The organism is Candidatus Tokpelaia sp. (assembly GCF_008636115.1).
Classification (GTDB): Bacteria; Pseudomonadota; Alphaproteobacteria; order Rhizobiales; family Rhizobiaceae; genus QLZD01.
The window spans coordinates 1-55899 of sequence record NZ_QLZD01000038.1 but is presented as its reverse complement, the minus strand read 5'-3'; the positions used below and the strand labels follow the sequence as shown (position 1 = coordinate 55899).

General features: G+C 52.1%; 59 protein-coding genes, 2 tRNA genes and 1 pseudogene. 18 read left to right on the top strand and 44 right to left on the bottom strand.

Features of this window, described 5'->3' with window-relative positions:
• Positions 1-276: 276 nt before the first annotated feature.
• Positions 277-567 carry a DUF1778 domain-containing protein gene (locus DPQ22_RS08160; protein ID WP_150215002.1) on the top strand — a complete coding sequence of 97 codons (291 nt, stop codon included), beginning with the start codon at positions 277-279 and terminating at the stop codon, positions 565-567.
• The gene (locus DPQ22_RS08155; RefSeq protein WP_150215000.1) at positions 557-1063 is read left to right on the top strand and encodes a GNAT family N-acetyltransferase; all 507 of its coding nucleotides are present in this window, start codon (positions 557-559) and stop codon (positions 1061-1063) included. The genes DPQ22_RS08160 and DPQ22_RS08155 overlap by 11 nt, the downstream gene beginning before the upstream one ends.
• Before the next feature lies 1 nt (position 1064).
• Here DPQ22_RS08155 and yacG read toward each other — a convergent pair whose 3' ends face one another.
• The 4 genes from yacG to infA form a co-directional block, all read right to left on the bottom strand.
• Positions 1065-1280 (bottom strand): DNA gyrase inhibitor YacG, encoded by a 216-nt coding sequence (yacG, locus tag DPQ22_RS08150; protein WP_150214998.1) that lies wholly within the window; start codon positions 1278-1280, stop codon positions 1065-1067.
• Positions 1281-1516: 236 nt separating this feature from the next.
• Positions 1517-1774, bottom strand: coding sequence for a hypothetical protein (locus DPQ22_RS08145; RefSeq protein ID WP_150214996.1), 258 nt, complete (start codon positions 1772-1774; stop codon positions 1517-1519).
• A gap of 290 nt (positions 1775-2064) precedes the next feature.
• Complete coding sequence (locus DPQ22_RS08140) at positions 2065-2676, bottom strand: Maf family nucleotide pyrophosphatase (protein ID WP_425305162.1); 612 nt, start codon at positions 2674-2676, stop codon at positions 2065-2067.
• 382 nt (positions 2677-3058) lie between these two features.
• Positions 3059-3277: a translation initiation factor IF-1 gene (infA, locus tag DPQ22_RS08135; RefSeq protein ID WP_150214992.1), complete on the bottom strand. Its 219-nt coding sequence runs from the start codon at positions 3275-3277 to the stop codon at positions 3059-3061.
• A gap of 320 nt (positions 3278-3597) precedes the next feature.
• On the opposite strand from infA, the gene DPQ22_RS08130 reads away from it, so the two are divergent.
• Complete coding sequence (locus DPQ22_RS08130) at positions 3598-4281, top strand: DUF1013 domain-containing protein (protein WP_150214978.1); 684 nt, start codon at positions 3598-3600, stop codon at positions 4279-4281.
• Between the two features lie 232 nt (positions 4282-4513).
• Positions 4514-5395, top strand: a complete 882-nt coding sequence (locus tag DPQ22_RS08125; RefSeq protein ID WP_190323196.1) for an Abi family protein — start codon at positions 4514-4516, stop codon at positions 5393-5395.
• Positions 5396-5585: 190 nt separating this feature from the next.
• On the opposite strand, the gene DPQ22_RS08120 is transcribed toward DPQ22_RS08125, so the two are convergent.
• The 5 genes from DPQ22_RS08120 to DPQ22_RS08100 form a co-directional block, all read right to left on the bottom strand.
• A complete protein-coding gene (locus DPQ22_RS08120) occupies positions 5586-5867 on the bottom strand; it encodes an HPr family phosphocarrier protein (RefSeq protein WP_150214973.1) in 282 nt (93 codons plus the stop codon).
• Positions 5868-6176: 309 nt separating this feature from the next.
• Complete coding sequence (locus tag DPQ22_RS08115; protein ID WP_150214970.1) at positions 6177-6584, bottom strand: PTS sugar transporter subunit IIA; 408 nt, start codon at positions 6582-6584, stop codon at positions 6177-6179.
• Between the two features lie 182 nt (positions 6585-6766).
• Positions 6767-7333 (bottom strand): hypothetical protein, encoded by a 567-nt coding sequence (locus DPQ22_RS08110; protein WP_150214968.1) that lies wholly within the window; start codon positions 7331-7333, stop codon positions 6767-6769.
• 70 nt (positions 7334-7403) lie between these two features.
• Positions 7404-9200 carry a stimulus-sensing domain-containing protein gene (locus DPQ22_RS08105; protein WP_190323198.1) on the bottom strand — a complete coding sequence of 599 codons (1797 nt, stop codon included), beginning with the start codon at positions 9198-9200 and terminating at the stop codon, positions 7404-7406.
• A gap of 231 nt (positions 9201-9431) precedes the next feature.
• Positions 9432-10169 carry a response regulator transcription factor gene (locus tag DPQ22_RS08100; RefSeq protein ID WP_150214966.1) on the bottom strand — a complete coding sequence of 246 codons (738 nt, stop codon included), beginning with the start codon at positions 10167-10169 and terminating at the stop codon, positions 9432-9434.
• A gap of 465 nt (positions 10170-10634) precedes the next feature.
• On the opposite strand from DPQ22_RS08100, the gene DPQ22_RS08095 reads away from it, so the two are divergent.
• Both DPQ22_RS08095 and DPQ22_RS08090 read left to right on the top strand, forming a co-directional pair.
• Positions 10635-12242 carry a phosphoenolpyruvate carboxykinase gene (locus DPQ22_RS08095; protein WP_150214964.1) on the top strand — a complete coding sequence of 536 codons (1608 nt, stop codon included), beginning with the start codon at positions 10635-10637 and terminating at the stop codon, positions 12240-12242.
• A gap of 275 nt (positions 12243-12517) precedes the next feature.
• Positions 12518-12994 (top strand): LysM peptidoglycan-binding domain-containing protein, encoded by a 477-nt coding sequence (locus tag DPQ22_RS08090; protein ID WP_150214961.1) that lies wholly within the window; start codon positions 12518-12520, stop codon positions 12992-12994.
• Positions 12995-13000: 6 nt separating this feature from the next.
• On the opposite strand, the gene DPQ22_RS09220 is transcribed toward DPQ22_RS08090, so the two are convergent.
• The 5 genes from DPQ22_RS09220 to DPQ22_RS08070 form a co-directional block, all read right to left on the bottom strand.
• Positions 13001-13324, bottom strand: a complete 324-nt coding sequence (locus DPQ22_RS09220) for a hypothetical protein (RefSeq protein ID WP_246681548.1) — start codon at positions 13322-13324, stop codon at positions 13001-13003.
• Between the two features lie 3 nt (positions 13325-13327).
• A complete protein-coding gene (locus DPQ22_RS09215; RefSeq protein WP_246681547.1) occupies positions 13328-13726 on the bottom strand; it encodes a Fic family protein in 399 nt (132 codons plus the stop codon).
• A 332-nt stretch (positions 13727-14058) separates the two neighbouring features.
• A complete protein-coding gene (locus DPQ22_RS08080) occupies positions 14059-14775 on the bottom strand; it encodes a L,D-transpeptidase family protein (RefSeq protein ID WP_150215016.1) in 717 nt (238 codons plus the stop codon).
• Positions 14776-15292: 517 nt separating this feature from the next.
• Positions 15293-15367 (bottom strand) — tRNA-Gly (locus tag DPQ22_RS08075).
• Between the two features lie 191 nt (positions 15368-15558).
• Positions 15559-16728, bottom strand: a complete 1170-nt coding sequence (locus DPQ22_RS08070; RefSeq protein WP_190323195.1) for a DUF2125 domain-containing protein — start codon at positions 16726-16728, stop codon at positions 15559-15561.
• Between the two features lie 167 nt (positions 16729-16895).
• On the opposite strand from DPQ22_RS08070, the gene DPQ22_RS08065 reads away from it, so the two are divergent.
• A complete protein-coding gene (locus tag DPQ22_RS08065; RefSeq protein WP_150214957.1) occupies positions 16896-17453 on the top strand; it encodes a gamma-glutamylcyclotransferase in 558 nt (185 codons plus the stop codon).
• 192 nt (positions 17454-17645) lie between these two features.
• Positions 17646-18290 (top strand): annotated as a pseudogene (locus DPQ22_RS09210) (Abi family protein); the annotation flags it as partial.
• A gap of 296 nt (positions 18291-18586) precedes the next feature.
• Here DPQ22_RS09210 and DPQ22_RS08055 read toward each other — a convergent pair.
• The 3 genes from DPQ22_RS08055 to DPQ22_RS08045 all read right to left on the bottom strand — a co-directional run bounded on the left by DPQ22_RS08055 (position 18587) and on the right by DPQ22_RS08045 (position 21351).
• Positions 18587-20137, bottom strand: a complete 1551-nt coding sequence (locus DPQ22_RS08055) for an RsmB/NOP family class I SAM-dependent RNA methyltransferase (protein ID WP_425305161.1) — start codon at positions 20135-20137, stop codon at positions 18587-18589.
• Between the two features lie 23 nt (positions 20138-20160).
• Positions 20161-21105 carry a zinc metalloprotease HtpX gene (gene htpX, locus DPQ22_RS08050; protein WP_150214953.1) on the bottom strand — a complete coding sequence of 315 codons (945 nt, stop codon included), beginning with the start codon at positions 21103-21105 and terminating at the stop codon, positions 20161-20163.
• A 171-nt stretch (positions 21106-21276) separates the two neighbouring features.
• Positions 21277-21351: transfer RNA gene (locus DPQ22_RS08045), tRNA-Glu, on the bottom strand.
• 245 nt (positions 21352-21596) lie between these two features.
• On the opposite strand from DPQ22_RS08045, the gene DPQ22_RS08040 reads away from it, so the two are divergent.
• A complete protein-coding gene (locus tag DPQ22_RS08040) occupies positions 21597-22184 on the top strand; it encodes a hypothetical protein (protein ID WP_150214951.1) in 588 nt (195 codons plus the stop codon).
• A gap of 285 nt (positions 22185-22469) precedes the next feature.
• On the opposite strand, the gene DPQ22_RS08035 is transcribed toward DPQ22_RS08040, so the two are convergent.
• The 24 genes from DPQ22_RS08035 to DPQ22_RS09295 all read right to left on the bottom strand — a co-directional run bounded on the left by DPQ22_RS08035 (position 22470) and on the right by DPQ22_RS09295 (position 44477).
• Complete coding sequence (locus DPQ22_RS08035) at positions 22470-22718, bottom strand: hypothetical protein (protein ID WP_150214949.1); 249 nt, start codon at positions 22716-22718, stop codon at positions 22470-22472.
• Between the two features lie 37 nt (positions 22719-22755).
• Positions 22756-23439 (bottom strand): lysozyme, encoded by a 684-nt coding sequence (locus DPQ22_RS08030; protein ID WP_150214947.1) that lies wholly within the window; start codon positions 23437-23439, stop codon positions 22756-22758.
• A gap of 45 nt (positions 23440-23484) precedes the next feature.
• Positions 23485-24096, bottom strand: a complete 612-nt coding sequence (locus tag DPQ22_RS08025; protein WP_150214945.1) for a hypothetical protein — start codon at positions 24094-24096, stop codon at positions 23485-23487.
• On the bottom strand, positions 24097-24924 hold the full coding sequence (locus DPQ22_RS08020; protein ID WP_150214943.1) for a hypothetical protein: 828 nt from the start codon (positions 24922-24924) through the stop codon (positions 24097-24099).
• Positions 24899-25480 carry a hypothetical protein gene (locus DPQ22_RS08015; protein WP_150214941.1) on the bottom strand — a complete coding sequence of 194 codons (582 nt, stop codon included), beginning with the start codon at positions 25478-25480 and terminating at the stop codon, positions 24899-24901. Before DPQ22_RS08015 ends, DPQ22_RS08020 begins: the two co-directional genes overlap by 26 nt.
• Positions 25481-25538: 58 nt before the next feature.
• A complete protein-coding gene (locus tag DPQ22_RS08010) occupies positions 25539-25766 on the bottom strand; it encodes a hypothetical protein (RefSeq protein ID WP_150214939.1) in 228 nt (75 codons plus the stop codon).
• An 11-nt stretch (positions 25767-25777) separates the two neighbouring features.
• On the bottom strand, positions 25778-26755 hold the full coding sequence (locus DPQ22_RS08005; RefSeq protein WP_190323194.1) for a phage tail protein: 978 nt from the start codon (positions 26753-26755) through the stop codon (positions 25778-25780).
• 277 nt (positions 26756-27032) lie between these two features.
• Positions 27033-28100, bottom strand: coding sequence for a tail fiber domain-containing protein (locus tag DPQ22_RS08000; protein WP_150214935.1), 1068 nt, complete (start codon positions 28098-28100; stop codon positions 27033-27035).
• Between the two features lies 1 nt (position 28101).
• On the bottom strand, positions 28102-28530 hold the full coding sequence (locus DPQ22_RS07995) for a hypothetical protein (RefSeq protein WP_150214933.1): 429 nt from the start codon (positions 28528-28530) through the stop codon (positions 28102-28104).
• A complete protein-coding gene (locus tag DPQ22_RS07990) occupies positions 28527-29987 on the bottom strand; it encodes a hypothetical protein (RefSeq protein WP_150214931.1) in 1461 nt (486 codons plus the stop codon). Before DPQ22_RS07990 ends, DPQ22_RS07995 begins: the two co-directional genes overlap by 4 nt.
• A 421-nt stretch (positions 29988-30408) precedes the next feature.
• Positions 30409-31110: a hypothetical protein gene (locus DPQ22_RS07985; protein WP_150214929.1), complete on the bottom strand. Its 702-nt coding sequence runs from the start codon at positions 31108-31110 to the stop codon at positions 30409-30411.
• 224 nt (positions 31111-31334) lie between these two features.
• On the bottom strand, positions 31335-32783 hold the full coding sequence (locus tag DPQ22_RS07980; protein ID WP_150214927.1) for an amino acid permease: 1449 nt from the start codon (positions 32781-32783) through the stop codon (positions 31335-31337).
• Positions 32784-32873: 90 nt separating this feature from the next.
• A complete protein-coding gene (locus tag DPQ22_RS07975; protein WP_150215012.1) occupies positions 32874-34358 on the bottom strand; it encodes an amino acid permease in 1485 nt (494 codons plus the stop codon).
• Between the two features lie 202 nt (positions 34359-34560).
• Positions 34561-35034: a helix-turn-helix domain-containing protein gene (locus tag DPQ22_RS07970; RefSeq protein ID WP_150214925.1), complete on the bottom strand. Its 474-nt coding sequence runs from the start codon at positions 35032-35034 to the stop codon at positions 34561-34563.
• 33 nt (positions 35035-35067) lie between these two features.
• On the bottom strand, positions 35068-35424 hold the full coding sequence (locus DPQ22_RS07965) for a DUF4258 domain-containing protein (protein ID WP_150214924.1): 357 nt from the start codon (positions 35422-35424) through the stop codon (positions 35068-35070).
• Between the two features lie 149 nt (positions 35425-35573).
• Complete coding sequence (locus tag DPQ22_RS07960) at positions 35574-36665, bottom strand: N4-gp56 family major capsid protein (protein WP_150214921.1); 1092 nt, start codon at positions 36663-36665, stop codon at positions 35574-35576.
• A 172-nt stretch (positions 36666-36837) separates the two neighbouring features.
• Positions 36838-37875: a hypothetical protein gene (locus DPQ22_RS07955; RefSeq protein WP_150214919.1), complete on the bottom strand. Its 1038-nt coding sequence runs from the start codon at positions 37873-37875 to the stop codon at positions 36838-36840.
• A gap of 144 nt (positions 37876-38019) precedes the next feature.
• Positions 38020-39831, bottom strand: a complete 1812-nt coding sequence (locus DPQ22_RS07950; protein ID WP_150214916.1) for a portal protein — start codon at positions 39829-39831, stop codon at positions 38020-38022.
• 23 nt (positions 39832-39854) lie between these two features.
• Positions 39855-41246 (bottom strand): PBSX family phage terminase large subunit, encoded by a 1392-nt coding sequence (locus tag DPQ22_RS07945; protein WP_246681545.1) that lies wholly within the window; start codon positions 41244-41246, stop codon positions 39855-39857.
• A gap of 81 nt (positions 41247-41327) precedes the next feature.
• Positions 41328-41672, bottom strand: a complete 345-nt coding sequence (locus tag DPQ22_RS07940; protein WP_150214914.1) for a hypothetical protein — start codon at positions 41670-41672, stop codon at positions 41328-41330.
• A gap of 329 nt (positions 41673-42001) precedes the next feature.
• Positions 42002-42481 (bottom strand): hypothetical protein, encoded by a 480-nt coding sequence (locus DPQ22_RS07935; protein ID WP_150214912.1) that lies wholly within the window; start codon positions 42479-42481, stop codon positions 42002-42004.
• Between the two features lie 33 nt (positions 42482-42514).
• Entirely contained in the window at positions 42515-43288 is a 774-nt protein-coding gene (locus DPQ22_RS07930) for a hypothetical protein (protein ID WP_150214910.1), read from the bottom strand.
• A 10-nt stretch (positions 43289-43298) separates the two neighbouring features.
• Positions 43299-44312 carry a hypothetical protein gene (locus DPQ22_RS07925; protein ID WP_150214908.1) on the bottom strand — a complete coding sequence of 338 codons (1014 nt, stop codon included), beginning with the start codon at positions 44310-44312 and terminating at the stop codon, positions 43299-43301.
• Between the two features lie 36 nt (positions 44313-44348).
• Complete coding sequence (locus DPQ22_RS09295; RefSeq protein WP_256371589.1) at positions 44349-44477, bottom strand: hypothetical protein; 129 nt, start codon at positions 44475-44477, stop codon at positions 44349-44351.
• Between the two features lie 129 nt (positions 44478-44606).
• On the opposite strand from DPQ22_RS09295, the gene DPQ22_RS07920 reads away from it, so the two are divergent.
• The 7 genes from DPQ22_RS07920 (at position 44607) to DPQ22_RS07890 (ending at position 51406) form a co-directional block, all read left to right on the top strand.
• Positions 44607-47534, top strand: a complete 2928-nt coding sequence (locus DPQ22_RS07920; RefSeq protein WP_150214906.1) for a monovalent cation/H+ antiporter subunit A — start codon at positions 44607-44609, stop codon at positions 47532-47534.
• Positions 47534-47875 (top strand): Na+/H+ antiporter subunit C, encoded by a 342-nt coding sequence (locus DPQ22_RS07915; RefSeq protein WP_150214903.1) that lies wholly within the window; start codon positions 47534-47536, stop codon positions 47873-47875. The genes DPQ22_RS07920 and DPQ22_RS07915 overlap by 1 nt, the downstream gene beginning before the upstream one ends.
• On the top strand, positions 47872-49485 hold the full coding sequence (locus DPQ22_RS07910) for a monovalent cation/H+ antiporter subunit D (protein ID WP_320411428.1): 1614 nt from the start codon (positions 47872-47874) through the stop codon (positions 49483-49485). Before DPQ22_RS07915 ends, DPQ22_RS07910 begins: the two co-directional genes overlap by 4 nt.
• A 5-nt stretch (positions 49486-49490) precedes the next feature.
• The gene (locus DPQ22_RS07905) at positions 49491-49976 is read left to right on the top strand and encodes a Na+/H+ antiporter subunit E (RefSeq protein ID WP_150214901.1); all 486 of its coding nucleotides are present in this window, start codon (positions 49491-49493) and stop codon (positions 49974-49976) included.
• Positions 49973-50254 (top strand): K+/H+ antiporter subunit F, encoded by a 282-nt coding sequence (locus DPQ22_RS07900; protein ID WP_150214899.1) that lies wholly within the window; start codon positions 49973-49975, stop codon positions 50252-50254. The genes DPQ22_RS07905 and DPQ22_RS07900 overlap by 4 nt, the downstream gene beginning before the upstream one ends.
• Entirely contained in the window at positions 50251-50778 is a 528-nt protein-coding gene (gene mnhG, locus DPQ22_RS07895) for a monovalent cation/H(+) antiporter subunit G (RefSeq protein ID WP_150214897.1), read from the top strand. Before DPQ22_RS07900 ends, mnhG begins: the two co-directional genes overlap by 4 nt.
• A gap of 322 nt (positions 50779-51100) precedes the next feature.
• On the top strand, positions 51101-51406 hold the full coding sequence (locus DPQ22_RS07890) for a hypothetical protein (RefSeq protein ID WP_150214895.1): 306 nt from the start codon (positions 51101-51103) through the stop codon (positions 51404-51406).
• 203 nt (positions 51407-51609) lie between these two features.
• Here DPQ22_RS07890 and DPQ22_RS07885 read toward each other — a convergent pair whose 3' ends face one another.
• Both DPQ22_RS07885 and infC read right to left on the bottom strand, forming a co-directional pair.
• The gene (locus DPQ22_RS07885; RefSeq protein ID WP_150214893.1) at positions 51610-51801 is read right to left on the bottom strand and encodes a hypothetical protein; all 192 of its coding nucleotides are present in this window, start codon (positions 51799-51801) and stop codon (positions 51610-51612) included.
• Positions 51802-52198: 397 nt separating this feature from the next.
• Complete coding sequence (infC, locus tag DPQ22_RS07880) at positions 52199-52738, bottom strand: translation initiation factor IF-3 (RefSeq protein ID WP_190323197.1); 540 nt, start codon at positions 52736-52738, stop codon at positions 52199-52201.
• A gap of 276 nt (positions 52739-53014) precedes the next feature.
• Between infC and DPQ22_RS07875 the strand changes: the two genes are divergently transcribed.
• Both DPQ22_RS07875 and DPQ22_RS07870 read left to right on the top strand, forming a co-directional pair.
• Complete coding sequence (locus DPQ22_RS07875) at positions 53015-53842, top strand: alpha/beta hydrolase (RefSeq protein ID WP_150214889.1); 828 nt, start codon at positions 53015-53017, stop codon at positions 53840-53842.
• Positions 53843-53952: 110 nt separating this feature from the next.
• Positions 53953-54777, top strand: a complete 825-nt coding sequence (locus DPQ22_RS07870) for a M48 family metallopeptidase (RefSeq protein WP_150214887.1) — start codon at positions 53953-53955, stop codon at positions 54775-54777.
• Positions 54778-55268: 491 nt separating this feature from the next.
• Here DPQ22_RS07870 and DPQ22_RS07865 read toward each other — a convergent pair.
• Positions 55269-55899, bottom strand: a 631-nt coding sequence (locus tag DPQ22_RS07865; protein WP_190323193.1) for a restriction endonuclease subunit S, incomplete at its 5' end; no start/stop codon positions are given.

Here is a 55899-nt window from a genome sequence, read left to right as displayed (position 1 = left end):
CCGTAAACTCGCGCGCTGCCCCGGCCCCGGCCAGCAAAGGCGCGGCACAACCCGCCTGCCGGCAACCCCGCTCCGGCAGCGCCTTGCGCGCCCAGGCCGCTCTCCGCCTGCCCGGCAAGACAGCAAAAATCCCTCACCTTTCACGATATGGGCAGACAGGAATAAAAAAACAAGGGATTTATAAAAGCAGGCTTATTATTATTTGTATCGACAAATACCATACAAAATTATACTATTGGTCTTCTGAGAGCAGCTTACCGACGAGAGAGAAAACTGATGACAGCCCTGCGCAAAACAAAAACGCTCAGCCTACGCATGACCGCCGAGGATATGAATCTCATTGCCAGAGCGGCAAAGGCAGCAAACAAATCTGTCAGCGCCTTTGTCAGCGAGGTTTCGCGCTTGCGCGCCCAGGATACATTACTGGATCAGCGCTTTTTTACCCTTGATGAGCAAGATTTTAGCTGGCTGAAAGGGCAGTTGGGTAATCCGCCGGGGCCGGCTAGAGAAGTTCTCAACCGTTTCAAAAATGTAAAGCAGAAATGGGCAAAGCAAGATGGCGCCTAGTTCCATCATGCCCCTCACTGCCCAACATAAAACAGGAAATTTTGATTGCGGTGAGGAAGCGCTTAATATTTGGCTGCGCGAAACCGCGCTGAGCAATCAGCAAAAATATTATACAAGCAGCTATGTTATTACGGATAACCGGCAACAGGTTATTGCCTATTATGCGCTTTGCACAAGTATGATTTACAAACAGGATATGCCGCGTCGCCTGCGCGATAACGCAGCTCCGCGCGAGCTGCCGGCTATTTTACTGGCGCGTTTGGGGGTTGATAAAGCTTTTCAAAAGCAACGCCTGGGCGGGTATTTACTCTTAGATGCTTTCAAGAGGACGGCTCAGGCAGCACAGCTAAGCGCCGCCCAGGTGCTCATCACCCACCCAATACACAGTCAGGCAGAAAGCTTCTACCTTAAGCATGGTTTTCTTAAATTGAGAGGTGAAAAAGAAGCTTTATTTATCCCCCTGCCTGTTATCACAGCTATTTTAAAGCAGAGCTAATTTATTCCTCTTCTTCATCAAGCTTTGGGCCGGGGAGGATATAGCGGCCGGAAAGCCAGCGATTAAGGTCAAGGCTGCGGCAGCGATTGGAGCAAAAAGGGTAAAAGGCGCGCTGTGACGGTTTGCCGCATTCCGGGCATTTTACCGGCGCCCGCAGCGGCGTGACATTATCCTTCGCCTCTGCTGTTTTAACTTTTGCCTGCTTATCTTCTACCATTATCTACTGCTCACACTCTATTATAGCAATTTCCTGCTTTTTATAGCCTAAAACCTGCCTTAATCAAAGCCGCCGCCCGCCCCCACCCGGTAAAGCAGCAAACGACAAGAACATAGCCAAGACCAATAACACTTGCCGCATTTACAAGCCGCCGAATCGGAACAACAAGATCTTAGCGCAGCTCTCGATAAAATCTGCCCCAACGCCCCAAAAATATTAACCATAATCAACGGCGCTTAATACCAGAAAGCGCGCATATCCTGCCTATGCTGCCTATATTGCTCCAGGCTTGCTGTATCATGCTTATTTATTTCATTATTAACGCAATTTTGCAAGGCTTTCCCCTGCTCTCCCTTGATAGAGCAAGCCTGTTTATACTGGCTGACTAAAGCAATTTGCTCTGTCGGCGGCAATTCCGCATAGGGTTTTCTCACTGAAGAACAGCCGGCAAGGACAGCGCCCAAAACAGCCAGACCGCTATATTTATAGCGCATAATCAGGCCTCTCTCCACTTTCCGCTTTCGGCTCCATGCTATTGTAACTTTTCGCCGGCAAAGGCGGCGTGCCTTCCACCTGCGGGCGGCGATATATCCCGATAGTCAGTCACCCGGATTTTGACCATTAGCCATACAACCGCCTTTCCCCGGCCGCAGGCGCGGCACCTCAGCCCCTCCCCGGCAAAGCTGGCCACGGCTGCCTCGTTATTGCGGCCTCACCATTTTCTTCCGCCGCCATTCCCGCGCTGTCCCCCTGCACGGCCTAACCGTCACCGGCCGCCTCACCCTCAGCAGAGCGGGTTGTTTTGCCACACTTCAAATAATGGGTAATTTTGCGCCAGCAGCAAATCATAAGTGCCGGCCATATCCAGCCCGACAATAGCGCTGTAAGAGCCGACAAGGCGGAGGATAAAATTGCCTGCCCGCCCTTGCACGGCATAGCCGCCGGCTTTGCCCTGCCATTCCTGCGAGGCCAGATAAGCGGCTATCGTCTTTGAGCGCAGCAGGGCAAAGCGCACCCGGCTTTCACTCAAACGATGATGAATTTTGTCCCTGGCGCTTACCAGACTCACAGCCGTATAGACTTTATGCGTCCGCCCGGAAAGCAGGCGCAAACAATCGCGCGCTTCTTCCTCGGTTTCGGCTTTCGGCAAAATCGTCCTCCCCACTGCCACCACTGTATCAGCCGCCAGAATCAGCGCCTTTTCCAGCCCGGGCACCTGGCGCACCGCCTGTCTGGCTGTTTCCGCCTTTTCCCGCGCCAGCCTTTTGGCCAGCGAGCGCGGGTGCTCGCCCCTTTTGGGCGTTTCATCAATATTGGGAGCGTGAATATGCTGCGGCACCGCGCCGATTTGCTGTAAAATCTGCAAACGGCGCGCCGAGGCGGAAGCCAGCACCAAAACCGGCCTTTTTCCCTCCGATACGGGGAAAAGCGGGGTAAGCCCGGTTATTTCTGCCAGAGCAGCGCCGCTATCAGCGACTTCCGGCGCAAAAGGCGCCGCTTCATTGCCTGTATCTGCCGGTTTTTTATGCTTTGCCGCAGCGGCCGCAACCCCGGCACCGGCAACCGGCGCAAAAGGCACCGCCTTTTTTTCAACCCCGCTTATTACTGCCGCCGCTTTTTGCGGCAGCGGCCGGCGGCCTTTTAGCGGTGCTTTTGTCTTTGCCATGCTCAACCTCTCCCAAATCGGAGCAATCCCGGCTCGCTTCAAAACACCCCCCGGCGCCACCCGGCCGGAACAAGGCAAAACAGCGCCGCAAGCAAAAATATGCGCCGGCAAATTATTTATAACGATAGGTAATGCGCCCTTTGCTTAAATCATAAGGGGTCATTTCTACTGTCACTTTATCGCCCGCCAAAACACGAATGCGGTTTTTGCGCATGCGCCCTGCCGTATGGGCAATAATTTCATGCTCATTATCCAGCTTCACCCGAAACATTGCATTAGGCAGCAACTCGGTAATAATGCCTGAAAACTCCAAAACTTCTTCTTTTGCCATAGAAACCCTGTCTGATTTGCCCGGCTCTCTGCCAGAGTGCCTGCCTTTATTGCAAGTCCTGCCAAAACTTATACGATATTCTTGTCTTTGTGAATAGGCATATGCTTTTGAGCCTGCTTGAACAAGGGAATATTCCGGTTTATTGCTTTGTTTAAGCAAATTTCGCGCTTACATGCCGGCCCGGCAGCGCAAATCTGCCAAACTCCACCTTGCTCCGGCGGCAAAAACGGTTTATAATGGCCGCCGGTTTCCCCAAAAAGTGGTTTTACTCCACCTCCTGCCTGCGCTAATCGGGCAGGCGACAGAGAAGGATTATATTTATGGTCAATCGTCTTTTAATGCCCAAAGCCACGGCTGTCTGGCTGGTGGATAATACGGCGCTTACTTTTGAGCAAATTGCCCAGTTTTGCAATTTGCACCCGCTTGAGGTGAAGACTATTGCCGATGGCGAAGCGGCACAGGGTATTAAAGGGCTTAACCCGCTTACCACCGGCCAGCTCACGCGAGAAGAAATCAGCAAAGGGGAAGAAAACCCTGAGCACAGGCTGCAACTGGCTGCTGCCAAAATCACTTTGCCGGAAAAAAAGCGCCGCGGGCCGCGTTACACCCCGCTTTCTCGCCGGCAAGACCGGCCAAATGCCATTTTATGGCTGGTGCGCAACCACCCGGAGCTGAAGGATACGCAAATTTCGCGTCTTGTCGGCACCACCAAATCCACTATTGAGCAAATTCGCAGCCGCACCCACTGGAATGCCGCGAATCTGACGCCGATGGATCCTGTCACTTTAGGCCTGTGTTCGCAAATTGACCTGGATATTGAGGTAGAAAAAGCCGCCAGAAGCAAACCGCAGGTTGAAACACAGGATACCGGGCTGCTGCCCGCCCGCGCGACAGAAAATTTGCCGCTAGAGGCAGAGACTCAAGCGGATTTGGACGAAAGAAAAGTTTTTTCCAGGCTTTCTTCCCTCGGCAGCGATGCGGAAAAAACAGAAAAGCCGGAATAAAATCTGCCGGCCTTGGCCGCTCTACGTCGTCTGCGGCAAACAGAGTGCTTGACTCGAGCCGGGTCGCGGTGCTACCTTGGCGGGGAATGAATGTGGCCCCTCTCTTGTCTTACGAAGTTTGGGTGCGCTCGGAAGTGACGCGCGCTACAAGAAGTCGAGATGATGTTGCAGGAAGCAAAGCGCCTGTATCTCATTGAGATACGGGCGTTTTGCTGTGTATAAGGGGAAACCGGTGAAAAAAGCGTTGTCGCTGGAAGAGCAGATCCATTTTATCAAAAGCCTGCCTATAAAAATTGATGATGAAGCGGCGGCGCGCAAATATTTGCTCAATATCAGCCTGTGTCATTTAAAAGCTTATTGGCTGTCTGTTCCCCCCGACATTCCTGACCGGAATTTTGCTGAGCTTATCAAGCTTTATGAATGGGATTGCCGCTTAAAACAGCTCATTACGGCGGCGCTCGCGCCGATTGAGCTTTCTGTCCGCGCTATCTGGATACAGGTGCTGACGGATACCAAAAAGCATTATCATGCCTTGAGCTATTGTAATGCGGCTCTGTATCAGACCGGGCAGTTGCGCGATTTGCAGCAGGCTATGCAAAAGGCTTTACAGAAAGACGGCGCGCATTTGCCTTATATGCAAAAATACCGCACAGATCAAACTATGCCGCCTGTCTGGAAAATGTCGGAAATTCTGTCTTTTGGCCTGCTGTCGCGCTTGATCGCAGCTTTAAAAAATGGTTGCGTCATCGCAAAACGCTATTATCTTGAGAGCTACACTTTCTACAATATTTTACGGATAATGTGCCGTATTCGCAATATTTGCGCGCATCACGAAATTTTGTGGAATTACACAGGGGGAAGGCTTAATTTGCAAAAATGCGCCAGGGCAGCGCTACTGACAAACTCTCTGCCGGCAAACGGCCGGCTGTCCGCAGTGAAGCTTTATATAATCGGCTGTTTTTGTGCCTGGTTACTGCGCATTATTAGCGGCAGGCATAATTACCTCGAATGGAAAACCGCTTTTAAATACCACATCGCCGCCGCGCCGGCTTATACGCCGCTTGACTATATGGGCTTCCCGCCCGGCTGGCCAACGCAGCCGCTATGGCAGTAAAGCCGCGTAAAGGCGGGAGTGAACGGCTTAGCCTGCCCTGCCCGCCTCAGCTTTCCTCACTCAAGCAAGGCCGGCATTGGCCGCTGCTGTCCGTTCGGCCGGCAGCCCGGCTAAAGCAGCTTTTGCTGCGCCGGGCGCTCAAACTCCCTGCAACGGCTTGGCCTTCCCTGCCAAACAGGCCGGGCGCGCCTCAACTTTCCTCACCAAAGCGGGCTTGCACCAGTTCGGCCAAAGCCTGCAAGGCCTGCCTGGCCTCGCGGCCGCGAGCGCGAATAGTGATAGAACTGCCCGGAGCCGCCGCCAGCATCATCAGCCCCATAATCGAATCTCCCCCTACTTGCATACCGTCTTTTTCTACCTTTATTTCAGCCTCAAACCGGGCAACGGCTTGCACAAAGCGGGCAGAAGCACGGGCATGCAGGCCAAGCTTGTTACAAATTTCCAGTTTGCGGCTAAATTCTTTATCCGTCATTTTGCCCTGCAATCCCGCTTGATATTACCCCTATGGCAGAGCCATATATTTTATAATCCGGCATTGGCCCTGCTGCAATTTTACCGGCTGCCCGGCAGCCTGACGCAGCTTTTATCCCGCCGGTTTGCAAGCTGCCTTTCCCGGATCAGGCTCTATCAGGCACGGCAGCCGGATAAAGCGGCATAACAGGCCGCCCGGCGCATAACAGGCTTGCTCAGGCTGAAAGTCCGGCCTGTGCCGCAGGCCTTGCCGGCGAAAGCCGCCCCTCCAGCTTTAATGCCAGAGCCGCCTGCGCACAAGCTGCTTTTGCTAGCCTTCTTCATTATTTAAAATCATGCTTGGAACATTGATATATTTGCGCCCGGCTTCCTGCGCGGCTCTTAACGCCTCTAGCATGGTTTCGGTCTTGCGCACACTGGTGAGTTTTATCAGCATTGGCAGATTGACACCGGCAATAATTTCCACCTTGCCTTCCCGCATGGTGGAAATAGCCAGATTAGACGGCGTGCCGCCGAACATATCGGTGAGAATAATCACTCCCTGGCCATCTTCCACCTGCTTTATTGCTGCCAGAATATCCTCGCGGCGGCGATCCATATCATCGTTAGAATCAATGCTTATTGTCGCAAATTTTTCTTGCGGCCCGACAACATGAACAACAGCACGCAAAAATTCTTCTGCCAGACGTCCATGCGTTACCAGCACCAGTCCAATCATAGGAAACCCCGTCAAAGAAGAAAACGCCGACTGCCCCCTTTTCTTCTTATATATGTTTTAAATCACATTGTGCGGCTATTATAAACTCTTTATTTTGGTCTTCAGAGCTGTAATTGCAATAGTTTCTGTGTAAAAGGCAAAATTTATATCCTTTGTTTAAATCGGGCAAAGCCCGGTTTGTCTCAAAATTTACGGCCAATATAAGCTTTCTTGAACAGCCGCGCTTCAATAGCCTGGCATAAAGCCGTCATATCTGCTTTGCCTGCTTGCGGCAGCTTTAATAAAGGCAGGCCTGCACCTTGTTTTTGTCCTGTTTTTTGTTGCGCACCCGGCACTTGCGCCGCGGGCGGCCAGTGCCAGCTCAACCCCTGCGGATAGCGCTCCCCCTCACCGGCCAGCTCTACCGCCAGATCAAGCCGGACAAAAGGCTCATAGGGCATTTGAAAAACCCCGGCGCCGCGAATTTCCAGGGCGCCGGCAATATGCGGCGGGCTTTCGGCATAAAGAGCGCCGTTTTCCCGGCGCAGCCGGCTATAATCATCGCCAATCAAGGCGGCCGTGCGGCCAAACAGGGCTGCCCGCTCCAGCAAAGCCAGAGTCAGGGCTGATTTCCCCGCCCCGGCAGCACCAATAAGCAACAAGCCATAGCCCCCCAGCCGCAAACTATTGGCTTTTATCAGGCCGGTGCCGGCCGGCTCCGGCCCAATACCGCTATCGCACCGGGTTTTATCTGTTTGCTCTGCCGTCATACAGGCCGTCCCTGTTGATATTTGCACCGGCACTTATTGCAGCCAAAATCGGCACTGATACCCGGCCGCCTCAGCTATCCAGCGCCGGCAGCTTAATAATAAAACGCGCCCCGCGACAATGTTGCTCATCATTCTGGACAAAAATATTTTCGGCAGTGAGTGTGCCATTATGTGCCTCAATAATCTGCCGTGAGATAGAAAGCCCCAGGCCGGAATTCTGGCCAAAAGCCTCATTTCCCGGGCGATCCGTATAAAAACGCTCAAAAATACGGTCAATATTTTCCGCCTTTATCCCCGGGCCGTTATCTTCTACCGTAATCAGAATAAAGCCTTCTGCCTGCTTCATGTGAATATGAATACGCCCGCCCGCCACGGGGATAAAGGAGCGGGCATTTTCCACCAGATTAGAAAAAACCTGCCCCAGCCGCAATTCATAACCGCGGACACGATAAGGCCGGCTGCCGGTGAGCGGCTCTGAGGTAAAATCTATCACGGCCTGCCGGCGATTTTTGCGCACTTCCTTTGCCGCGCGCACCAGATTACCCAGCAGTTTTTCCAGATTTACCGGCCGCGCTTCTTCCCGCGCCAGTTCGGCGTCCAGCCGGGAAGCGCCGGCAATATCGGTTATCAGCCTGTCCAGCCGGCGCACATCGTGGCCGATAATATCCATCAGCACCTGCCGGGATTCATCTGATCGCGTCAGAGGCAAGGCTTCCACCGCACTGCGCAGCGAGGTAAGCGGATTTTTCAGCTCATGGCTGACATCGGCAGCAAAACTTTCAATCGCCTCAATCCGGGCATAAAGCGCATCGGTCATCTGGCCAATAGAAACGGATAAATGGCCGATTTCGTCACGCCGCGCCGAATAATCGGGAATTTTAACCCGGCTTTTAGCGCTGAAACGCACTCTTTGCGCCGCATCAGACAAACGCCGCAGCGGCGTGGCTACAGTAGAGGCCAGCAGCAATGACAAAACCAGCATAGTCAGAGCAACAACCGAGAAAATTTTAACAATACTGCGCCGCTCGGCGCGCACAATTTCTTCAATATCCGAGCCGGCTGTTGACAGCAGTAAAACCCCCAAAACCGCGTGATAACGCTGAATAGGCACAGCGACTGAGACAATTAACGCGCCTTGCCGGTCACGGCTTTGCGCTGTTACAATATTGCCCAGCATGGCGGCTGCCACTTCCCTGTGCACCTGATTGGCAATATTTCTGCTGCCGATATAGGGCATGGAATCCGTGCCGAAAACAAGATGATGTCCCCATTCGTAAAGCCGCCGCAACAGGCCGGGTTTCTCTTCCGTCACCGGCGGCAAATTATAGCTGGAAATCCGCCCGTCTGAATAAAGGCGGCGCGAATCCAGCAATACATTGACATCGCGATCATAAATAACGGCACGGGTCACGGCGGGAGAAATAACACGCCGCAAAATCAGCGCCACCCGCTCTGAATCAATAGGGAAATACCATGTTTCCACCATATTGCCCTGCCCCGGCGCCGCACCGGGGCGCGGCTCTACATAAACCATGCCTGTATCCACAGTGGCAGAGGCGGCAATAGCGCCGGCAATAATACGCCCCTGTATACGCAGGCTTTCGATTTTAGCTTCTATCAGCCCGTCACGAAACCGGTTGAGATATAAAATCGCCGCCACCAGCGCACATAAAGCTGCCAAGTTTAAAATAACAATACGCCGTGTCAGGCTGGAAAATAAAATTTGCTCGAACATACTGCGTCCGCGCAGATAAAAATAACATAAACGCTGCCCTGCCCGCCGCCAGCACCAGCGCAGAAAAGCGCGAATACCGCGTTTTCTGCCATGCGGCGCAGTTTTGGCCGCCGGCACGGCCTCAGCCGCCATGACAGGCGCATTTACCCCCTTTGCTGCCGTGTTGCTGCCCGCCGGCCGGTTTTGCTGCCGCCGGTATTTTTGGATAAAATCGCCGATTTTTTTCAAATTTCTGCCATTTCCAACGGCTTCTGCCGCAATAATCGACAAGCAATAACGAGCGCACTGTCACCACAACAGGCGCAGCACAAGCAGTAGAACCCGACCTCACCAATAACAGGCCCGACCGGCGTTTAACCGGCTTCAGGCCTCACGAAAACGATAACCCACGCCATAAAGCGTCTCAATCATTTCAAAATCATCATCTGTTACTTTAAATTTTTTGCGCAGGCGCTTAATATGGCTGTCAATCGTGCGGTCATCAACATAGACCTGGTCATCATAGGCTGCGTCCATCAGCGCATCACGGCTTTTAACCACGCCCGGGCGCTGCGCCAGGCTCTGCAAAATCAAAAACTCAGTGACTGTGAGGCTTACCGGCCGGCCTTTCCAGGTGCAGATATGCCGCTCGGAATCCATTAGCAGGTCACCGCGCTCCAGCAAAGCGGCCGGATTGACAGCCGCCGCCTCATGGCCGGCTTCGGCCTTGTTTTCACGCGCGCCGGCGCGGCGCAAAACCGCTTTGACCCGCTCTACCAGCAGCCTTTGTGAAAAAGGCTTGGTGATAAAATCATCGGCGCCCATTTTCAGGCCAAATAATTCATCAATTTCATCATCTTTGGAAGTGAGAAAAATAACCGGCAAATTGCTTTTTTCCCGCAGGCGGCGCAATAATTCCATGCCGTCCATACGCGGCATTTTAATATCCAATACAGCCAGATTAGGCGGGTTGGCCGCCAGCCCTTCCAGCGCCGAAGCGCCATCTGTATAAGTTTCCACTTTATAGCCTTCCGCTCCCAGCACAATAGAGACAGAAGCCAGAATATTGCGATCATCATCAACAAGAGCAACGCGCTGCACCGGTGTAGGCTTATCTTTCATTTCTACTCTTTCCTTGTCACAAGGCGCAGGCAAAAAACTTTCGGCCCTTGCTTGTCTCGGCTCTTTTTACAAATTTACCCGGCAGGCCGCCGCCGCAGAATTCGGCTGAAAAACTATTTTATCACTATTTTTGCCGATATTAAGGCAAAGGCCGCAGCAAAACAAGAGAGGATAAGGGAAAGCCGGCAGGCCGGCCACACACATAGCAAAGGCAAAGGCTGAGCCTGTCAAGGCCGGGTAAAACCGGAAAAACGCGACAGACCGGCCAGGCATGGTAGAAAATAAAGACCCGGTGGAGATTTGCCCAGGCGCTCATAAAAGCCATTGCTTTCTCTGAATTTCTGCCTCAAAGATGAAACAGACAGCGAAAGCAGGGCAAAGGCGCCAGGCCGGGCCGGACTAAATTAGGACAGTCTGTCGTTTTGCGGCTTGAAGCAGTTGCACCTCATTTTCCGGAGTAATATTATGCTAGAGATCGGTCTTTTCAACCGTCAAAATTCTATCACCCAGGCAGGCTTTCGCAATCTGGCCAATGTTTATTATAATTTGCCGCCGGCGCTGCTTTATGAGCAGGCAGTGCTGCGCCGCGAGGCGCAGATTACGGCTCAGGGGGCCATTTGCGCCAGAACCGGGCAGCATACAGGCCGCTCAGCGCAAGATAAATTTATTGTCCGCAGCGATGAGACAGAAAATACGGTCTGGTGGGAGCAAAACAAACCGATGGCGCCGGCGCATTTTGATGCGCTTTATGCTGAATTTCTGGCCTTTGCCCAAAGGCGCGATCTGTTTGTTCAGGATTTAATTGCCGGAGCAGAACAGGATTGCGCCCTGCGTGTGCGTATTATTACCGAGCAGGCTTGGCATTCGCTGTTTATCCGCAATCTGCTGATTCGTCCTGAAAAGGAAGAACTGGCAGAATTTGTTCAGGATATGATAATTTTGCATATGCCCTCTTTTGAGGCGATGCCTTGCCGCCATTTCTGCCGCTCCTCTACCCTTATCGCCTGTGATTTGAGCCGCAAAATCGTGCTTATTGGCGGCACTTCCTATGCCGGGGAAATTAAAAAATCTGTCTTTACCGTTCTCAATTATATTTTGCCGCCCAAAGGCATTTTGCCCATGCACTGCTCAGCCAATATGGGAGAGGCAGGCGATACAGCTTTGTTTTTCGGCCTTTCCGGCACCGGCAAAACCACGCTTTCGGCGACAGCAGAACGGATTCTTATCGGCGATGATGAGCATGGCTGGAGTAAAAAAGGCATTTTTAATTTTGAAGGCGGCTGTTATGCCAAAACCATTCACCTTTCCCCCAAAGCCGAACCGGAAATTTATGCCGCTACACAAAAATTCGGCACCGTTCTGGAAAATATTGTTTTAAATGCCGATCATGAACCGGAATTTGACAATGACAGCCTGACAGAAAATACGCGTTGCGCCTATCCGCTCAATTTTATTGCCAATGCCGCCTCAGGCGGCAGAGCCGGCCCGCCCAAAAATATTATCATGCTGACAGCCGATGCTTTCGGCATTATGCCGCCGATTGCCAGGCTCGACAAAGCGCAGGCAATGTATCATTTTCTTTCCGGTTATACGGCCAAAACGGCCGGAACAGAAAAAGGCATAACCGAACCGCAGGCGACTTTCTCCGCCTGTTTCGGCGCCCCTTTCATGCCGCGTCTGCCGACAGAATACAGCGCTTTGCTGGGAGAATTGATAAGCAAATATGAAGCGGAATGCTGGCTGGTAAATACCGGCTGGACAGGCGGTGCTTACGGCACAGGGCAGCGCATGCCCCTTGCTGCCACCCGCGCTTTGCTTGCGCAAGCGCTCAATGGCAGCCTGGCTGAAAATACAGATTTCCGCCGCGATAAATGGTTTGGCTTTGCTGTGCCTGTTCATGTCAACGGGGTCGATGATAAATGGCTTATCCCCGAAGATACATGGCAGGATAAAACCGCCTATGCCGAACAGGCGGCTAAACTGGTTGCCATGTTTAGCAAAAATTTTGCAAAATTCAGCCTCTATGTGAGTGAAGAGGTCAGAGCGGCCGCCCCGCATTTGCCGGCAGCATAATATAGTGCCTGCCTATAAATTATAAACTTTCCTAACCTGCAACACTATGGAAATTATATATTCCATAGTGTTGAATATAATAAATCCTGTATTTTATCAAATAATACTAACCCAGTAAATTTATTCATTTTTCGGTTTTAATATTTTCAAAATTAACGCTTTCTTTATAATAAGTTTATCTTGTTCTTGAAAGCTTCTCCAATACTCTAATTTCTTCCTCTGTAAAATATTCTGCGCTGCTGTTTCATGCCGCGCCGGGCTTACAGGGTGTTTTTATGAGTCTTGTGCATTTTGTAAAAATTACAGGCAAGGATTTAAGCGGCAAAGGGCAGCCCCCAACGGCTGCCCTTTTGAAGCGGGATCTGGATTCCTATAATCTGGGCACAGAACGCGTGCGGCTGCAAATTGAAGGTGACACAGTAATATTGCGCGGAGCAATCAGTAATCGCGGTGCCTTTGAAAAAATGGTAGTGGCTGTCGGCAATATTCTGGGCATTGCCGCAGTAGAGAGCAAAGCCGTAAAAATAAACGAAGCCGGTTCGGATACCGGCATTACCTATAAAGGCCGGCTGGTTTATTATATCGTCAAATATGGTGATAATTTATCCCATATTGCCGAAAAACTTTACGGCCACGGCTTTGGTGTTAAAGGAGGCCTGATTTTTGAGGCCAATCGCCCCATGCTGCGTATGCCGAGCAAAATTTTTCCCGGCCAGTTATTGCGTATTCCCGCCTTACCATTGCAGAAATAGCTTTTATCAGGAATTATTAAGGAAAAGCTGTACTAACGGTGTATTGATATAGTAATTATTTCTGCCGATTGTACATTTTTTAACAAAATCCTTTGCTGCCAATTCCTCTAAATATTTTGCCGCAGTCTGGCGTGATTTCTTTAAATCCTTTGCCACAAATTCGGTTCTTGTATAAGGGTGACGAAACACATTATTCAGCAAATCTTGCGAATAAAGATTCGGCAATTCCTGCCGCAGCCTGTGTTTCATCGCCGCCATTTGCTTGCGAATATGTTCTACCAGATTCAACGTTGTTTGCGCTGTTTTATCGACAGCATTTAAAATATACAATATCTACTCCTCCCACTCCCCCTTATCTCTCACGGCCTGAAGCAAATGATAATATTCATCTTTCGAGGCATTGATAGCCCGGCTTAAATATAATATCGGACTATCCAAAAGACCTGTGCGGGTTAAATAAAGAATATTTAGAATGGGGCCAATCCTGCCATTACCACCTGAGAACGGGTGAATGCTTTCAAATTGATGAGGAATCAAAGCCATTTTTATCAACAGGTCAACAGCAGACAGGGAATCATCATTGACAAAGTGCAACAGCCTGGCCATAGCCTGCTCTATTTTCTGCCTGTCCTGGGGCGGGATATAAACATTTTCTCCCGTTCTGTCATTTCTCAAAACTGTTCCCGGTGTTTGCCGATAACCGCCGCCATGCCCCTTCAAAATCCTGAACATATCTGTAATAGCCGTATTGCTGATAATATTTTGATAGCGCTTCAGGTCGCGAAAGCCGGCAGTAATGAAGGCTGAGATGCCAAATCAGGCAAAATATTAAACAGGCTTTAACATGTCCTATCCCAAAACAGGAAATATGATAAATTTTTTAACATAACGGCCATAATATGTTAAAAATTTCCATTTTTTTTAACATATCAAGCCCAATATAGCAGAAATACAGATAGTCATTGATAATATAACGGTAAAATGCACAAAGGCGCGGCCGGCAAAAGGCGCCCCCCCCCCCGGCTAAGCTTTATACTTTTCGCCTCTGCCCGGCACAGCCGACCCTAACGCACAACAATCGGCGCATCAGCCGGAACGCGGCCATAAAGATCGATAATATCCTGATTGATCAGCCGGATACAGCCTGAAGACACAGATTGGCCGATGGACCACCATTCCGGCGAGCCGTGAATGCGGTAACCCGTATCGGCATTTTTGCCTTGAGCATTTTTACGGTAAATATAAAAAGCGCGCGCGCCCAGCGGGTTCATCAGCCCCGGCTCCATACCGTTTTTATATTTTATCAGCTCCGGCTGGCGGGCAATCATTTCCCGCGGCGGGGTCCAGCGCGGCCATTCTTTTTTATATTGCACATGCGCCCGGCCCGACCATTCAAAACCCTGCTTGCCAACCCCGACACCATAGCGCACGGCATCGCCATCAGGCAGAGTGTAATAAAGAAAATGCGCTTTGGTATCCACTATAATCGTGCCCGGGCGCTCGCCGGTTGTATTCGGCACAAGCTGGCGGCGGAATTCACGCGGCACACGCATATAAGGCACGGCAGGTATATCAAAACCGCCATCATGCACGGCGGCATACATTTGGGCAAAGCCTGATATATCGGAATCCACACCGATTTCAGGCCGCATCGGCGCCTGGCGGCCGCCTGAATTATCAAGCCCCGGCACGGCACAGCCGCCAAGCCCGGCAGCAAAAGCGGACAAAACGGAAAAATGCAAAAATTGCCTTCTGGAAAGCGGAAAAGAAGATTTGGACATAGAACTGACAATCGAAACTTTTGACACAACGCACTGCGCCTTTTATCTGTAGCCCGCAGGGCAAACAGCACAATAACCCGCTTACAGCACCAAACCGCGCGACACTACATCAAAACGGCTCTGGAAGAATCATTAAAGGCGAAAACCGCCTCATAATAAAGTTTTTCTCTTACGAAAAAGTTAAATGGGCCTAATCTGCCCGCTTTGCCTGTTACCCGGGCTTTGTCCCACAGCCACAGGAATCAAAAGACAAAAGCCGGGCCAAATTGCCGCCATGACACCGCTGCGCCCCCTGGCGAAACCGGTAATAATTCCGACAGGCTGAAAGTAATATTTGCTCTGACAGATCGCCGGCAATGGCAGACCCCCGGCATTATTACGCTTAAGCGAAACAAGAGCCAAAGGCCGTAACGGGCTGCATTTTCTGATTAACTATACGCCGCTGCCGGCTTTGCCGCGCGCAACGGCCTGGGCGCGAGTATTAGCGCAAAATAAAGCGGAGAACACCGCCGAAAAATGGAGCGGGCGATGGGATTCGAACCCACGACCCCAACCTTGGCAAGGTTGTGCTCTACCCCTGAGCTACACCCGCATACTCCCCATAAAACACAGCCCGACCCCACAGATCAGCCCCGCTTTATGTGCTGCCTGTATGGCGCAAGATAAAAAGAAATGCAATACAAAAATTTATTTTTTTGCATTTTTATTGCCGGAATTTTTAAAAAGCGACAAAGGCCAAAGCCGCCATGCGGCTCATAGGCACAGCAAAAATAAAACGGCAGATTAAAGCGGCGGAATTTTGCCGAGCTTCAAAAAACCCAGGCGCATATGGCTATCGATAATCTCCAGCACCAGTTGCGGCTCACCTTTTTTATTTTTTGGCATAGAGTTTAAAACAAAAAACAGGCTTTCCAGATTATCCGCCTGATTGGGGAAAACAGAGCGAGCAGTCCGCATAAGCGCCGTAGAATCCGTCAATGAAATGGTAATTTTGCCGTTTACCCGCCCATTATCGGTAACGGCAACCGGGCCGGATAAAGCCAGGCCGCCACCATTTTTAAAAGATAAAACCAGTTTCCTGATTTCGCCCGATTTACCCCTGAGCCAGGTTTTATCCGGCCGGCGCAAAACCTGTCGCAAGCCGGCATAAAAATCCCCCGCTTTGTCACAGATAATATCGAGCGAGCCGTCAGCCGGCGGCAGAGCTATATACGCGCCCGAAAACAAATAGGGAACCGATAAATCATCGAAAGAAAGGGAAAAAGATAATTTGCCGCCATCACGCTTTTTGCTGCCAAAGCGCAAAAAATCAGCCGAGAGCAGCGCTTTATCGGGCAAAAACGGCAAATTGCCAATAACCAGTTTTTCGGCGCTTATATCAATATTGCGCGGCCGGCCGGCCGCGCAATCACCCTCACATTGCAGTTTTTGCCAATCCGCTTCAATCACCCGGCTATAAGGCAGTTTCAGCAAAGCGGGCGCCCCCATTTCTGCCAATATCCAATGCGGTGCATAAACCGGCGCGCCGGCGGTTAAATAGGAGCTGCGAAAAATCAGGGCGCCGGCATTACCGCTGCCCGGCACAGCGCCCCCGCCCTCTTTAGCCGCCGCGCCGCTTTCCAATATAATATTGGTTTCAGCCCAGCCCGGCACAGCACTTTCTTTATCAATCGATAGACCGGCGCAGGATATGGCCAGGCGCAGCGGATAACCGCTTTTGCGCAAATCGCCGCAGCGAATATCCACCCCTTCTACCGCCGCCTGCCCAATATAGGCAATGAGATTATTTTCCACGCGGCCGGCCATAAAATACCAAAAGCCGCTATAAATAGCGGCGAAAAGCAGTATTACTGCCAGGATAAGGCTGCGGCGGCGCCTGCCGCGAGATTTTATGTGCCCCTGCCCGTTTTTATGCGACATTAACGCCTGATCCTCAAATTTTACAGCCTTCAAGGCCGCCGGCTCCGGCCAAAAACCAAGTTTGAGATAAAACCGCAGGCAAAACAAGCGGATTTTACCAAAAAAACACATAAAAATGGCAGAAAATTGCTTTTATCCGGCAAATTGCCACATTATAAAGGCAACATAGCAGGTTTGAGTTTTGCTTTTGGAATAAAGTGATGAAAAAGGCCTTTTGGGTTTTCGGTTACGGTTCTTTAATGTGGAATCCCGGCTTTGTCTATAGTGAGGCACAGCGTGCCCGCCTTGCGGGCTATCACCGCAGCCTGTGCATTTATTCCCACCATCATCGCGGCACAAGAGAACAGCCGGGGCTGGTCATGGGGCTTAACCCCGGCGGCTCATGCTGCGGCGTGGCTTTTTATGTCGATAAGGGCAATGCACCGGCGGCCTATCATTATCTGGTAAAGCGCGAACAGGTGGATAATAGCTATAAAGAAGAGCATATTCCGCTCCAATTAGCCGGCGGAGCTGAAGTAGAGGCGCTGGTTTTTGTCTCCGACCTTGAGCATGCCCTGTTTGCCGGCGATTTACAGGCCGCTGCCATTGCCGGCATTGTTGCCCCGGCGTATGGCGTGGCCGGTAGCAATCGCGCTTATGTCGCCAATACTGTGTCAGCCTTGCGCCGGCTCAATATTCATGAGCCAAAGCTGGAAGAAGTGCTGCACAACCTGCTACAAACAGAAAGCCGGCAGCGAAAATGCCCGCCGGCAGCGTGAGAGGCTGCAAATTTTGTGTTATTTTTATCTTGCTTTTTTGTTCTTCTCGCCTTATGATCACGATAATAGTTCCTTTCACGCTTGTGAAGGCGTATTTCACGCTATAACACAGCGCACCAGAAAGGCCTTTGAAGCTTCATAGAAGCAGCGTTGCGCAGAATTTCTTTTGTCAGGGCGCCGAGTGGTGAGTCGATGGGGGCAGTCTTTGCCAAACTGGCTTTGTCTCCTGCCGAGCAAGTAGCGCATCTGCAACGCAAAGGGCTGCGTATTGCGGATCCGGCGGCGGCGAGGCATAGCCTCGCCCATATTGGTTATTACCATTTAAGCGCTTACTGGTTTCCCTATAAAACATCAGCCGGAGCTTCCCGCGCCTTTCGCCCCGGCACGGATTTTGCTGAAATTGTCAAACTCTATGAGTTTGACCGGGCCTTAAAATTACTGATTATAGATGCTATAGAGCGGATCGAAATCTCTATCCGCGCAAATTTCGTGCGCTTTATGAGTCTGGAATATGGTGCCCACGGCTATTTAGACTGGCAGCATTACAAAACCGCTGCCCCTTTGGCAAAAATTATCAGCGATACAAACAGAGAATTGCAGAAACCCAATAACCTCTTTACCCGGCATTATAAACAGGTTTATGACAGCCCGCTCTTGCCGCCTTTATGGATAGTGGCCGAGCTTCTCACTTTCGGCACATTATCAAAATTGCTGGCAGATTTACGGCAGCCTGCTGACAGAAATGCCATTGCCCGGCCATATAGTTTGGACGAAACTATATTTCTGCCGGTTTTACAGCATTTATCCTATATTCGTAATATTTGCGCCCATCATGGCCGCTTGTGGAATCGTGATTTAATCATTAAGCAGCCGATAGCAAAGAAACCGGAATTTCTAGCGCAAAATCTTAATAGCTCTGCCAATAATAAGATCTATAATGCACTCGTCTATATTGCCCATTTGCTCAAAATTATTAAACCGGAGGCCGTCTGGAAAACAAAAATTAAACACTGTGTCACTACGCGGCCATCTTATGCCCACTTAAACTTTATGGGCTTTCCGCCGGATTGGCAGCAAAGGCCGCTTTGGCAATATGCAGCGGCCACAAATAAAGCCGCAAGCCGGGTTATTATTTATAATTTTTGCAGGCGGGCGGCAAAAAAACCGTCCAGACCGGCGAAAAGCGGCTCTTTATCCGGCAAATCAGCGGGGGTCGTGCGTAAAAAGCCCTGCTCCGTTATAAGCCCGGCGGCCTGAGCGCGCATTGCATCTGATTGCCTGGCTTCATCATCAAGCAAAGCCTGCATATCTGCCGCGGTAAAAGGCAAAAGCTTGACCGCGCTCTTATAGTCGCGCAAAAAACCATTCACCACTTCTTCCCCTTCGCGCCGAGCCAAAGAGCAGTTGCAAAACATAATCAGACCGCCGCTCTTCACCAAAGGCAGGCAGGCTGCCAGCAACTCCGCCTGCAACTGCGCCAAAGCGGCAATATTACCGGCATTTTTTGTCCACATTATATCAGGGTGACGGCGGATTGTGCCGGTGGCCGAGCAAGGCGCGTCCAGCAGCACGGCATCATATGGCCGGAAGCCCGGCTGCTCGGCAATAGTACGCATATCTCCCTGCCAGGTTTCCACCGGCAGGCGCAGCCGCTGCATATTGTGCCGCAATCTGGCCAGCCGGCTGGCAGAAATATCAACCGCCGTCACACTAGCCCCATTCAGGGCTAATTGCGCGGTTTTGCCGCCGGGAGCAGCGCATAAATCAGCCACGCGCCGGCCCTTTATATCCCCCATCAGCCGCGCCGGCAGGCTTGCCGCCGCATTTTGCACCCACCAGGCGCCCTCGGCAAAGCCCGCCATAGTCGCCACGGCGGTTTTGCCCGCCGGCTCCGGTTGCTGCCGTTCCACATTAGCTGCCGCTTTATCAGCCGCGCCTTGCTCAGACTGCGTATTATCAGCCGCAGCAAGGCGCACAGTGCCAAAAGGCAGAAGCCTGCCGCGCAGCTTTTCCGCCCAAAACGGCGCCTCTGCTTTAACTGTAATATCCAGCGGCGGCAGATAAAGTTGCGCTCTTATAATAGCTTCGGCTTTTTCAGCGCCGTAATCTGCTGTCAGCATTTGCCAGAACCATGGCGGCACAAAAGCCGCCGCCGGCAGCGCCGCATCGCCGCTTGCCGCGCCTTGCCGCGCCAGGCGGCGCAAAACCGCATTAACCAGGCCGCCAAAGCGCTTTGTCTGCGGGTGGCGCCTGGCGCTCTCTACCGCCAGATCAATGGCAGCGTGATCAGGCACATTGAGATAAAGAATTTGCGCCGCGCCAATATGCAAAATATGCTCCAGTGCCCTCGCTTTTGGCGGCAGCGGCCTTTGCAGCAACTGCGCCAATCGCGCCGCCAGCACGCCGCGATAGCGCAAGGCGGCCTGTAATATAGCGCGCAGCAAAGCCCGATCGCGCCGGTCAAAAGCCGACAAAGCCCTGCTGCCGCCGGTCTCGTCCAGCAACCCGTCCAGCGAAGTTTTCTTATCCACTACCGCCGCCAGCAGCCGGGCCGCTATTTGCCGCAATGCCAGCCCCGCAGGCATTGCCGGCGGCACTGGGGCTGCCGGCTTTTGCTGTTTTGGCGCTTTTTGACGCTGTATTGCCTTATCTCCCGCCTGCCCCACTGCTTTCGGCTCTGCCATAATTTTACCCACGCGCCAATCGGCTATTTTTGCAGCCATTTCGGCCTTTTATAGCGGCTTTCCTGCGCTTTTGCCATAATGCGGGAAAAATCATCTTCAATATCCGCATTCATGACACGCGCCATTTTACGCAAAGCAGCAATGCGATTTTCTGTCGCCGGGTGGGTGGAAAACAAATTATCCGCCCCCTGACCGTGCAGGGGGTTGATAATAAACAGCGGCGCCGTAGCGGGGTTATGCTCTGCCTCTTCATTGGGGATTTTGCGCACAGCGCCGGCAATTTTTTGCAAGGCAGAGGCCAGCGCCAAAGGCTTGCCGCAAATTTCTGCTCCGCCTTTATCTGCCTCATATTCGCGCGTGCGGCTAATCGCCATTTGCACCAGCATGGCGGCAAAAGGCGCCACCAGAACTGAAACCAGCATGGCAATAGCCGTCAGCGGATTACCCTGCCCTTCACTGTTTCGATTAGCCCCCTGGCCGGAAAACAGAGCAAAATTGCCGAGCATGGAAATGGCACCGGCAATAGTGGCGGTCAAAGTCATGGTCAGTGTATCATGGTGGCGGATATGCGCCAGTTCATGCGCTATCACCCCGGCCAGCTCATCACGCGTCAGGCTTTGCAGCAGCCCTGTTGTTGCCGCGACTGCCGCATGCTGCGGGTTGCGCCCTGTGGCAAAAGCATTGGGCTGGGGATTGTCAATAATGTAAACACGCGGCTGCGGCAGAGAGGCAGCGCGGGCCAAAAGGCTGACAAGATTATAAAATTCCGGCGCGGCCCTGGCATTGACTTCACGCGCGCCATACATGCGCAGCACAAGTTTATCGGCATTCCAGTAAGAATAAAGATTCATGACAGCGGCTATTAACAGCGCAATCAACATGCCGTTAATCCCGCCGATAAAATAGCCGACAGCCATAAACAGCGCCGTCATAAAAGCCAGAAGCATGGCTGTGCGGATAAAATTCATGGCGCTGCACCTCTTGAAACAGGTTTGCCGTTATTTTGCCTGATACGATTATAGTCACTCTTATTATACGGCCGGCAAGATAAAGGAAGGGTAAAAACAACAGCCATAGCACAATCAAGAGCTTCTGCCCCGGCCGCAGTAACAAAAACCAGATAAATAATAAACAGAGAATGGTACGCCTAAGGGGAATCGAACCCCTGTTTCCGCCGTGAGAGGGCGGCGTCCTGACCGCTAGACGATAGGCGCATAAACACAGGCAGCATAAAACCTGCTATGCCGCCTATAAAGCATATTGCCACTCAAACCGCAAGCCCTCCGCCGCGCAATCGAGCGGCAAAAGCCGCCTGATCAAAGCCCGCGCCCGGCCGCTTTTGCCTTAATTTTTCTTAACCATAAAGTGATTCGGCCATAAAGAGGCGGCAGAGTTAAAGATTTTGTTAAGAGAGTCTCTCTAGATTTGCAGATTATAATGTAAGCACAAGGTGAGGCATATGCAGCGCTTTTTATCAGGCATAGCGCTTATAATTTTATTGCTGGGGCTTGGCAGTTGCGCCTCCACCCCCACGCAAACCGACAATGCCTGTGCTGTGCTCAGCCAGAAAAACGGCTTTTTCCATAATTGGGGGCGTTCGGCCAAAAAAGCAGAGCGTGAATATGGCATTCCCATGCCGGTTATTTTGGCCACAATCAACACGGAATCAGGCTTTAAACAGCGCGCCAAACCGCCGCGGCGCAAGCTTTTGGGTTTTATTCCGTGGAAACGGCAATCTTCCGCTTACGGCTATGGTCAGGCGCTTAGCGGCACATGGGAGCATTATAAAAAATCTACCGGGCATTACGGTGCCAGCCGCACCAGTTTTGACGATGTGGCGCAATTTATCGCCTGGTATCACCGCGGCAGTGTGGTTAAAAACAATGTCCGCCCAGATGATGCCTATAGCCTGTATTTAAATTATCAGTTGGGGCACGCAGCCTATGCTCGCGGGCAAACAACGCCGGCAGCGGTGGCGGCAGCGCGGCGCACCCAGCGCATGGCAGAGCGTTATGACCGGCAATTACGTAATTGCGGCCGCCGGTGACAATATTTTTCTGCTCCGGCAGGGCAAAACGCGCAAAGAGCCGCCTGAATACAAAAAACTGCGTGCCGGGGGCATAAGGCAAAAGCCTCGCACCTCCGGCACGCAATCAATCCTGATCTGTCTGGCAATCCTGTTTTATCTATAAAAACCATTGCGTCCTTAAACGGCACTGGTCGAATCTTTCCCTTAACCGCCTATCGCCAGCAGCCCTGCTTGCGGCCAAAACGGTCGGTTGCCGCCAAAAAGCGCGCCAAAGGCGGCTCCTCCTGCACCAGCCGGGCGGGATTATTCACTTTTGGCGGCCTCTCCCACCCGGCGCAGGGCAGAGCGGCATGTTTCCCGCACCCCGCCAAGTGCAAGACACAAATCAACAGCGTCAACCTTATCCACAGCATGGTTGATTTCCTCCCGCGCGGCAAAAGCAGCAAGTGCCTGTTGCAAATTATGTTTTTTACCGGCAGCCTGGCCATAAAAAAAGCCGCAGGCAAAAGCGGCACAAGCAATAATAAAGCAAAATTGCAAACGATACGACATGCGCCGCCTTTCTCTCTGTCACCCAGGGCAAAATGCCTCAAAACATTGCCCGGCGCATACGGCGAACAAAATACCAGGCACCGCCTAAAGCGCATAAAACCATAATCAAAGCCAAAGCCCATTGAAACGGCCCCTGCCCATCGGCAAAAGCGGCCAGCCCGGCGGCCGAGCCGGCCAAAGGCGCTACAACTTCCGGTGCCAGCCAGCGCATTTCCCGTTTCGGTTCCGCCCGCTGCGCGCTTGATGAAACAAAATCCCCTTTTGCCCACAAGCCGGCCTCGGCCGCGCGGCGGTTAACAAGGCCTTCCAGCCTTTTGCCGCCGGCATAGACATAACGCATCAGCTCAGCCGGCACAGCGTGATAATTGCCTTTATTGATCAGCGCCGGAATGCGTGATTTGGCAAAAGCGGCCGTGCCGATATTATAAGCAAAGGAAACCAGCGCTGAGAATTGATTATCGGAAAGCGGCGCCCGCACCAGCCTCACAACAGCCGCTTCATAATGCTGCAAATCCTGTAGCAGTAAGGCTTCAGCGCGCATTTCATCAATCACCATGCCTTTAACCACAGCCGGCGGGCCGGCCGCAACTGTGTGGCCATAGCCGATTGTCCAGGCACCGCCCGGGCATAAATAAGCGCGCAGACGCAGGCCTTCCCAGCGTTTTATATGTTCCAGACCTTGAGCATTTATCTGCCTTGGCGGCGTTTGTGCCTCTATCATTACCTGTCTCCACCAACAAAAACCCGGCAAAAGCCGGGTTTTTCGTTAAAGTTTCCAATTATAGTCGCCAGTGGCGGTTGCGGCATAATAGGGTAGTCTGACCATAGGCGCATTACCCTGGCTTAACATATGCCCCTGGCCGTCATCGGGGACAGTGACAACATATTGTTTGCTAAACCGGCTATCGGGCAGGTTAATCACCAGCCGATAATCTTCCTCCTGCTTTTGCGACTGAATATTTATCACCGGCACACTGCTATCAATACGATTATCTATCATAGTGCTGATACTCATGACAAAATCAGCCCTGGCAGAGGATATTCTGAATAATAGCGGGCTTTTATTGGCGGGAGAAAGCACCATGCCCGCCGGCATTACCATTATGCCGGGAACAGAGCTTGCTATCCGCAAGCTGAATTTGCCGGAAATATTACAAGGCGTCATTTTCACTATAGAAGTCGTATTTGTCTGCCGATAATATTCCAGGCAAAAATTATCGCCGGCAATAACAGGGTAATTTTCGTCCCATTTATTTAAGCTGAAAATATTGGAACTGCCCTCATTTGTTGCAATAATCAGCCGATAACCGGGGCTGATACTGCCGGCCACTGTCTCGCCATTTGATAAATCTATTTCTATATTTGCGGTAGCGGCCATTTACACAATCCTGATTGCCGTAATTGAAATGCCGTTTTGCCCCGGCTCGCCCTTCTCGCCTTTTTCACCGCCGGCAGCGATAATTTTAATGTCGCCGGTGCCAATCAAACCTTCGCCATTGATTGTTTTAAAACCGGTCTCAATGACCGCCTTAAGATCTGTGCCCGGCTTTGTCAAAGTGATAGACTGGCGCGTAGCCGTGCTGTCAACAGCAAGCGACAAATTTTTCCATTCACTGTCAGAGACAAGCCCGTCTTTGCCGTTTTGGCCATCTTTGCCGTCCCTGCCGTTTTTACCGCTTTCTCCCGGCTCGCCTTTATCACCTTTGTCGCCCTTCTCGCCTTTTTCGCCGCCGCTGCCGCCGGCCGGCAATGGCCGCCACACACCGTCACCATGCAAAACCGCATTATTGGCCATGGTGCCGGCCGCCGCAATATCGGCCACAGCCACCTGGCTTTTAAAAGCCAGATTGCCCAGATCGTTTTTGCTGACATCGCCTGCTTTTTCAGCTTGCTGCAAGGCTTCTTCCGCCTGTTTCTGCGCGGCCGCAATCGCCTGTAACTGCTCACTGCCCAAAGTCAGCGTAATATCCTGCGTTAGCGCACCGCCGCCGGCAAGTCCCTCCCCCGCGCGGATAAAACGCATAGCCGGGACAGCATTATCGGCCTTTACGCCTTGGGCGGCACTGGCAAAATCTTTAACCGCCGCTACTGCCGCACTGCCGAGGCAGGCGGGCACAACCGCTTTGTCAGTGGCTGTGCCGTCTACAATATCCTGCCGGCTCGCTGTGGGAATTTCAAAATTATGGGAATGATAGGGAACCGTCATCACTTTCTCCTTTTAAACCGGCCTGGGCGGCATACCCTATAGCCAGCCAAAAAAAACCAGGCCGGCCGCCGGGCTGCGCCTGAGAGGCCTTATCCGCCGCCATCAAATGGGGAACCGCTGCCCTCTGCACCGCAAATCCTGTTTTTTCCAGGCTTTCTGCCATGATAAAAGCCGCGGCAGCGCTCTCATTCGGCCCGGCACACAGGCTAAAAAAAGGATAATAATCGGCATTGGCAAAGCTGAGAGGAAAGCGAATATTCAGCCTGTCATTAGTGCCGTTGCTGCTTTTATCCACCGCCTGAAAACCGTATTGGATAAGCAGCGTCTCATTCAGGCGAATAAAATGCGCCGGCTCTGCCAATGCCGCTTTCGGTTTTTCTCCGCCGGCCTGCCCATTGCTGCTTTGGGCTGCCTTATATCCTGTCTGCACCGTTAATTTTAATATTTCGGCCAAAGGCACATGCGCCAGTTGATTATTGGCATAAATCACGGCGCGGATTTTACCGGCCTCCCGCAGGCCGGGGACAGCCACCGGTCTTGTCATATTTTCCATCATATCTCCCCGATCGCTGCTTTATTTCAACACATTGTCACCCGGCGCGGCACTGTTTTTCTCAACCCGCTTTGCCCGGCGCATAAAGAGCAGCATTGCGCGCCTTGTAATCCGCCCAATAGGCCAGGCCGTTTTGCGCTTCTCCCAGCCCGGCCTGAGCCAGCCTATAGGCCGCATAATCGCCCTGCTGCTGCGCGGCGGCCTGTTGCTCGGCAGCGACCCGGCATTGTTCCTGCAACTGGAAAAGTTTATTATCAATAAAAGTCGTAAAAGCAGTTTCCTGACTCACAGGCCGCCTCCTCAATATTTGATACAATAGAGCAAGGCCACATTTTGCGGCCGTGTTTCACCGCCCAGGCGGTTATTGTCATTCAGCCCCCAATCGGTTACAAAACTATGCGCATGAGCGCCGTCACCCATTGTCATTTCGGCTGAATTATTGCGAGTTCTGCTATCTACCGAATTACCGCCATTGGCTCTGGTAAATGTCGGCAGAAAATATTGGTGGCTATGGCCGCCGCCCCAATCAGTTGCGCCGCCATGGCGGTGTGTTTCCAGCATAGCGCGTTCCCAGGCGCCAAGGGTGCGCCCGTTTTGCATGCCCATATCCGTGCGGTCATCAACCCAACCGCGGATAAATTCACCGCGCAAATCCGGCAGCCGAAAGGCAAGGCCTTTATCATCACGGCCGAAGCGATCGCCAATAGCCTGATATAAATCGGCATAATCGGCGCGGGCAATAAAACGGCCATTGCATTTCAGCCAGCCGGTCGGGGCGACCGCGCCGCAAAAAGGCGCCACAAAACCGGCCGGCACCGGCGGTGGCGCCGGCGGGATAAAAGCCGGCGAGAGCAAAAACCAGGCACCGCCGGCGGCAAGAGCAGCATTATAAACACATTCATAAACTCCGCCGGGCTGCATTTCTCCGCCCTCCAGCGGCACTGCCGCATTCAGCCCGGCTTTCAAAATCGGCTTTGCCGTCAGATTGTTCAGGCTCAAAGCGGCGCCGGCGCTATTGGCCAAGGTCGCGCGAAAGCGGATAATAAGGCCGCCACTATAAGAGCGAACAGGCGAATTGCTGGTAATTGTGACCAGAGCTGCCGTGCCGCCGGCGGCAATATTGCCGCCTATATCGGCCAGAAATTCCCGCAAACGCTGCATCATAGTGCGGGCAGAATTATTGACCGTGCTTGGCGGCTGGCCCTCCGCCCAATTTATGCTATTATCAGCATTGGCATTATCGGCCGCCTGCAGCGACCAATCATAAATGGAACTCATCAAATTTCTCCGCAGAAAAAGGGAAAAACAGCCTGAAACAAGCATTCCAGACCAAATGCGGCCAAGAGAGACCCGCCGCACAAAACAGCAATTTTAAACAAAATCGCTGCCTGGGCGCCGAACGGCCGAAATTTTTCAAAAAAGTGCAATTTTTAGCGGCGTAAAAACCTGCTCCGGGTTTTCGCTCTACCCAAAAAGCATTTTTACCCGCCGCTGTTCTTATCTCAAACCCCCGCCGGATTTGAGGAACAGCTTAAACTTTTTGCGGTTCAAAGACTTATCCTTCGGTTTTCGCTCTATCCAAAAACTCTGCAAGTTTTTGCGGTTCAAAGCCGAGCTGCCCGTAATCCACGCAATAAAGCCCGTCTCCGGCGTCAATAGTTACTGCTTCCGGTTTCAGGCGCAGCACATCTTGCGCCATCACCCCACGCCAGCGCTGTTTTTCTCCTTTATAATTAAATTCATAAAGCGGGAAACCGTTTTTACAGCCGGCAGGAATAATATTCTCTTTGGCACGGCGGTCGGATTTCCGCGTCAAACCGCCAAGCGAGCCGACCATATTCCACGGATTATTCCTGTCGCTCATGCTGGTGCTGCTCTTGCTTGTTTGTGTGCCGTAATTGCCGGCAAGACCTTTGGCCGCATCTTGCAAATAGCCCAAACGGCGCCAGCCTTTATTATCCTCTTCTTCCCATTTTTGTTGCGCCGCCGCCAATTTATCCTGCGCATTATCATCTACCACGCGCCCGCCTTGCATTTGCGCCTCGGCCGCGCCGCTCCAGTTGCGCAAATAATTGCCGGCGCTGTTCAAGGCACCTTGATTGGCGCTGTCTATTTGCCCATTGGCCGCCAACATATTTTGCATTGCCCGGTCATAATCCGTATTCAGGCCGTTCACCATCATGGCAGCCGTATTTTTAGCCAGAATATTGCTATTGGCACCGGAGCCGTAACGCCCGGCACCCGACATTTGGCTGTTGACTTTGGCTGCCATCTCATTGGCAGCCTCATTCAAACGCTCGCGATAATAAGGATTGCCCTGCTGCAAATAGCTGCCTGAGGCCATATCGGCCAAATTGCTTTGCGCCGCTGTCGGCTGGCCAAGCCGGCTTTGCAGGGCATTATTGCCAAAGCCGGAGAGCGCCTGCTGCAAACCTTGCAGGCCGCTTTGTGTCTCACGGCTTAAATCTGCCACACGCTGCCCCTGATAGACATTGCCCCCCTGGCCGGATTGATAAAAATTCTGCGCATCTTTAGCCCCCTGCCGGAACAAAGGCATAGCCCAGGCAGGGGGGCTGCTCGTCTGCGTTGAAGATTGCTTCTGCTGTTTACTGCTGCCGCCCATTTCAAAGCTCCTTTATATATTTCACTGTTGCAATTTTATAGCCGCAACGCGCCAGTGCCCGGTTCCAGCCCAAACGGCCGCAAGGGCAAATGGCCGCTGCTCCCGCCCGGCGGGCAAAATCTTCCAGTTGCGGCAAAAGCGCTGTCAGGGCAAGCGCACCTTCCCCCGCCAGCTCCAGCAATAATAAGCGTTTTTTGCCGCCGACCGTTATTTCCATTTCCGTAATGAGAAAAGCAATAAAAGCTTCATTTTCGTCCACAATCAGCCATAAATCGGCAAGGCCGCAGGCCACATTTTTCGCCAGTATTGCCGGCGACACATCATCGGGAAAGCGAGCGGCCAGGCTGTTCACTGCCGCTGTCAGAGCGCTGTTATAAGGCGCCAGGCGGGCCAGAGGCCAGTCCCGCACCCGGTGCAAAATATAGCTCATCGCCGCCCCGCCTGGCTCATTTCCGCGTCAAAACCGTTTATATGGTGCCAAATCTCCCCTTCCGGCACGCGCAGCCGGAATTTATGAAAACGGGCGCGCGAACGCATATGATAACGCCCGGTATAATAAGAAGCGGCAAGCGGCGGCGCCCAACGCATTGTCTCTGCCGATAAAAAGCGCGTGCCCAGCTCCAGTTGCGCCGCATTGCTGTCAATTTGCGGGTAGAGCGCGGTTATTCTCTGCATGGCACCGCTTGGGCTGCCCAGCTCCTGGCTGGCAACCAGCGCCTCCATTGGCGGGCCGGAAAAAGCGCCCAAACGATAATCATCTGAGAATATACCCAAAATCGGCGCGCTACCCTGCCAGGCCTTGCTATCCAGCGAAAATGGCAAATTTCCCAGCTCCGCCGCTACTTTATCCAGCCCTTCCAGACTATAGCCGGCCGGGTAAATCGGCAAAATCGCCAAAGCACTGATAGTTATTAACGACCAGCGCTGCAAGCCCCAGTCATAAACCAGCATTTCATCAAAATGGCCGCGGCCTTCATAATCCATGGCCCAATAAATACGCGCATAAAACGGGTCAATTACTCCGTAAATTTCAGAAATATTGACCGCATTCAGGCGTGAAAAAACAGTTCTATCAACTTTTTCAAAGCCGATAGAAACAATTTCACCTTCAGCCCCGATCTGGAAGAATCCACCCTGGTCGGCATAAAAAGCCTGGGTGCCGCGGCAGGCAATCGATTGCGCTGAAACGGCGCCGCGCTTGTCATGCAATTTGCGAAAACTGAAAACAATATCCGAACCGGGGATAAAACTGCCGGCATAAATACCGGATTGCAAAAAAATAATCGGATTAGTCGTCTCAGTTGAGCCTTGTACAAAACCGCCATCGGCAAAATCCTGATAATCGCAATTATTCTCGCCTTCCGTCCAGCATTCGGCATCATTAAGGCCAGACCAGAAAACCCGGTTGGGATTATCCGGTAATTGCATCAGGCAGACAAAATCGCCCCATATTTTCACCAGCCCGGCGCGCGGCGGATTACCGCCTAACGGGCGAAATTTATTGGCTTTACCCAGCTCAAAAACCTGCGGCGCATTATTTTTATTCACCGCCAGCACATAATTGCCAAATACGGCAAAAGACCAGCGCGCCTGAATATTGGCCGAATAAGTGATATTATCCGGCGTTATATCCTCCCACGAAAAATCAGTATTATTCAGCCGATAAAGCCTGTCAGCCGTGCCGGCAAAAATGCTGGTGCCGCCATCGGCCGAGCGCACGGCAAAACTGCCCAGCGGCATGGAAGGCAGCTTTTGCGACAGCGGCTTAAAAGACGGCATGGGAATATAAGAACCGTCCGCCGGCAAAACATTGCGGATTTCATCACTATAAGCGCCGTTTAACAGCGCAATATCCGGCCGATATTCGGCAATGGGGATAAAACTCATGAGCCAAACCTTTTTGAAGAATAATCAAACACGCTCGCCGCGCCTGTTTCGGCACAGATTGCGGCAGCGATGCTGTTTGATTGATATAATATTGCAACAGACAGCCGGTATCAGGTGCCCCTCGCCCGGCGCGATGTCTCTGCCTGCAAGGCCGCCCCAAGAGGCGAGGAGCGCCGACAGGCCAGCCTGTGGCGCGACAGGGACAAAAGAGCAAGGGGCGGCCAGAGCCTAAAATTGTGTAGCCCGCAACCGCCCTGCCCCCGCCCGGCGCGATGTCTCTGCCTGCAAGGCCGCCCCAAGAGGCGAGGAGCGCCGACAGGCTGGCCTGTGGCGCGACTGGGAAGCAAGAATACATGGCGAGGAGCGCCGACAGATTAGCCTGTGGCGCGACAGGGACAAAAGAGCAAGGAGCGGCCAGAGCCTAAAATTGTGTAGCCCGCAACCGCCCTGCCCCCGCCCGGCGCGATGTCTCTGCCTGCAAGGCCGCCCATTGCTCTCTAAAATCATTAAAAGCAGCGGCAGCCAAAGGCGCGTCTTTCAAAATATCCTTATAAATATCATATTTCGCCCGCGCTTTGATTAAATCAAAAGCTTCCGTAAACCACGGGCTCGCCTCTGCCGCCGATTTTATCGCCGGCAAGGCAGCCGGATTCAGCAATAGCCTGATTGTATAAATTTTATCAGGCACTGGATAAAGGCATAATTTTTGCCCAAAAAAGCCATAAAGGCAGGGCAGTCCCATCATGACATTGCTGCCGGCCAACAGTTCCAAATCTTCGGCGGGTTCACGCTTCAAGGCAAATATTTGGCCGTCAGCCTCACAATAGACAGCATGTATACTGCCAAACGCGGCCAAAGTGGCGTTATCCCTGGCATCATAACAGGAATAGCCAGGCTTCGTCGCCAGCACTGCTTCGCGATTGCGGTTAAAATAAAAAGGCTCGCGGGCGCAAAAGCGGATAGCAGCCAAAACCGCATTTTGTATTTGCGGCAAATAAGTATCATTCGTGTCGTCCAGCTCATCTGATATTTGATCGACCATATCTCTATAGGTCAAAGTCTCGCCGCGCGACAATATGGCCATATTATCCATAGGGCCGCCTGTTGTAACGACAATCGGCATCACTATCTCCTTTGTCAAAAATTCGGGAAATTACTGTTCGGGGGCCTGAGCGGAAAGCTATCGGCCGCAAGCCGGCTTGTGAGGCTGCACTGCCGGCCCTGGCTTGAGGCCGCGCTCCTGTCACGCAAAGCGGCGCCCCAATCACCGCCTGTAATAAAGGAGGCCCGCAAGCCTCCTTTTATCTTTCTCACCTTTATCTATTTCCCCGCTTTATGCCTGCTTTTTCAGGTTTTCTTCCCGGCAAATGTACTTTTGCGCCGGCCATAGGCAAAATAAACAGCAAGCCCGGCAAGATTCCAGATAAGAAAGCCGAATTGCGTCCTGCCCGGCAAATTCCAGAATAAATAGACACAGCCTAATATGGCCGTCAGCCCCACCAGCCCGGCGCAGGGTGCTTTGAAACCGCGCAAAGCCTGCGCCTCTCTTTTACGCAAAATCAACAGGGAAAGACCGACAGAAGCAAACAGAAACAGCGGCCCGGCATTGGCATAAACGACAATTTTATCAAAAGGCAAAAAGCCGGAAACCGCCGCCGCAATAATCGCCGTTATCAAAGTGGTGGCAATCGGCGTCCCCTTTTTGCTCATATGCGCAAACCGCGCCGGTAACAGACCGTCACGGCCAATGGTAAAAAGCAGGCGCGTCAAGGCATAAAACAAGGCCAGAATCACAGTCGGCAGAGCCATAACCGCCACCAGCGCCACCAGCCCGGCCGCCCGGTTGCTGCCCACTTGCCGCAAAACAAAGGATAAAACATCACCTTCCCGGGCAAAAACAGTATAATTAACTGCCCCCAAAGCAGCAAGGCAAACCAGCATATAAATAATAACCACCACCCCTAATGAGCCGATAATGCCAATAGACAGATTCCGCTCCGGATTTCTGGTTTCTTCTGCCGCCGTTGCCACAGTGTCAAAGCCGTAAAAGGCCAGAAAAACCATCGCCGCCGCCGCCATAACTCCGCGCTCCACCCCGTCTGCTCCAATATGTTTGACAAAGCCGTAAGGCATAAAAGGCGAAAAATTCGCCGACTGAAAATGCGGCAGGGCAATCAGCGCAAATATCAGCAAAGCAGCAATTTTCATCACCACCAGGGCAGAATTCACCAGCACGCTTTCTCTGGTGCCGACAAGCAACAGGCCGGCAATAATAACAATAATCGCTACTGCCGGCAGGTTGACAAAACCCTGTGCTCCCGTGTCCGTATCAACCGTGCCATAGGAATGCAGCAGCCAATAAGGCAAATTTATACCGTAATCCTGCAAAAAAACCGTCAAATACGGCGTGCAATAGGAAGCCCAGCCTACTGCGACAAAACAAACAGAAAGCAAAAAACCGAAAATCGTGCTCCAGCCGACAAGCCAGCCGACAATTTCGCCGCAGGCTGTATAAGCATAAGTATAGGCCCCGCCTGAAATCGGTATCATTGTCGCCAGCTCGGCATAGGCAAAAGCAGCACAGGCACAAACAAGGCCGGAAATAATAAAGGCCAGCAAAACCGCAGGCCCGGCTTTATCAGCCGCCGCGCCAATGAGAATATAAATGCCGGAGCCGACAACCGCCCCCACCCCCAGCGCCACCAAATGCGGCCAGCCAAGGCTTGGCACCAAACTTCGGGCGGCACTATGCGCGCGCATTTCTTCTATTGTTTTGCGCCTCAATTTATCAGCCATATATTATCCCTGCAAAAACTCTTAGCCCCCATGCCGGAAGATAAAACAAATACTCTTCATCTCCGCTTGTCTGTTGCATATTTTGGTATTTCACCCGGCTTGTCGGCCGCCGGCGCGGGCAAATATGCTTTTGCGCCGGCCATAAGCAAAATACACGGCAAAACCCAAAATATTCCAGCCTAAAAAGCCCAGCCTGGTCTCATTGGGCAAATTCCAGAACAAATAGGCACAGCCCAAAATACCGGTAATACCGACAAACCATACATAAGGCACTTTAAAGGCGCGGGGAGCCATGGGGTATTGGCGCCGCAAAATCAACAGGCAAACACTGACCATGGCAAAAGTAAATAACGGCCCGGCATTGGCATAATCGGCAATTTTGGCAATGGGGAAAAAGCCGGCAATCAACGCCATTAACACCGCAGTAAATATAATCGTGCCGATAAGTGTGCCGCTTTCTCCTATTTTGGCAAAGCCTGCCGGCACCAGCCGGTCACGCCCCATAGTAAACAAGAGGCGCGTCTGCGCATAAAAAAACGCCAGAATAACAGTCGGCAAAGCCAAGCCGGCAATAATGGCAATAATGCCGGCCGCCCAGTCATTATCCAAACGGCGCAAAACAAAAGCCAGAACATCGCCCTGATGTGCAAATTCAGTAAACGGCATAGCGCCGACAGCCGCCAGGCTGACAAAAATATAAATCAGAATACAGCCCATAAGCGAACCGATAATGCCGATAGACAGGTTCCGCTCCGGATTTTTGGTTTCTTCTGCTGCCGTTGCCACAGTATCAAAACCGTAAAAGGCAAAAAACACCGCCGCCGCCGCCGCCATCACCCCGCGCTCCACCCCGTCTGCGGTAAATTCCTTAAAAAAACCATAAGGCATAAAGCCCTGCGTGCCGTCCGCATTAACCGGGTGCATATTCTCACTGTTAAAATAACACAGAGCCACAGCGGCAAACAGCAGCAGCGCTCCCACTTTCAACACTACCAGCACCGCATTGACCAAAGCGCTTTCTCTGGTGCCGAGCAGCAAAAAACCGGCAACAATAAACACTACCACCACGGCCGGCAGATTGATAAAACCGTGCGCCCCGCTTGCCGCATCAACACTGCCGTAGACATGCAGCGCCCAATAGGGCAAATCTATCCCTAAAGTGCTGAATAAATGGACAAAATAAGGTGAGCAATAGGCCGACCAGCCGGAGGCAACAACACTGGCCACCAGCAAAAAGCCGAAAATTGTGCTCCAGCCGACAGCCCAGGCCAAAATCTCGCCGCAGGCCGTATAAGTATAAGTATAGGCGCCACCGGCCACCGGAATCATGGTCGCCAGCTCGGCATAGGCAAAGGCCGCACAGGTGCAAACAATACCGGCAATAATAAAAGCCAGCAGCACGGCCGGCCCCGCTTTGTCGGCAGCCGTGCCGATAAGCGTGTAAATACCGGTGCCGATAATGCCGCCAATCCCCAGCGCCACCAGATGCGGCCAGCCAAGGCTCGGCACCAGGCCTTTGCCCTTTAGCTGCCCGCTCATCTGCGCCAGTGTTTTGCGCCTTAATTTATCGACCACCAAACCTTGCTCCTCTCACAAAAATACGGCAATCTTTGTGCTTAAGCCATAAGTGAGAGAAAATAAATACAAAGCAGCAAATTTTCTGCATATAGTGCGGCCAAAACAGCAATTTCCCTGCTATTCTCGCCTCATTAAACAAAAAGGCGGCCCGAAACACCGCCTTTTCCTGTCTTGTTTTACCGGCCGCCAGGCGGTTTAATCACGCCGCTTCCTGAAGCTGATAAGGCCTGTCGCGATTATCATTGGCATAAATGAGGCAAATTTTCTGCCTGTCGGCAGTCGCCACACTCCGCTTTGCCAGCTCTTCCATGCCCAGATTAACATTCAGGCTTAATTTCTCAATCGCCAGCCGGCGGATAACCGCTTCAGCCGTGCCGTCTATTTCCGTTTCGCCGCGCTCCCAGCGGCCAATAGTCTGCTTGTCTTTATGCAGCAGCGCCGCCAGTTCTGCCTGCGTCAGCCCCATTTCCGTGCGCAAATAGCGCAATTCCGCCCCGCTTATACCCTTTTTATAACCGACAATGGCCTCGGCAACCGCTTTAAACAGCTTATTGATAAACGGAATGGTGATAATCTCTTCCCCGGCATCATCAATCTCGGGCGCAATGCCGATTAAATAGACATTATCCAGGCCGATTTCCGTATAATGATAGATTTTATCTTGCTGTGTCATTTTTAACCTCGCACCCTAAGCCAAATGCGCCGCTCATTCACCTGGCGCATTTGGCTTACTGTGTTCCCCGCCAACCCACATAACCGTCACAATTTTCAAAAGCAGTTTTTCCCGGCAGGGTATAACGACAACGCGGATAATGCCACCATCACTATTCGGCGTTTCACATTGTATTTTATATTTAAACAAACCGCCCTGTGTTGAGGCCTCGGCCTCGCCAATAACGACACCATGCTTTAAAACATGCCGAACATCAGAGGCAATAATACCGCGCTCGGCCATGCGATTTTTATAATGCAGTGTTTTCGCCTGGGTCAAATTGTCTTCACGCGCCAGTTGGTGAATATATTTCTCTGCTGTCGCGCTGTCCCAAGGCTGCTCCTCCACCATTATGCCACCCCGATTACCGCTACTTGCGTTACCGTATATATCACCATGATACTTTAAGACAAGTTAATTTTTTTATTTTTTATCAAAATTTATCTTTAATGTGCCGCAAGCTCCAAACCTGCGGCACATTTTCTGCCTCAAATCAGCCTTCAGGCGGCTTTAACAGCAGTCGAGACCACGATAGAAGCAAAATCCTGGCCGTTAAACACGGTTTTCTTAAAGCCGAAAACCGTCTTGGCCGCCACACCCAGCTCGCGCTGATAATCAAACAATTCTTCCACCAGCCGATATTTTTCGGCGCTCAACCCTTTGCCAAAGGCAATAATCCCCGCTTGCGCCCCCAATAATACGGCGCGGCGCACATTAGGCAGCTCAGTTCCGGTTGCGCTCAGCCCCGGCATAATATGCTCCGCCTCACGCAAAACCACGCCATTATACATGCCGAGCGAACCGTCAAAGAGCGGGTTTTGCGCGCGGGAACCCTGATAAGCGGCTTTTTGAATATCCAGCCACTGCCCGGCGGCCGTATTGGTGCGCAAGGCGGTTACCTGCTGCGGGTGCAAATACATAACATAAACCTGCTCGCCGTTAATGCGAGCCGGGCGGATTTTCGGGTTGGCCAGCTTGGCGCGCTCTACGGCTTTATCCACCAGGCTTAGATCAAACAGATTATCGCTTTGCAGCTCACTATCGGCTTTTTTGCCGCCGGCCCAGAAAATACGCTCAACTGTTGCGGCAGTCGGCGTGTTAAAACCGGTATGCAAGGGGGTAATATTCAGCTTGCGCCCTTCAAAAGTCAGGCTGGTGCCGGTATAACCGCATAAATGGGCAAAAGCCGTCAAAGACAGCCGGTCGGCATACCAGTCCACCAGCCCGGCATTAGCCTCTTCCCGCAGATTAAACGGCACGCGCTGGGCATCAATCGTGCCTTCATTCTTCACCCGCACGGCATGCGCCAGCTCGTTAAGCACCACTGTATCGGCATTCGTTGCCAGCGCCTCTTCTCGCCCTTCCAACTGTGTGCCTTCCGATACGCCTTCGCCAATAAGCTGGTTGCGCAAGCCAAAGGTCACCTTGTCGCCCGCCCCTTTGGCCGTTTCATCTTTAAGCTGGATAATATCGGCCGAAGATGTGCCGATAAGCGGGGCAATAGAAGTCGCTTTGGAAACTTCTGCCGCCAGTTGCCGCGACCATGTTTTAACAGCAAGCGGGTTATTCACCGCAATATTGCTTACAGCCATTTGGCTCTCCTTAAATTTTTAATGAAAAAGAAAAGCCGTTTGATACGCTCAAACGGCAAGGCGCAAACCGGCTTATGTTTTGGTGCTCAAATCAAGACAGCCGCAAATACAGGCGGCCTTTGCCCCGGCTCCGGCTCAATCCGGCGCAAATATCCTATTCCCCGTTTATGCCTCAGCCGCCAAACATTGAGCGAAAACTGTCTTTATTGCGCTCATACCATTTGGCAAATTCGGCTTCCGGCATATTGGCCACTGTCTCCAGCAAAAACGGGTCGCCAACCTGTTTGCCCGGCCCGGCAGTCAGGCTGCGAGCGCCGGCTGCCGCCTGCTTCAGCCTGTCCATGCGGGCAATTTCATCACGGCCATAGCCATAGGCTCTGGCAATATCATAAACCGCTGCTGCCGGGTTTCTCCCCTGCTGAAAAGTGCCGATAACAATATCGCGCAATTCCGCATAAATCTGCTTTTCACAAAAAGCTTTATCGGCAAAGCGCGGATCAATCGGCGCCAGCACGCCCAGCTGGCTCATACGCGCTTCCTGCAAAAATTCCAGCGCCGCATCAATATCAGGGGTAGAGCGGCGCGCGTCCTGCACTGCTTTGTCCCATTCCTGCATAATCGCCGTCTCTGCCGCGGCTGCCCGCTGTTTTTCTTCTGCCTGCTGCTTTCCGGCGGCAATTTCCTCGTTCAAGCGGTTAATCTCCTGCCCCTGCCAGCGGGCAAAACCTAAAAAATCCTCACGCGGATCAGGCGGCAAGGCCGGTAATTCCTGTTGCGCCTGCGGCAGCCTGATTTGCGGCAAGGCCGCCAGTTCCTGCTGCCATTCCAGCGCCTTGGCGCGCATTTTCTGCAATTCGGCTCGGGTCTTTTTATGCTCCTCCCGCTCAGCATGCAAAGCCGCATGCGGCACGGTTTTATTCTGCTGCGGCTCCACCCGGCCCGGTGCCTCAGCCTCACCCGACCCATCAGCCGGCCGGCGGCTTTGCCGTGCTTCCCCGGCCTCTTCCGGCAGCTCAGCCTCACCGCGCGCGGCAAAATAAGCTTTTTCCGCCGCAGTCAAATTATCACTGCCACTGGTCGGCCTGTCCGGCAGGCCAGCCGGCCCGGCCCATTTCTCACGCGGGGTGCCGCCCGCCAGCCCGCCGGGTTGCGCCAAAACTCCGCTTGTCTCCGCTGCCGTTTCAGTGCCTGTATATACTGCCTCTGTCATTATATTTCCTCATTTGTTGGAAAATTCAGAATTTATGCAAATATTGCCGGCTCTCAAGCATTTCTCGCGCAGGGTGCCGCCACAAGCTGGCCTGTCCAACCTGCGCGCTTTATTTGTCGCGCGCGCCGCCTGCCAACCCGCGCGCTAGCCCAAATCCGGCGCGCTATTCCCGGCCCGATAAATATTGGCCAGAGAATCCACCAGCGATTGCGGCAAAGGCGAATAGCGCAAAATTTCCAGCCCGATTTCCGGGGTTATATAATCCCGCAAAACCGGCAGCATTTGCTGGATAAGAGCAAAACTCCGCTCTTTCTCATTGGGGCTGGTCGGCGCATCATCAACAATAATATCATATTCGCCGCTGGCTACAGCAGAGCGGGTCAAAGGCACATAACGGCTTTTATCGGCACCCGTTATGCGAATAAGCCGCCCGTCTGACAAATAATTCTGAATAAGATATAAAACCAGCCGCCCCTGCCGCTTGCGATAACGGCGCAAGGCGTTAAACAGGGAAGCCAGCAGGTTAAGCGAGCTTTGCCGCCTGGTATGCTCCAGAATACCGGGCTGATTCACTTCCCGCGTGCCGACAAATTCCGGCGACAGGCCGGTCACCTGCGCAATAGCCTCCTTGCTCTCATTAAACAGGGTAAAAAAACCGCTGGGAAATTGCGCCAAAGGCTTCGGCTCAATCCGCCGGCCGGCAAGCGCTCCCGGCTTGGCCCAGGTAATGGCATCGGCGCGCGCCCAGCTTGTCTCGGCCTGATTATCATCGTCAAAAGCGCCGCGCTCCGCCATAATGCCGCCTTTTGACTGGCTGTTGAGCAAATACATAACCTGGCTGAAAAATTTATTGGCCCAGCGCTGCGGGTCTTTGGCCGGCCGCACCAGACCGTAAAACCGGCGCGCCGCTTTGCTGTAATAGCCGGTTATACACTCCCAGCCCAACTGCCCTTGCGGCACCAGCGGCCTGTCCGGCGCCGCCAGCAGCCCCCGCCCCAAAAAAGCGCGGCGCACCACCTTGCGATATTGCTTAATATAAGGGAAATCAGGAATTTGCGCCAAAATAGTGTCCAGCTCCGCCCGGCTATATTCTCTTAACTGCCCGCTTGAGCTATCCGCAGCGCGAAAATAGCTCTCTGTCTCAAACCAGCGGCATTCCACCAGCACGCACATTTTATCGAGCGTGGCCGTATCAGAACCCTGCTCCTCTTTATCATACAGCGCCGGGCGCTGCCGCTCATAAGGTTCATCTTTCGCTTCCAGCCCGCTTTTCGCCCAGCCTGCGGATAAAAGCGCCGGGTCGCAATCGGGAAACATGGCCTTCACCTGCTCCAGCGGCTTTTCATCAATATACCACAGCCGCCCAGCATCAGCGAGATTGGCTTTGCAGGCCCTGGCGTCCCACGCCATTTTCAGCGGATCAAGCCGCTCTATCACCGGTTCACCATCAGGATCAGCTTCAAAATCCAGCCTGGTATCAACAAAACCCATGCCGCAAATCACCGTATCGGCAAAAGCTTCACTTTCTTCATCTTCCGCACCGGCCTGATCACGAAACCATTCCCCCGCCCCGGTCAAAATTTCATTGGCAAGGCAATCCCCCTGCTCCCGCGGTATATAGCGCACTTCGCGCCGATTATTGATTTCCGAGCCGATAACCGCATTAACCAAAGGAGCAATACGGTTAAAAGTCATTACCGGCCGCTTCATCTCCGCCAACAGGGCTTTATCCTCTTCCGCCCATTGTTCGCCATTATAAAAGGCATAATCTTCACGCGCTTCAGCCCGCCAGGCGGCAGCCACAGCAATATCCTGTTTAAACCAGGCTTTCAATTTGCGTTCCAGCGCCTCCGCCGCGCCGGCGCTCCACCCCGCCTGCCCCGGTTTTTGCCTTTTTTCCCTGTCCGTTTCTGTCGTTTGCCCGCCGTCTGGCGTCCAGCCCAATTCCGCCTGCATATTCGCCTCTCATTGTTATGATTCTAGCCCGACATCCAACTGCCGCCGCTTATCGGCCGGCGCTCATCTCTGCCCCGTTTTGCCGCCACCGGCTCTTCATAAGCCACGCACATCAGGCCAAAAGCATCGGCCGCATGGCTGGCCCAGTCATGCTCCGGCCCCAGCCCCAAATTGCGATTTTCATCGCGCTTTTCATGATAGGCGGCCAAAGCATTCAGCCCGGCCGCCGTTTTGCGCGCATCAAACCACATTTGCGGCAACAGGCGCCGCGCCGCCTCTATCCGCAGCCTTGCTGCCCCCGCTCCCTGATTGGGGATAATCTCCACTTCAAAGCCGGCCTGGCGCAAAGCACTCTCAAAACTGACATCATGCACCCGGTCGCGCGTAGAGCCGTCATGCGGCAAAACCATGCGCGCGCGCTCATATCCGCGCCCGCGCAGCCAGCTTATATGCGCTTCCAAAGGCTGCCCCTGCGCCTCATAATAATCAATAATGCGGATTTCCTTGCCGATAAATTGCGCCACCCAAATCGCTGTTGCATCTGAGCGCGCGCCGGTGCCGCCAATATCCCAGAAAGCCTGGCAGGCCATTAACGGGTCGGCCGCCACGGCGCCAATGCGTCTCTCTTCCCGCGCCAGTGTCAGCCCGGCAGCATAATAGGCGCCGCTAATATAAGTGGCAAAATCCCCTTCCCAAATATGGGCATAAGATTCCGGCCGATCGCGCAAATCCGCCTGCCGCTCTTTATCCAGCACCGAGGGAAACCACGGATTATCGCGCCAGTTCAGCGCCACAATTTTGGCCTCATGCGGTTTTGCCTCACGAAAACGCTTATGCGTGGCCGAAGCGCGCGATTCCGGATTCCACGTCACCCAGATTTCCGAATCCCGCTCGCGCACAGTGGGGATAATTTTCTGCCATGCCGCCTCCGATACGCGCTCCGCCTCATCTATCCATAATAAATGAATATGCGCCTTGGATTTGATCGAATCCAGATTATGGCGCAAACCGATAAAAGCAAAAGCAATCCGCCCGTCTTTGGTGCGCACATAATTTTCACCCATACTATAATAGCCGGCCAGCCAGGGTGTGGCGGCAATCGCCTGCCGCAGCTCAGCCATTGAGCTGTCTTCCAGCGAATTCATAAATTCGCGGCCGCAAATAATCAGCCCGCTTTTGCCCGCTTGCGCCAGCAAATAGCCCCGGATAGCCGCCATAACGGCAAAGCTGCGGCTTTTGCCGCTGCCGCGCCCGCCATAAGCGCCGCGATAGCGCGCCGGCCCAATAAAAACGGGGACAAGCTTTGGCGGCAGCTCCACTTGCACCACAGCCCCGCCGGTACTTTTCTGCAAGCCGCGCAATACTCTTTCCTGCCCGTTCGCACAGGCAGAGTCCATTTTTACCGGTTTTGTCATAGCGCAATATGTTTCGTGCTCAAAAAATAATAAATATAAATTGGGTAAAAGGCCGACCGCGGCAAATCCATATGCCGGCTGCTACAAATCCGTCTCCCCTTTGCCCACAGCTTTGGCCGCTTTCTCCACCGCCGGCATGCTCTCCTTTTCCGGCCCGGCCGCACCGGCGGCAGCTACCAGCTCAATCCGCCGTACCGGCGGCACGGTTTTATCTTCCGCCTCAGTCAATACCTTGCCTAATAAGGTCAAAAACGGGCTGGGTGTGGCCACAGCCTGCGCCTGCAAATAAGAAACGAGCCCCGCCTCGCCAAATTCCTTGCCCGCCGCTTCCGCTGCCTGTAAAATCGCTTTGTGCAGTTTTTTACGCCCGGCCTTGCCCGCTGTTTTTTTGCCGGCCACATTTTTGCCGCCCTTTTTCTGTGTCATCAGGCCATTCCTCAAAATACTATAAAGCGCGCAAGCCGTGCCGCCGGCACACCATAATAATTTAAAATAATCGCAAAAGTCGGGCGCCGGCAAAAACCCGCCAAAAATAAAATTTAAGGAAAATATAAAAGCCGGCAAAGGCCGGCAAAAATCATTCAAATACAAAAACGCATTTTGAAGTTATCCGTCCTATATTCCAAAAAGTTTTTTGCTGTCAACAAAAATCGCCAGAATTTATTTTTGCAAGAATTTATATATTAAAAACAATGAGATATAAAAAATATATAAAACAGATTAAATGACAAAAAAACGCACCAAAGGCCGCTTTTTCACCTTTCCGCCCGGGCAGGCCGGCTCAAACCCAGTTGCGCTGCTGCCAAAAAGCAGACAAAGCCGGAAATAATCCACTGCACCAGCCCTACCAGCACTATGTCAGCGCGCCAGGCACCCCCGGCAATCACCACAAAACACTGGTAGAAAACTTCACAGGCAAGACCGCACAGCACCATGCGGCCTATCGCCCCGCTCACAGTCAGCGCCAGGCCCTGCGCCGGCCGCCAGGCCGACATCAGCGCGGCAAAAAATACCGGCGGCATATAAAAGGAATAGCCGGAGAGTAAAAACGGCACAACACGCTCTCGCAGCACCGCGCCGATTTCAAATAAAATCTGCCGCCCGCCAATAAAATCATGCTCCATAAAAGCAGCCACAACCACCTGCACCGGCGGCGCCAGCAATAAAAAAACAACAAGCACACCAATACCGCGCCAGGGATAGGGAAAGCGCATTACTTCCTTATTATCTGTCATAGTTTTTCTTCGCAATCTGCTGCTTATCACGCATCACGTATTAAGTTCATAGTTTAACGGCTTGCGCCCCTTTTTAGACTTAACGCTTTGCTCAAGGCGTTTTTGCAAAGCGTTCTTAACTTCCTCATCGGACGGATAAATATATTTTCGGCAACCATGATACAATCCCGAGGCGCGTTCTTCTTTTGTCAGCCGCCGCGGTTTCACTAACTCATGCCGATAGGCGACTCTTTTTATGGCCTCCATATGGTGTTCAAAATCGCTTTCTGTTAACAAATTTTCTGATATTTTGAATTTTATAATCCTGCCGTATAATCTCGTTGGTCTGGTCGCGCCAAAAATCTCTATAAAATGCTGCCGGAGAGCGCCTATTTTTATCGCCGCCGGGTTTCTCTCGACCGCCGCTTTTATAAAACGTGCATTTGCCAAAGCATATGCACGTTCAATATCATTTGCCGGATTTAAATAGAGTTCTCTCATTCTGCGTATTTTCATCAGCAGGAAATCATTTACCAGATCCGGATATTCCCCCAAAAGCCGAATAATATTATTGGCTTCAGACCAGACACAATTATACGGCATAGAATCTATAAACAATCCCTTCGCCAGGCCGTTAATTTCTTGCGGCATAAAATCTGGCAAGTACCTCGCCAGGCTGTTATCTTTTTTCCATCTTGCTAAACGCGCCTTAAATTTGTCAAATCCTTCCAATGCTGAAAATTGCGAACGCTCAGCCGCTATCAGATCTTGCAACTCTTCTGCGGCAATACTGCTTTCCTCAAAAAGCGCAAGATTTGAATGTTTCACTGATCTCCCCCTATTGTTGCTCTATTAGCCTGTTATGAAAAGAGGCCGCGATAGCATTATGAAAATCAATCCCGATAAATACTGTTTCAGCATTAAATATTACAGGGTTCGGTATGAGCGCTATCGGCATGACATAAAGCTGCCCCGTTCTGGAATTCAGCACGGATATTTTATCAATCGCACAAGGCCTGTTTTCAAAATGATCCGTTCTGACTTTTAATATCCAATATAAGACAAGCTGCTGCAACCAGCTTCTGTCAGGCTTGTTGCGCAACGAAAATTTTAAGTCGCCGATAAAATCAACCCCGTATAAATCACCGTCCCCTGTAACAATGATTTCGCCAAAAGCTTCTCGGCAAAAATGCAGCGAAAATTCAGGCTTCACCAGTTTATAAGTTTCCATAATGGATTGAACAGCAAACCGGATTGCTTCATATATATCGTCTGTCAAATTAAAATATCTTGGGTCAGGAACGCGCCCTAAAACCCATTCATGACGGTTGAGTGCCGCGGCTTTTTTGGCGAATATATTTGTCCCCGCTCTGAAAAATGCGATAAACATTGCTAATCTGCATATTTTCAGAGTAAAATCTTTAGTTATTTTATTATAGCTTTTTAATGAAACTATATCAGCGCCGGCATCGGCTTCGAAATGCGCTGTTAAGCCGGATAGCGCCGCATATTTATCCATGCCGCGGGCGCCGGTTCTTGCCAATTCAAAATACGACTCGCATTTTGCATAACCATGCAGGGCATAAGCCGCTATAAATTCACTTGACGTCCCTATTATAGAGGCAAATCTATTGTCAATTTTTATTTCCGGCAGATTCAAATGCGCTTTTTCATAAGCATTTAACGATGGAGCAGTTTTAAATATATAAGTCGCAAGTTTCCCGGTATGCTTCAAAGCTTGCGTAACGGAATATACTTCCCCCGTTTTTGTGCCTGTTTGCGCCAACAAATCAGCGCGCGCGGCCTGCCAGTCAGGATATATATCCGACAGTCTTTCAGACCTTATACGCATAGTCTCCCCAAGCTGCCCTCAGTATTTTATCTATCGTCAAGACGGCGGCAGCATAAACAGCATAAACAAGGTTGACAAGCATAGCCCGGCAAACAGCAGCACATAAACGGCAAAAACCGCATAAGTTGCGCAAAAACTGCGTTCACGCCACAAAAAATATTGCATAAGCCCTATAGATACACTTATCCTTGCATAATGCGGTGGTGGCGCAGCAAATGGCGCACCCAATCTGCCATGCCCGCACCCGTCAAGCCGTCAAGGTAAAATCGCCGTTTCAGGCAGGATAGCAGCCCAATGGTTAAAACCGAACAGGCCGTTTTGGTGTTTTTGATAATCCTGCCTTTTCTGGGCAGCATTATTATCGGCTTTTTCCGCTCTACTGCCCGCAATAATGAAGCCTGGTTTGCCGGGGCTGTGGCTTTGTTCAGCCTGTTGCTCACCATTATGCTCTATCCTGCCATAACTAATGGCCAGGCAGTGCAGTTTTCGCTGCCGTGGCTGCCAATGTGGGGGCTTAATTTTACTTTGCGGGTTGACGGCTTTGCCTGGCTGTTTCTGCTGCTCATTACCGGTATCGGTTTTTTAATTGTCATTTACGCCCGCTATTATATGGACCCGGCCGATCCCGTGCCGCGCTTTTTTGCCTTTTTGCTGGCCTTTACCGGCGCCATGACCGGCATTGTCCTGTCAGGCAATCTGCTGCTGCTCACGGCCTTCTGGGAGCTGACAAGTATTTTCTCCTTTCTGCTGATCGGCTATTGGTATCATAATCCCAGTGCGCGTGACGGCGCGCGCATGTCGCTGATTGTAACCGGCTTTGGCGGCTTTGCCCTCATGATCGGGGTCATTATGATAGGCACGATTGTCGGCAGTTTTGAACTCGACAAAGTGTTGAAATCCGGCAATATTATCCGCCAGAGTCCGCTTTATGTGCCGGCTCTTGTCTGCATTTTGCTGGCTGCTTTTACCAAAAGCGCCCAATTCCCGTTTCATTTCTGGCTGCCTAATGCCATGTCGGCGCCCACGCCGGCTTCGGCCTATCTGCATTCCGCCACTATGGTGAAAGCCGGCATATTTCTGCTGGTGCGGCTGTGGCCCGTTATGGCGCATACCAATATCTGGTTCTGGCTGGTTTGCGGCGCCGGGGTGATAACCCTGCTTATCGGCTCTTATTTTGCCATGTTCCAGCAGGATTTAAAAGGGCTTTTGGCTTATTCCACCATTAGTAATCTGGGCTTGATGACAGTTCTGCTCGGCTTTAGCGCCCCTTTGGCCTGCGTGGCCGCCATTTTCCACATGGTAAATCACGCCACTTTCAAAGCCTCTTTATTCATGGCTGCCGGCATTATTGACCATGAATGCGGCACACGCGATTTGCGCAAGCTTTCCGGCCTTTATCGCTTTATGCCCTATACCGGCACGCTGGCCATTATCGCTGCCGCCGCTATGGCAGGTGTGCCGCTCTTAAACGGCTTTTTATCCAAGGAAATGTTTTTTACCCAGGCAGCACTTACCATAAACGGTAACTGGCTGGATAATTCCATGCCTTTTATCGCCACTATTGCCGGGCTGTTTACTGTCACTTATTCCGTCCGCTTTATTTACGGCACATTTTTTGGCAAGCCGCCGCAGGATTTGCCCGCTACCCCGCATGAACCGCCGCATTTTATGCGCCTGCCGATAGAATTGCTGGTATTTTTATGTATAGCTGTCGGCATTGCCCCCAGTCTCAGTATCGGGCCGTTTCTGGCCAATGCGGTTATTGCCGTTATCGGCCCCAACGCACCGCCTTACAGCCTGGCGCTGTGGCACGGCTTCAATGCCCCGGTAATAATGAGCCTGCTCGCCCTTGGCGGCGGCCTGCTGTTTTACATAATTTCACGCCATTATATGCAGGAGCATGAAGGCGGCCCGCTTTTTCTGCCGGATTTATCAGGCCGGCGCATATTTGAAAAATTACTGGCCGCTGTTTCATGGAAATGGGCGCGCCTGGCGCGGGATTTATTGGGCACGCGCGACCTGCGGGTGCAAATTCGCTGGGTGCTGCTGTGCTGCTTTGCCGCTATTGCCCTTATCATGCACGGCTCATGGCTGTGGCGCGGCACGCAGGCGCTGCTGCCTGTCAATCTGTATTTTGCGCTGCTATGGCTTGTCGGCGGCTTTTGCGCCGTTTTTGCCGCGCACACAGCCAAATTTCATCGCTTGTCCTCACTGGTATTATTGGGCGGTGCCGGGCTTGTTACCTGTGCCAGCTTTGTCTGGCTGTCGGCGCCTGATCTGGCGCTGACACAATTATCAGTAGAAATTGTCACTACTGTCCTGCTGCTTTTAGGCCTGCGCTGGCTGCCTAAACGCTTGAGCAACCCCAATCCTGAGCCGCCGGGTTTTAAAACCTATTTGCGCCGCGGCGGTGATCTGGCGCTGGCGCTTATCGGCGGCGGCGGCATGGCCTGGCTGTCTTATGCCATTATGACCCGCCCGCAAGATAGAACCATTGCCCGCTATTTTTTATCCAATGCCTATAATCAGGCCGGCGGGCATAATGCCGTCAATGTTATTCTGGTAGATTTCCGCGGTTTTGACACAATGGGGGAAATCACGGTCCTGGCTATTGTCGCTTTATCCGTTTATGCGCTTTTGCGCCGTTTCCGCCCGGCGCCCGAAAGTATAGGAGCACCGCGCCAGCAGCAGTTTCAGGCAGAATTTGACCAAAAGCGCAGCAATGGCCGGGAGGGTGACAGCCTGCGCGATTATCTGGCCATACCGGCGCTGATGATGCACTGGCTCTTTCCCTTTATTATCGCTTTTGCCTTATATTTGTTTTTCCGCGGGCATGATTGGCCGGGCGGCGGCTTTGTCGCCGGCATTACTTTATCTATCGGCTTTATTTTGCAATATATGGCCTCCGGCACCCGCCTGGTAGAAAGCCATCTGGTTATTTTACCGCTGCGCTGGATAGGTGCAGGCCTGCTGCTTGCCGCCGGCACCGGGCTTGGCGCCTGGGGCTTTGGTTACCCCTTTCTGACCAGTTTCTTCCGCTATCTCAACATTCCCTTGATCGGCAAAACCCCCATCGCCTCTGCCCTGCTGTTTGATGCCGGCGTATTTTGCCTTGTTGTCGGCGCGACAATATTGATGCTCATTGCCCTGGCTCATCAATCGCTCCGCCATTACCGTATCCGGCACCAAAGCCTGCCCCGGCAAGATGAGGAGGAATTTTAATGGAAATAGTCTTGAGTTCAGGTATCGGTATTTTTGCCGCCTCAGGTCTGTGGCTTATACTCAGGCCGCGTACATTTCAGGTTATTATGGGGCTGTCACTGCTGTCTTATGCTGTTAATCTGTTCATTTTCGCCACGGGCAGGCTAAAGCTTGATGCCGCGCCAATATTGGATACAGGCAAGGCAATAGACCCCGCCGCTTATACTGATCCGGTGCCGCAATCCCTGGTGCTGACCGCTATTGTTATCGGCTTTGCCACAACAGCACTGTTTCTGGTAATATTGCTGGCTTTGCGCGGTCTTTCCGGCTCCGACCATGTCAATGGGAGGGAACCCTATTGATTGCAGTCTTCCTGCACCATATCATGGTCTTGCCGGTTATATTGCCGCTGATAACCGGCGCGCTGCTGCTGTTTATCCGCGAGCACAGCCGCCGGCTAAAATCGGCTCTGGCGCTTGTCTCTACCGGTTTTGTCGTCCTTATTGCCGCTATACTCATTTATCGGGCGCAGGAGCTGGCGCCGCAGGCCGATGTCTATAATCTCGGTAATTGGGCAGCCCCTTTTGCCATTGTCTTTGTGCTGGACAGGCTCTCTGCCGTATTTTTGTTGATGTCCGTGCTCACTGCCTTTTGTGCCCTGATATATGTGACCGCCCATTGGGACAGGCTGGGCGCACATTTTTATTCCTTGAGTCAATTTTTTCTGGCCGGCATTAACGGCGTTTTTCTAACCGGCGATATATTTAACCTGTTTGTCTTTTTTGAGGTTATGCTCGCCGCCTCTTATGCGCTGCTCATGCACGGTTCAGGACTGGCGCGGGTGCGCGCCGGCGCGCATTATGTGACTGTCAATCTTGTCGCCTCCTCCTGTTTTCTCCTTGGCGCCGCCTGCATTTACGGCGGTTCAGGCACATTAAATATGGCCGATCTGGCCTCCCGCCTGGCGCTGCTGCCTGAAGATACAGTGCTGATATGCCAAATAGGCATGGGCTTTCTCGGCATCGCCTTTTTGATAAAGGTCGGCATGTGGCCGCTTTGCTTCTGGGTGCCGGCCACTTACAGCGCCGCGGCGGCGCCGGTGGGCGCCCTGTTCTCCATTACCGGGAAAGTCGGCTTTTATGTCATTTTGCGCCTGTCACTACTGCTGTTGGAAAATGATACAACAGGCCTGCATGCCGCCTTATGCCAAATCCTGTTTTACGGCGGCCTGATAACGCTTATTGTCGGCTTTACCGGTGTCCTGGCCAGCCAGAATCTGTCGCGGCTTTCTGCCAATTCCGTGCTGGCGTCAACAGGCATAGTGCTGGCCGCTATGGGGCTTGATCACCCCGCTTTAACTGCTATTACGGTTTATTATATCCTCTCTTCCACTTTTGCGCTGGCGGCCTTTTTCCTGCTCATCGAGCCGGTCGAGCGCAATCAGGACATTGCGGCCAATGTTCTTGCTGTCACAATGGAAGTTTATGGCGAAGATGAAGAGGAAGAGGAGGACGAAATCGGCTTTTATATTCCCGCTACTGCGGCAATTTTAGGCGCCTGTTTTACTCTTTGCGCTATTTTGCTTATCGGCATGCCGCCGCTTTCAGGCTTTATCGCCAAATTTATGATGATAACAGGGCTGTTTTGGCCGCAAGGCCCGGCGCGCGCCTATATATTGCCCGATATACAATCCTGGCTGTTTATTATTTTTCTGGTGCTGGCGGGATTTGCCCAGCTTATCGCCATGACCCGCTCCGGCATTCGCCTTTTCTGGGCTTCGCTGGACACATATATGCCGAAAGTGCAAATCAGCGAAATTATCCCCATTGCCGTTCTGCTGACTTTTTGCTTCACTATCAGCCTGGCGGCAGAGCCTGTTATGCGCTATCTGGATTCCATGGCGGCGGAAATATATGTCCCGGCCAATTATATTCACAGTGTCCTGGGCGGCGCTATCAATAAGGGGGAATAATCTCTATGCGCAAACTTCTCCCTTATCCGCTTTTGTCGCTGGCTATTCTGGCCATGTGGTTGCTTTTATCCGGCGCCGGCCTAGGGCAGGTTTTGCTGGGCAGCTTTGTCGCGCTGTTTTGCGGCCTGGCAATGACAAAATTAAAACAGAAAAAAATATATATTCATCATTGGCGGCTTTTGCCCATATTGCTCTGGCGCGTCCTGCACGATATTATTCTCTCCAATTTCACCGTAGCGAAAATTATCCTCACCGGCGGGCGGGCAAAACACCCTTCGGGGTTCATTATTCTACAGCTTTCTCTGAAAAATCGCATGGCTATTGCCCTGTTGGCCTGTATTATAACGGCAACCCCCGGCACTGCCTGGATAGCCTATGATCATCGCAACAGCAGGCTGATATTGCATATTCTCGATCTGGCAGAAGAAACCTATTGGCACAAACTCATCAAAACCCGTTATGAAAGCCTGTTATTGGAGATATTTGCATGAGTCTCACTATTCTTATCTGGGGCGTATTTGCCGCGCGCCTGTTACTGGCCTGCTCCTGCCTGCTGCTTTCCTTCCGCCTTATTAAAGGGCCAAAGGCGCAAGACAGGATTATCGGGCTGGATACGCTTTATGTTATTGTCATGATGCTGTTTGCCACTTTCACTATCACCACCAATAGCCGCATTTATTTTGAAACCGCGCTGATTATTGCCATGATCGGTTTTGTTTCCACTATTGCTCTGGCAAAATTCCTCATGCGCGGCGAGGTAATAGAATGACCCCGCAACTGCCCGATTTAACCAATGTTCCGGAGCTGCCGCTCATTTTAAGCCTGCTTATTGTGTTTTTTCTGCTGCTGGGCAGCCTGTTTACTTTTATCGGCGCTCTTGGCCTTGCCTGTTTCCGCAATTTTTACGACCGGCTGCATATGCCTGCTCTTGGCACAACTATCGGCGTTACTGCTGTTTTGCTCGGCACAAGCCTCTATATATCCTATATTGAGGGGCATATTATCGGGCGCGATATATTGATTATTTTCTTTCTCGCCTTCGCCGCACCAATTAACGGTATGATGCTGGCGCGCGCCGCCGCCATGCGTGATTTCACGCAAAACTGGCATGACCCGTCAGATAATATGTTCCACCGGCTGGTAACTGATGAAACTGATACACAGCTCGAACAGGAAGAAAATAAAAATGCCGCAAATCAGGGCACAAAAACCGCACTGGCGCCAACGCATACCGGTAAAGCGACCCCAAAAACCCGACACCGCAGCAAAAACAATGATAAAAGCCTGATATAAATCAAGCTGCCCAACAGATTCCGGCCACGGCAAGGCGCCGCAAGCCCGCTCTGGAAAAATAGCCTGCTCCTTTCATAAAACATATATTTCAGATTATTTTCTTGAACCAGGCAAAGTGCTCCTGCTTTTCCCTAAAACGCCCACAGGAGCCGGTTAACCCATAATAAAGACTGGAGCAACAGGCAGACAGGCCGTCTATATAGCGGGAACGATGCCGGCCCGCAACCGGCGCAAATGACCGGGAGGCTGCTTTATCAAGAAAAAATGAGCAGACACACCGGCCTTGCCCGTTTAAAACAAACCTGGACTTTGCCGCACCATAATGACACAGGCCAATATAAATATCCGGAATATAATATTCAGAAACCGCGCTCGAGCCGCAATAACAAATATTGCGGGAGTAGCTGCAATCGGGAGTTTCCTCACCGCCACTTCGCCGAAAAAAAGAAGCTATGAACAAGCGGCGGCCGGCACCAGACAAAACCGCTATGACCTGAACCGGCATTGGAACAGACAAATAGCCGCCACTATCGGGCAGCATATTGCAAATATCGGCCGGGCAATCCGCATTTTATCGGCGCTATCCGGCGCAGAGCGCGACATAAGGAAAAAGACCATGCCGGCATGATTTTTCCGGCAGCTTATAATTATCTTTTAAAGAGATATAAAAAATTGATGCAATAACGCTAATCTACTGATTATTACCATATAAATCTAAAAAAGATAAAAATCTGACTCATTGATTTTTAAAAAATTATTCCCCAATAGCGTATCAGAAAACGCACTCATGCCGCAACACCGGCTGAATAATCGCCTCTATCCTCCGTGTAATTATTCAGAAACTACGCCCAAACCGCAACGCCCCATCATCGGCCGCCATGTTACAGGCAATAGCAGCGCATCAGAAAAAGCACTAATGCCGCAACCGGCAGGGTATTTACCCTCCGCCAAAGACGAATCTAGCCCGTCAGCAAAACGGGCCAGGCCGCAACCAACCGACATATACCGGACAAACAGCGACAATTATCCCGTTTCTCCCCGCTGCCGCCCCGCTTTTCGGCCGATTACCGGCTTTCCCGATAGCTCCCAAGGCAGATAAACTCCATCAGCTTATTCCCTGTGGAATCCACAAAAGAAGCAGCAGCCTGTCCCGCAATCGGACAAACCTCACCAAAATTTTGAGGAAAGGGACAGAGCCCCCGGCAGAAACCTGCTCTTGAAAGCAGGCAGCCTCACCGGCCTTATTTACCGGCAGGCGCAGAGCACCGCAGAAGCCCGCCCCCGCAGGCAGGCAACCATCACTATATTCAACACCGGGCCCCTCACAGACATGGCAGCAGCCCGCCCGCAAAAATAAACCCCTGCCTTGCCTTCGCCTCGAACGCCCCCCTAATCTCACCCAGCCCTGATTGCATCGCCCCTATTGGCGCGGGGCCAGAATCATCAGCATTTGGCGGCCTTCCAGTTTCGGCTCAAGCTCCACTTTGGCAAGTGCGGCGCTGGCTTCCTTTACCCGCAACAGCAAATTCCGCCCCAATTCCTGATGCGCCATCTCACGCCCGCGAAAACGCAAACTAATCTTCACTTTATCGCCCTCTTCCAGAAAACGCGCCAAAGCTTTCATTTTCACTTCATAATCATGCGTATCAATGCCGGGACGCATTTTCAGCTCTTTAACTTCAACAGTTTTCTGCTTTTTGCGCGCTTCTGAGGCTTTTTTCTGGTTCTGATATTTCAGCTTGCCTAAATCAATAATTTTGCAAACCGGCGGCTCGGCATTGGGCACAATTTCCACCAGGTCAAGCCCCGCTTCTTCAGCCATGGCCAAAGCATCAGCAATCGCCACAATACCGTGATTTTCACCTTCTGCATCAATAAGCTGCACACGCGGCACGCGAATATCCCGGTTAGAACGGGGGCCGTCTTTCTGGACGGGTAAGGACTTGAATGGGCGGCGAATGATCAATTCTCCCTAAAATTTATGATAATTGCTCTATTCCCTTAATATAAGCAGAATTTGCCGCAAATTTATAGTCTCTTTTTAATTTTTTTAAAGAGATTTTTTGAACAGGCCGTTTTTTCTGCCTGATATACGCAAAACAGCATAAGCAATAGTCAGAACCCGGCAGCCCGGCAGAGACGCAGCCGGAATCGGCCTGTTTTCAAAGCCGCAAATTTGCGATAAAGATAACAGATTATAAGCCGGCTGATTGCCGGGATACAGGGGAGCAATCTCATGCCTGCAAATATCTCTTATAGCAGCCTGCCCAAAACTGTGCCGCCGGTAGAGTTTCTGCCTTGCGGCCCTATTGCTATCGCCCTGCGCCACCGCCCCGCCGTCACGCAATCGAGCGGCCCCGGCCGGCAAACAGCCCTGCTCTGGCTTGGCGGCTATCGCTCCGATATGGAAGGGACAAAAGCCCAGGCAGTAGATGCTTTTGCCGAGGCGCACGGGCTTGAGGCCGTCAGGTTTGATTATTCCGGTCATGGCCGCTCCGGGGGTGATTTCTATCAGGGCACAATCTCGCTCTGGCTTGCCCAAAGCCTTGCTGTTTTTAACCGCTTTTACCGCGCAACTACTATCAAACCGATACTTGTCGGCTCTTCCATGGGCGGTTGGATAGCCTTGCGGCTGGCGCAGGAACTGCAAATGAGCGGGCGCTCACCCGGCGGGCTGATATTGCTTGCCCCCGCGCCGGATTTTACCGAAATTCTGGTCAAGCCGGCTCTCCAGCCGGCGCAAACACAACAGCTCAAGGAAAAAGGCTTTTTTACTGTCAGCGAAAACGGCTTTGAAACACCCTATAGCCAGGCCCTGCTGGCAGATGGCCGGCAAAATTGCGTGTTAAACAATGGGCTGTTGCAGCTTGACTGCCCTGTTCATATTGTCCAGGGCATGGCAGATGACAGCGTCCCCTATCGTCACACAATGCGGCTTATGGAATATTTGCCGCTGGATAATGTATCCCTCACTTTGATAAAAGACGGCGATCATCGCTTGTCCCAACCGCAACATCTTGTTTTTTTACAAAAATTGCTTGAAAATTTTATAAGCTTTATTTAAGAAACCTCTCTTTCGTGTCTCAATTTGCATTTTGGTGCGAAAATTTGCCCTTTGCCGCGGCAATCAGGCAAATATTTACTCTTTATCGCTTTATAATGCGGATATATGTCATGCGTCTTGCCATTTTTGCCAAAAAATGCGCCCAAAAGGCAAATTCTCTGTATAAACAGGTGCTGATACTGTCTGCTTTGCCAAAATCGCCTGCCAAAGCGGGGCTGCCGCAATTTTACACTGTGGCTAATCGCCGCTTGCCGCTAAAATTAGTGCCGCATAATCGCACCCGGCGCCTGACCTTGCGGGTTGAGGCCGGCGGCCGCGGCCTGCGCATAACCGCCCCCCTGAATGCTGAGAGCAGCGAAATTTTAAACTTTATCCGCAAGCACCATATCTGGCTGGAAAAGCGTCTCGCCGCTTTGCCGGCACCGGATACGGCCAATGCCCCCAGTTTAAAACATGGCGGCTTTATCCCGCTGTTTGGCCTTCCACATCGCATTATTCACTGCACCGGGCGCGGAGTAACACAGTTGCGGGAAGAAAACGGCGAGAGCCAAATTCTGGTCTATGGCCAGGAGCAGTTTCTGGCGCGCCATATTCGCGATTTTTTAAAAAAACAGGCAGAAGCCGTGTTAACCCCGCTGGCGCACAAACACGCTGCCGCGCTTGGCCGCAAACCGAAGGCCATCAGCTATAAAGATACCAAAACCCGCTGGGGCTCCTGCTCTTCCGAGCAGAAGCTGGCCTTTTCCTGGCGCATTATTATGGCCCCCGCAGGAGTAGTGGATTATCTGGCCGCGCATGAAGCGGCGCATCTGCTAGAGATGAATCATTCCCGGCGCTTTTGGGATTTATGTGAAAGGCTCTGCCCGGAAAGCAAAAGACACCGCGCCTGGCTTAAACATAATGGCCAGCAGCTCCACGCCGTGCTGTTTGAATGAAACTCCGCGCCCGATATTAAGGCGCGATGATTTTAACTCTTCTTTCGCCTTAGCTGAAAAGCGCCCCTACAGGCTCTAATATAAAATCCGCAATTATGCGCTTTTCAGGGCTCAGAATGCGCCAGGCCTTAAACATAATGGCCAGAAGCTCCACGCCGTGCTGTTTGAATGAAACTCCGCGCCCGACATTAAGGCGCGATGATTTTAACTCTTCTTTCGCCTTAGCTGAAAAGCGCCCCTACAGGCTCTAATATAAAATCCGTAATTATGCGCTTTTCAGGGCTCAGAATGCGCCTGGCCTTAAACATAACGGCCAGCAGCTCCACGCCGTGCTGTTTGAATAAGCCCCCGCATAACTGGCCGCCGCCGCAACCGGCACAACAGGAGCAGCCGGCAGGCCAAGCCGGTAACCTTGCCGCTATTGCTCCGGCTCGGCAAACCCGGCGGCCGGCGCTCCCTCTGCCGCGGCGGCAAGCTACCCGTTTTTGGCCTCAAAGCTGTTCAAAGCTCAACAGTCTGTCGCGGTAATATTCATATTGCTTCTGGCGCAACTCTTTTTCTGCAGTGAGGGACGCAGTGAGGGACGCAGTGAGGTTAACAAATTTATCTAACACGTCAACAATTTCCTGCTGTCTTGCCAATACAGGGAGAGGGATTAAAAAATTATTGAATGTATCCGTATCGAGTTTTGGATAAGTTGAAGTATCAATATAAAATTTTTTAGCATTCTGTTGGATAAAATGGAATAAATAGCGGCCTGAAACACAGCTCCTGTCTTTCGGCGTGATAATATGATTATTGGAACTGACAAACTTTCCTTTATGATACTTTAAATTGGCATAGCGCGCACGACCAAGGGTTATAACCTCTCCCTCACACAACCAATCGCCCGCCGTTTGCTCATCTGTCCACCAGTCTTCATTTCTGGAGCTTGGCAATAACCGCACATCACCCTTCTCAACCCTTAAAGCTTCCAGCTCACTTGCCCCTGCTTGCTTAAACGGGCTTTTGGCAATAATTTCCCCCAGACATACCCACCTCTTACGCTGGCTGGCTGGCTGGCTGGCTGGCTGGCTGGCTGGCTGGCTGGCTGGCTGGCTGGCTGGCTGGCTGGCTGGCTGG

What these genes read in the sequence shown, in the direction of transcription:
- DPQ22_RS08160 (WP_150215002.1), top strand. Translation starts at nt 277, where the DNA reads ATGACAGCCCTGCGCAAAACAAAAACGCTCAGCCTACGCATGACCGCC.
- DPQ22_RS08155 (WP_150215000.1), top strand. Translation starts at nt 557, where the DNA reads ATGGCGCCTAGTTCCATCATGCCCCTCACTGCCCAACATAAAACAGGA.
- yacG (WP_150214998.1), bottom strand. Translation starts at nt 1,280, where the DNA reads ATGGTAGAAGATAAGCAGGCAAAAGTTAAAACAGCAGAGGCGAAGGAT.
- DPQ22_RS08145 (WP_150214996.1), bottom strand. Translation starts at nt 1,774, where the DNA reads ATGCGCTATAAATATAGCGGTCTGGCTGTTTTGGGCGCTGTCCTTGCC.
- infA (WP_150214992.1), bottom strand. Translation starts at nt 3,277, where the DNA reads ATGGCAAAAGAAGAAGTTTTGGAGTTTTCAGGCATTATTACCGAGTTG.
- DPQ22_RS08130 (WP_150214978.1), top strand. Translation starts at nt 3,598, where the DNA reads ATGGTCAATCGTCTTTTAATGCCCAAAGCCACGGCTGTCTGGCTGGTG.
- DPQ22_RS08120 (WP_150214973.1), bottom strand. Translation starts at nt 5,867, where the DNA reads ATGACGGATAAAGAATTTAGCCGCAAACTGGAAATTTGTAACAAGCTT.
- DPQ22_RS08115 (WP_150214970.1), bottom strand. Translation starts at nt 6,584, where the DNA reads ATGATTGGACTGGTGCTGGTAACGCATGGACGTCTGGCAGAAGAATTT.
- DPQ22_RS08110 (WP_150214968.1), bottom strand. Translation starts at nt 7,333, where the DNA reads ATGACGGCAGAGCAAACAGATAAAACCCGGTGCGATAGCGGTATTGGG.
- DPQ22_RS08105 (WP_190323198.1), bottom strand. Translation starts at nt 9,200, where the DNA reads ATGGCGGCTGAGGCCGTGCCGGCGGCCAAAACTGCGCCGCATGGCAGA.
- DPQ22_RS08100 (WP_150214966.1), bottom strand. Translation starts at nt 10,169, where the DNA reads ATGAAAGATAAGCCTACACCGGTGCAGCGCGTTGCTCTTGTTGATGAT.
- DPQ22_RS08095 (WP_150214964.1), top strand. Translation starts at nt 10,635, where the DNA reads ATGCTAGAGATCGGTCTTTTCAACCGTCAAAATTCTATCACCCAGGCA.
- DPQ22_RS08090 (WP_150214961.1), top strand. Translation starts at nt 12,518, where the DNA reads ATGAGTCTTGTGCATTTTGTAAAAATTACAGGCAAGGATTTAAGCGGC.
- DPQ22_RS09215 (WP_246681547.1), bottom strand. Translation starts at nt 13,726, where the DNA reads ATGTTCAGGATTTTGAAGGGGCATGGCGGCGGTTATCGGCAAACACCG.
- DPQ22_RS08080 (WP_150215016.1), bottom strand. Translation starts at nt 14,775, where the DNA reads ATGTCCAAATCTTCTTTTCCGCTTTCCAGAAGGCAATTTTTGCATTTT.
- DPQ22_RS08065 (WP_150214957.1), top strand. Translation starts at nt 16,896, where the DNA reads ATGAAAAAGGCCTTTTGGGTTTTCGGTTACGGTTCTTTAATGTGGAAT.
- DPQ22_RS08055 (WP_425305161.1), bottom strand. Translation starts at nt 20,137, where the DNA reads ATGGCAGAGCCGAAAGCAGTGGGGCAGGCGGGAGATAAGGCAATACAG.
- htpX (WP_150214953.1), bottom strand. Translation starts at nt 21,105, where the DNA reads ATGAATTTTATCCGCACAGCCATGCTTCTGGCTTTTATGACGGCGCTG.
- DPQ22_RS08040 (WP_150214951.1), top strand. Translation starts at nt 21,597, where the DNA reads ATGCAGCGCTTTTTATCAGGCATAGCGCTTATAATTTTATTGCTGGGG.
- DPQ22_RS08035 (WP_150214949.1), bottom strand. Translation starts at nt 22,718, where the DNA reads ATGTCGTATCGTTTGCAATTTTGCTTTATTATTGCTTGTGCCGCTTTT.
- DPQ22_RS08030 (WP_150214947.1), bottom strand. Translation starts at nt 23,439, where the DNA reads ATGATAGAGGCACAAACGCCGCCAAGGCAGATAAATGCTCAAGGTCTG.
- DPQ22_RS08025 (WP_150214945.1), bottom strand. Translation starts at nt 24,096, where the DNA reads ATGGCCGCTACCGCAAATATAGAAATAGATTTATCAAATGGCGAGACA.
- DPQ22_RS08020 (WP_150214943.1), bottom strand. Translation starts at nt 24,924, where the DNA reads ATGACGGTTCCCTATCATTCCCATAATTTTGAAATTCCCACAGCGAGC.
- DPQ22_RS08015 (WP_150214941.1), bottom strand. Translation starts at nt 25,480, where the DNA reads ATGATGGAAAATATGACAAGACCGGTGGCTGTCCCCGGCCTGCGGGAG.
- DPQ22_RS08005 (WP_190323194.1), bottom strand. Translation starts at nt 26,755, where the DNA reads ATGAGTTCCATTTATGATTGGTCGCTGCAGGCGGCCGATAATGCCAAT.
- DPQ22_RS08000 (WP_150214935.1), bottom strand. Translation starts at nt 28,100, where the DNA reads ATGGGCGGCAGCAGTAAACAGCAGAAGCAATCTTCAACGCAGACGAGC.
- DPQ22_RS07995 (WP_150214933.1), bottom strand. Translation starts at nt 28,530, where the DNA reads ATGAGCTATATTTTGCACCGGGTGCGGGACTGGCCTCTGGCCCGCCTG.
- DPQ22_RS07990 (WP_150214931.1), bottom strand. Translation starts at nt 29,987, where the DNA reads ATGAGTTTTATCCCCATTGCCGAATATCGGCCGGATATTGCGCTGTTA.
- DPQ22_RS07985 (WP_150214929.1), bottom strand. Translation starts at nt 31,110, where the DNA reads ATGCCGATTGTCGTTACAACAGGCGGCCCTATGGATAATATGGCCATA.
- DPQ22_RS07980 (WP_150214927.1), bottom strand. Translation starts at nt 32,783, where the DNA reads ATGGCTGATAAATTGAGGCGCAAAACAATAGAAGAAATGCGCGCGCAT.
- DPQ22_RS07970 (WP_150214925.1), bottom strand. Translation starts at nt 35,034, where the DNA reads ATGACACAGCAAGATAAAATCTATCATTATACGGAAATCGGCCTGGAT.
- DPQ22_RS07965 (WP_150214924.1), bottom strand. Translation starts at nt 35,424, where the DNA reads ATGGTGGAGGAGCAGCCTTGGGACAGCGCGACAGCAGAGAAATATATT.
- DPQ22_RS07960 (WP_150214921.1), bottom strand. Translation starts at nt 36,665, where the DNA reads ATGGCTGTAAGCAATATTGCGGTGAATAACCCGCTTGCTGTTAAAACA.
- DPQ22_RS07955 (WP_150214919.1), bottom strand. Translation starts at nt 37,875, where the DNA reads ATGACAGAGGCAGTATATACAGGCACTGAAACGGCAGCGGAGACAAGC.
- DPQ22_RS07950 (WP_150214916.1), bottom strand. Translation starts at nt 39,831, where the DNA reads ATGCAGGCGGAATTGGGCTGGACGCCAGACGGCGGGCAAACGACAGAA.
- DPQ22_RS07945 (WP_246681545.1), bottom strand. Translation starts at nt 41,246, where the DNA reads ATGACAAAACCGGTAAAAATGGACTCTGCCTGTGCGAACGGGCAGGAA.
- DPQ22_RS07940 (WP_150214914.1), bottom strand. Translation starts at nt 41,672, where the DNA reads ATGACACAGAAAAAGGGCGGCAAAAATGTGGCCGGCAAAAAAACAGCG.
- DPQ22_RS07935 (WP_150214912.1), bottom strand. Translation starts at nt 42,481, where the DNA reads ATGACAGATAATAAGGAAGTAATGCGCTTTCCCTATCCCTGGCGCGGT.
- DPQ22_RS07925 (WP_150214908.1), bottom strand. Translation starts at nt 44,312, where the DNA reads ATGCGTATAAGGTCTGAAAGACTGTCGGATATATATCCTGACTGGCAG.
- DPQ22_RS09295 (WP_256371589.1), bottom strand. Translation starts at nt 44,477, where the DNA reads ATGCAATATTTTTTGTGGCGTGAACGCAGTTTTTGCGCAACTTATGCG.
- DPQ22_RS07920 (WP_150214906.1), top strand. Translation starts at nt 44,607, where the DNA reads ATGGTTAAAACCGAACAGGCCGTTTTGGTGTTTTTGATAATCCTGCCT.
- DPQ22_RS07915 (WP_150214903.1), top strand. Translation starts at nt 47,534, where the DNA reads ATGGAAATAGTCTTGAGTTCAGGTATCGGTATTTTTGCCGCCTCAGGT.
- DPQ22_RS07905 (WP_150214901.1), top strand. Translation starts at nt 49,491, where the DNA reads ATGCGCAAACTTCTCCCTTATCCGCTTTTGTCGCTGGCTATTCTGGCC.
- DPQ22_RS07900 (WP_150214899.1), top strand. Translation starts at nt 49,973, where the DNA reads ATGAGTCTCACTATTCTTATCTGGGGCGTATTTGCCGCGCGCCTGTTA.
- mnhG (WP_150214897.1), top strand. Translation starts at nt 50,251, where the DNA reads ATGACCCCGCAACTGCCCGATTTAACCAATGTTCCGGAGCTGCCGCTC.
- DPQ22_RS07890 (WP_150214895.1), top strand. Translation starts at nt 51,101, where the DNA reads ATGACACAGGCCAATATAAATATCCGGAATATAATATTCAGAAACCGC.
- DPQ22_RS07875 (WP_150214889.1), top strand. Translation starts at nt 53,015, where the DNA reads ATGCCTGCAAATATCTCTTATAGCAGCCTGCCCAAAACTGTGCCGCCG.
- DPQ22_RS07870 (WP_150214887.1), top strand. Translation starts at nt 53,953, where the DNA reads ATGCGTCTTGCCATTTTTGCCAAAAAATGCGCCCAAAAGGCAAATTCT.